Source organism: Actinoplanes xinjiangensis (assembly GCF_003148685.1).
Lineage (GTDB): Bacteria > Actinomycetota > Actinomycetes > Mycobacteriales > Micromonosporaceae > Actinoplanes > Actinoplanes xinjiangensis.
In genome coordinates, this window is record NZ_QGGR01000004.1 from 515,165 (window position 1) to 572,835 (window position 57,671).

Sequence of the window (57,671 nt, forward strand, 5' to 3'; positions counted from 1 at the left end):
GGTCCTCGTGGTCTTCTGGGCCGACCGCGAGCTGCCGGCCGGTGAGGTGAGCGGTGACGTGCTGCGGGTGGGCGTGGTGGAGGGCCAGTCGGTCAGCGGCTACCTCCGCTCCTCGCAGGACGAGCTGGCCCGCCTGACCGGTGCGCCCGGGTCGGTCACCGAGACCTGGGCGCTCGTCGCCTTCAACCGGTACGCGGCTCCGGGTGGGCTGCCCGCCATGCTGGCCGGCGCCCAGGTGGCCCAGGTCTACACGCGGGTGCCGATGGAGGACGCCCGGACGCCGGTGCTCCGGATCCCGGTGGTGGAACTGCCCGCGGACGTGACCGCGGGGATGGTCGGCGCGGCCCGGGCCCGCGATCAGGAACAGGCCGACTACCAGCGGTTGGGCCGGGCGCTGGCCGGGGACGGCCGGACCGAGGTGCGGCTGCGGGCGGCGTACGAGAGCGCGGCCCGGCTGGCCGCCCAGGAGGCCGCCGCCTACCGCACCGGCTGTGAATGCGTCTTCGCCGCGGTGGTACGGGCGACGCCCGCGGTGCTCGACGGGATCTCGGCGCGGCCGTGGGTGCGGGTGGTCGACCCGGCGCCGGAGGTGCTGCACCTGGACCGTACCGAGTTCCGCCCCCCGCTGCCCGAGGAGGTGGACGTGGTCTCCCCGGAGCCGTCCGCCGTGCCATCCCCGGTGGTGAGCGTTGCCTCACCGGCCCCCGCACCGTTACCGTCGTCGATCGAGGTGGATGTGACATCTACCTCACCCGGCAATTCAGGCGGGACGCCCTCGTCCGCCGTATTCCCTTCCGACGGGTCGGGTGCCGTACCCTCGGCAGCGGACACGAGTCCAGCTCATGAAGGTGCGGGAGTGTCACCCGAAGCGTCCAGCGGGGATTCCGGCCGTTAGGTTTTCCGTCCCCGGAACGTTCGGCCGGAGGTCGTGCACGAGCGGTGCGGCAGCATGTGATCAAGAACGACCGGGGGATGGGCGGTCGGTCAGTGGCCCGAATAGGGTCTCATCCGTAGCCTGTCAGGGGCGAGCGAGACCATCGCCGTGAAAGATGCCGGGTAGGCGCAGAAAGGACGAGCCGTGGACGGGACCGAGACCGGCTGGGGCCGGCCTGCGGAACCAGCCCCGCGCTGGCGGGCGCTGCTCGACCGTGCCCGGCACGCCAGCCGCAACGAGGAGCCGGAGGAGGCCCCCCAGCAGCCGGAGACGCCCCCGCAGCAGCAACAGCAGCAGTGGGGCCAGCAGCTGCCGACCCGTGGCTCGGCGGGGGTGGGCCGTCCGGTCAACCCGCTCGACCCGCGGCAGGCGCCACCGTCCCCGGGCGGCTTCGAGCGCCAGCAGCCGGCCGAGCCACCGCGCCCGGCCGTTCCGCAGCGGCCGATCAACCCGCTCGACCCCCGCTGGCAGGGCCGCCGCGAGCCGGAGCAGCAGCACAGTTTCTTCGAGCCGTCGCCGCGCTCACAACCGCAGCAGCCGCCACCCCCGCCCGCGCCGCCGGCGCAGCAGCCCCCGCGGGACTACGGCTCCGCCTATCCGGCCAACGGTTATGCCCCGCCGGCCCCCAACGGTTATCCACAGCCCGCGCAGGCCTACGCGCCACAGCCGGCCTACCCGGCCGCCCCGGCACCGCCGTCACCCCCTCAGCAGCCGCCGGCGCCGCCGCCCGTGCCCGGCCGGGCCTCCGCCCCGGTCTCCCCGGCCCCCGCGGCCGCCCGGATCGAGTGGCGCCAGACCCGTACCGAGGACGGCCTGGACCGCGCCGTCTCGATCATGCGGCGCAAGCTGGGAACGCCGCGGGTGCTGGCGTTCGCCAACCCCAAGGGCGGCGTCCACAAGACCACCGCGACCGTGCTGGCCGCGGCCACCATCGGCAGCGTCCGCGGGCGTGGCGTGCTCGCCTGGGACGACAACGAGCTGCGCGGCACCCTCGGTCTGCGGGCCGGCAGCGCCCGGCACGCGCGGACCATCAAGCATCTGCTGGCCGATCTGATGCGGATCGAGAGCCTGCACGGCGACGCCCTGCTCCAGGAGCTGGACGCCTACCTGCGGCACGCCTCCGACGGGTCGTACGACGTGCTCGCCGGCGAGGAGAACCCACGGTTCGCCCAGCGGCTGGACCAGGGCACCGTGCGCCGGGTGATGGACCTGCTCCGCCGGACCCACGACGTGATCTGCGTCGACACCGGCAACAACGTGGAGAGCGTCAACTGGCAGACCGTCATGCGGTCGGCCGACCAACTGGTGATCACCACGGTGCCCCGCGAGGACGCCGCGTTCACCGCCGACTGGATGCTCGACGTGCTGGAGGAGGGCGGGCAGGGCGAGATGGTCGCCAACGCCGTGACGCTGATCTCCTGCCCGTCGCCGGGCAACCTGCCGCTGCTGGAGGACTTCAAGCGGCACTTCGCGACCCGGACCAGGGCGGTCGCCGTGGTGCCCTACGACCCGGCCCTGGAGGTCGGCTCCTCCATCGAGTATGGGGATCTCCAGCAGGAGACCCGGCAGGCGTGGTTGCGCGCGGCGTCGGTGATGTTGGAACCCTTCGCGGAGTAGGTTCTGTCGTACGCCGGGGCTAGGCTTCTCTGCGCTGTCATTGGGAAGAGGGGGTTCCGGGTGTCTGACTCGTTTGTGCACCTGCACGTGCACACAGAGTATTCAATGCTCGACGGGGCGGCCCGGATCAAAGAACTTCTCGCGGAGGCGAAGCGGCTCGGCATGCCGGCCGCGGCGATCACCGACCACGGCAACATGCACGGCGCCTACGACTTCTACAACCAGGCCAAAGCCGCCGGCATCACGCCGGTCATCGGCGTCGAGGCCTATGTCGCGCCGGAGTCCCGGCTCGACAAGAAGCGCATCAAGTGGGGCCGGCCGGAGCAGAAATCGGACGACGTCTCCGGTAACGGTGCGTATACGCACATGACCATGTGGGCACGCAACGCGGTGGGCCTGAAGAACCTGTTCCGGCTCAACTCGCGCGGCTCCATGGAGGGCCAGCTCGGCAAGTACCCGCGGATGGACTTCGACATCATCGCGGAGCACGCCGAGGGCATCATGGGCACCACCGGCTGCCCGTCCGGCATCGTGCAGACCCGGTTGCGCCTGGGGCACTTCGACGAGGCGCTCAAGTCCGCCGCGATGTACCAGGAGGCGCTCGGCAAGGAGCACTACTTCCTGGAGATCATGGACCACGGCCTGTCGATCGAGCGGCGGGTCCGCGACGGCCTGCTGGAGATCGGTAAGAAGCTGGGCATCCCGCCGCTGGTCACCAACGACTCGCACTACGTGCACGAGGAGCAGTCCGCGGCGCACGACGTGCTGCTGTGCGTGCAGACCGGCAGCAACGTGGCCGACCCCAACCGGTTCCGGTTCGACGGCTCCGGCTACTTCGTGAAGTCGGCCGACCAGATGCGCGCCGTCGACTCCTCCGAGGCGTGGCAGGAGGGCTGCCGCAACACCCTGCTGGTGGCCGAGAAGGTGGACATCGACGGGATGTTCACCTTCAAGAACCTGATGCCCCGGTTCCCGATCCCGGACGGCTACACCGAGGAGGAGTACTTCCGGCACGTCGCCTTCGAGGGCCTGCGTAAGCGCTTCCCGGACGGCATTCCGGAGACGCACGTCAAGCAGGCGGAATACGAGCTGGGCGTCATCATCTCGATGGGCTTCCCGGCGTACTTCCTCGTGGTCGCCGACTTCATCCAGTGGGCGAAGGACAACGGCATCGCGGTCGGTCCCGGTCGTGGCTCGGCGGCGGGCTCGCTGATCGCGTACGCCATGGCGATCACCGACCTCGACCCGATCCAGCACGGCCTGATCTTCGAGCGGTTCCTCAACCCCGAGCGGGTCTCGATGCCCGACGTCGACATCGACTTCGACGACCGGCGGCGGGCCGAGGTGATCCGCTACGTCACCGAGAAGTGGGGCGACGACAAGGTCGCCCAGATCGCCACGTTCGGCACGATCAAGGCCAAGGCCGCGATCAAGGACTCGGCCCGGGTGCTGGGTTACCCGTTCGCGGTCGGCGACAAGATCACCAAGGCGATGCCGCCGGACGTCATGGGCAAGGGCATCACCCTCGGCGGCATCTTCAACAAAGACGACAAACGGTACAACGAGGCCGGTGAGGTCCGCGGGCTCTACGAGACCGACCCGGACGTCAAGAAGGTCATCGACACCGCCCGCGGCATCGAGGGCCTGATCCGGCAGACCGGTGTGCACGCCGCCGGCGTCATCATGTCCGCCGAGCCGATCATCGACCACATCCCGCTCATGCGCCGGGCCAGCGACGGCGTGATCATCACGCAGTTCGACTACCCGACCTGCGAGACGCTCGGCCTGCTGAAGATGGACTTCCTCGGCCTGCGCAACCTGACCATCCTCGACGACGCCAACCGCAACGTCGAGTTGAACCACGGCAGGAAACTCGATCTGCTGTCGCTGCCGCTGGACGACCCCAAGGCGTACGAGTTGCTGGCCCGCGGCGACACGCTCGGCGTGTTCCAGCTCGACGGTGGCCCGATGCGCTCGCTGCTGCGCCTGATGAAGCCCGACAACTTCGAGGACATCTCCGCCGTCCTGGCGCTCTACCGGCCCGGCCCGATGGGTGTCGACTCGCACACCAACTACGCGCTCCGCAAGAACAAGCTCCAGGAGATCACCCCGATCCACCCGGAGCTGGAGGAGCCGCTGCGCGAGATCCTCGAACCCACCTACGGGCTGATCGTCTACCAGGAGCAGGTGCAGCGCGCCGCGCAGATCCTCGCCGGTTACAGCCTCGGCCAGGCCGACCTGCTGCGCCGCGCGATGGGTAAGAAGAAGAAGGAGATCCTGGACAAGGAGTTCATCCCGTTCCGGGACGGCTGCCGCGAGCACGGGTACTCCGACGAGGCCATCCAGGCGGTGTGGGACGTGCTGGTGCCGTTCGCCGGCTACGCGTTCAACAAGGCACACTCCGCGGCGTACGGCCTCGTGTCGTTCTGGACCGCCTACCTGAAGGCGCACTACCCCGCCGAGTACATGGCCGGTCTGCTCACCAGCGTCGGCGACGACAAGGACAAGATGGCCATGTATCTGGCGGAGTGCCGCCGCATGGGCATCCAGGTGCTCCCGCCCGACGTGAACCAGTCGGCCGGGCCGTTCACCCCGGTCGGCAAGGACATCCGGTTCGGTCTCGGCGCGGTCCGCAACGTCGGCGGCAACGTGGTCGAGGCGATCGTCCGGTGCCGCAAGGAGAAATCCGAGTACAACGACTTCTACGACTTCCTGTCGAAGGTCGACGCGGTGGTCTGCAACAAGAGGACGATCGAATCGCTGATCAAGGCGGGCGCGTTCGACTCGATGGGGCACAGCCGCAAGGGCCTGCTCGCCGTGCACGCCGAGGCCATCGATGCGTACGCGGACGTCAAGCGCAACGAGGCGGCCGGGCAGTTCGACCTGTTCGGGGCGTTCGGCGACGAGGCCGGCGGGTCGGCCGCGGTCAGCATGCCGCCGATCGGTGACAGCGAGTGGGACAAGCGCGACAAGCTGGCCTTCGAGCGGGAGATGCTCGGCCTCTACGTCTCCGACCACCCGCTCGCCGGGCTGGAGATGATGCTGGCCAACGCCGCCGACACCAGCATCGCGGCGCTCAACGAGGACGGCTCGGTCCCGGACGGGCAGATCGTCACCCTGGCCGGCATCCTCACCGGTGTCCAGCGGCGGATCACCAAGCAGGGCCGGTCGTGGGCGTCGGCCACCCTGGAGGACCTGGCCGGTGGTGTCGAGGCGCTGTTCTTCCCGAACACGTACGAGCTGGTCGGGCAGTACATCGCCGAGGACGCGATCGTGGTCGTCAAGGGTCGTATCGACCGGCGCGACGACCAGGCCCGGATCATGGCGATGGACATGTCCATCCCCGACATCTCCCACAACCCGGACAACAAGCCGGTCACCCTGACCATGCCGATCACCCGGTGCACACCACCGATGGTCGACTCGCTCAAGGAGATCCTGGTGAGCCACCCGGGCGACACCGAGGTGCACGTCCATCTCCAGAACGGCAGCCGGACCACGGTCATGCGGCTCGGCGGGGTCCGGGTCGCGGCGACACCCGCGCTGCGCGCCGATCTGAAGATGATCCTCGGTCCCTCGGCCGTCGCCTGACGGCGCCGGCTGATCTGGAAGGATCGTAGGGTGGCGTACCCGAACGAGCAGCCGGCCGGCCCGTCCCAGCCCGTCCAGGAGCCGGTGACGGCAGACTGGCGGCAGTGGTTCCGTCTCCAGGGCCGTCCCCGGCCGTGGCGGCGATCGCTCACGGCCGCCGTGACTGCGGCGGTGGCCATCGTCGTCCTCGGAGTGCTGCTCGGGCTGCTCTGGGGCTGGCTCGCGCCGACCGTGCCGGTGATCAAACTCGCCGACGGTTCGGTCGTGGTCACCGACCCGTCCCCCGAGCAGTACATCGCGGCCGACGGCTGGTTCACCGTGCTCGGCCTCGGGTTCGGGTTGATCGTGACGATCGGGTCGTGGCTGGCGCTGCGCCGCGACCGGGGGCCGTTCCTGCTCCTCGGCATCGTGGGCGGTGCCTTTGTGGCCGGTCGCTGGGTGGCACCGGCGGTGGGGGAGTTCCTCGGGCGCGACGCCTACCGCGAGTGGCGGGAGGCGGCGGCCCAGGGTGCGACCTATCTCGCGCCGCCGGAGCTGCAGTCGCTCGGGCCGAAACTGGTGCCGGCGTTCATCGCGGCGATCGTGCTGACCCTGCTGGCCGGCTGGTCCAACGATCCCGACCTCGACCAGCCGGGCGCCCAGCCGGGCTACGGGCCGAACCACGCCTACCCGCCGCATGGGCCGTATGAGGGCGATCACGCGCCGTATGGGCCGGAGGAGGGCGGCCATGGGCCGCAGGCCGGCGGCTATCCGCCCTACGGCGATGTCGTGTCCTATGAGCGACCGGAAGCGGGACCGTCCCAGCCGGACGGCGACGTGGCGGCCGCCGAGCGACTGGGTGCGGCGCCGGCGCAGGCCAACGGCGGCGCCGTGACCGATGAGCGGCCGGAGACCCGGCCCTACGGCGGGACCGGGCAACCGGAGCCACGCCACCCGGCCTGACCGGCCGGGTAGCAGCGGCACGTGGCCGGGAGCAGGGTCACGCCATTCGGCCTGACCGGCCGGGTGGCAGCGGCACATGGCGGGGAGCAGGGTCATGCCATTCGGTCTGACCGGCCGGGTGGCAGCGGCGCGTGGCGGGGAGCAGGGTCACGCCATTCGGTCTGACCCGCCGTATCAGCCCGGCGGCCGCGGTGTGGTCCGGACCCCCGGGAAACGTCGCGGGGTAGCTCCGGGACGGGGTGGCCGCGGTCGGGGGGCGGCCTGGCTCGTACCGGATGAGGGGTCTAATTCGGGCTGGCCGGCCGCGCCAGATCGGAGAGCGGGACCGGCACCGCCCGGACCCGGGCCAGCAGGCCCGCCTCGCGGGTGAGGATGCGCAGCTCGGTGCGCAGCCGCCCCGCGGTGTCCGGCGTGGCCAGCAGCATCTGCCGCTCCTCGACGGTCAGCTGGGCGGTCGCCGCGATCAGGTGCGACAGGACGGTCGGGTCGTCGGGCACCTGCTCGAGGACCTCGCTGTTGGGCCGCAGCAGCTCCAGATAGGTGCGGAACGCGGCCAGCACGCGCGGGGCCAGCACCTGGGCGGTCGCGTTGGGCTCGTCGTCCTCGGGCAGCCACTGGACGTGTGCCGTCAGGTACGGCTCGGCGCCCTGCTCGACGCTGAGGACGGTGAAACGGCGGCGGCCGACGGTCATGATGTCGAAGCGGCCGTCCGGCAGCTCGGTGACGTGCCGCAACTCGGCGGTGCAGCCGACGTCGTAGAGGTCGGCGGCGACGACCGCGGGTGCGGGGGAGGTGCTGTCCTCTCCCAGGTCGGGCGCGACCTCGGTGCCATGCCTGAGAGTGACCACGCCGAACTCATGCGGTGTCCCCTCGGACTTGGCCACCAGCTCACGAACGAGGGTGCGGTAACGCTCCTCGAAGATGTGCAGGGGCAGCACCAGACCGGGAAAGAGCACCGTGCTCAGCGGGAACACCGGCAGCCGATCGCTCACGCTCTCAGCCTAGTCCGCGAGCGACCATGGTCAACCCGCTGACATCCCAACGCCTGGGCCGGGCACTCGCGGCGGAAACCCGATTGGGCGGCCGCATAGACTGGCCGGGTGCTGAATCGGATCGACCTGCGCGGCTCCCACCGTGACCCGCGCGGACTGCTGCCCCGTGCCCAGCTCGACGTCTCCACGGCCGTCGAGCGGATCCGCCCGGTCGTCGAGGCGGTCCATGAGCATGGGTTCAGTGCGATCCGGGAGGCGACCGAGCGGTTCGACGGCGTCACCCTGGAGCGCCTGCGGGTGCCGGCCGAGGCGATCGCCGCGGCTGTCGAGGCGCTCGAGGCGGATGTGCGCGCCGCCCTGCTCGAGGTGATCAGGCGGGCCCGCAAGGTGCACGCCGACCAGCGCCGCACCGACGTGACGACCCAGGTGGTCGACGGCGGCACGGTGACCGAGCGCTGGGTGCCGGTGCGCCGGGTCGGGCTCTACGTGCCGGGCGGCCTGGCCGTCTACCCGTCGACCGTGGTGATGAACGTGGTGCCCGCTCAGGAGGCCGGTGTGGAGGGCCTGGTGGTGGCGTCGCCGCCGCAGGCGTCCAACAACGGCCTGCCGGACGCACGGGTGCTGGCCGCGTGTGCGCTGCTGGGTGTGACCGAGGTCTACGCCGTCGGCGGCGCGCAGGCGATCGCGATGCTGGGCTACGGGTCCGACGGGGTGGACGAGGGCGACCGGTGCGAGCCGGTCGACGTGATCACCGGGCCGGGCAACATCTGGGTGACCGCGGCCAAGCGGCTGCTCCAGGGCCGTGTCGGGATCGACGCCGAGGCCGGCCCGACCGAGATCGCGATCCTGGCCGACGACACCGCCGACGCGCGGCACGTCGCCGCCGACCTGATCAGTCAGGCCGAGCACGACCCGCTGGCCGCGAGTGTGCTGGTCACGCCGTCGCTCGCGCTCGCCGACGCGGTCGAGGCCGAGCTGGCCGAGCAGGTCGCGGCGACCAAGCACACCGAGCGGGTGCGCACCTCGCTGACCGGGGAGCAGTCCGGCATCGTGCTGGTCGACGACCTGGAGCAGGGGCTGCGGGTGGTCGACGAGTATGCCGCGGAGCACCTGGAGATCCAGACCCGGGACGCACGGGAGTGGGCCATGCGGGTCCGCAACGCCGGTGCGATCTTCGTGGGGGCGTGGGCGCCGGTGTCGCTGGGCGACTACGCGGCCGGGTCCAACCACGTGCTGCCGACGGCCGGCTGTGCCCGGCACTCGTCCGGGTTGTCGGTGCAGTCGTTCCTGCGGGGCATCCACGTCGTGGAGTACACCGAGGAGGCGCTGCGCGACGTCGCGGGCCACGTGGTCGCCCTGGCGAACGCCGAAGACCTGCCCGCGCACGGTGACGCGGTGAAGGTCAGGTTCGCGTGACGACCATCGACGAGCTTCCCATCCGGGACGACCTGCGGGGGCAGACACCCTATGGGGCTCCGCAACTGGACGTCGCGGTCCGGCTGAACACGAACGAGCACGCCTTCGCGGTCCCGCAGCCGGTGATCGAGGAGATGCGCAAGCGGCTCGACGCCGAGCTGGCCGACCTCAACCGCTACCCCGACCGGGACGCGGTGGGGCTGCGTACCGATCTGGCCGCCTACCTGGGCCACGGCCTCGGGTTCGCGTCGGTCTGGGCGGCCAACGGGTCTAACGAGGTGCAGCAGCAGCTGCTCCAGGCGTTCGGCGGCCCGGGGCGGACGGCGCTCGGGTTCGGCCCGTCCTACTCGATGCACCCGCTGCTCGCCGCCGGCACCGGCACCCGCTGGATCGGTGCGCTGCGTGACCCCGACTTCGGGCTGCGGGCCGACGCGGCGGTCGCCGAGATCCACCGGCACGACCCCGACCTGGTCTTCCTCTGCTCGCCGAACAACCCGACCGGCACCGCGCTGGACCCGGCGGTGATCGACGCGGTCCTCGGTGCGGCGCGCGGCATGGTGCTGGTCGACGAGGCCTACTTCGAGTATGCGCGGACCGGCACCCGCAGCGCGATCGAGCTGCTGCCCGGCCACCCGCGGCTGGTGGTGACCCGGACGATGAGCAAGGCGTTCGGCTTCGCCGGCGGCCGGTTGGGCTACTTCGCCGCCGATCCGGCCGTCGTCGACGCGGTCCAGCTGGTCCGCCTGCCGTATCACCTGAGTGCGCTCACCCAGGCGGCGGCGCGGGCCGCGGTCGCGCAGAGCGCCGCGCTGCTGGCCACGGTCGAGCAGATCAAGGTGCAGCGTGACCGGATCGTCTCCGTTCTCCGTGACCGGGGGGTCGCGGTCGCGGACAGCGACGCCAATTTCGTGCTGTTCCGCACCGGTGACGATCAGAAAGCCGCCTGGCAGGCGTTCCTGGACCGGGGCGTCCTCATCCGCGATGTCGGCCTGAGCGGCTGGCTGCGGGTCACCGCCGGCACCGAAACCGAGACCACCGCCTTCCTGAACGCCGCCGAGGAGATCCTGTGAGTCGTGTAGGACGCATCGATCGCGTCACCAACGAGACCAAGGTGCTCGTCGAGATCGACCTCGACGGCACCGGCAAGGGTGACCTGCACACCGGGGTCGGGTTCTACGACCACATGCTCAACCAGCTCGCCAAGCACGGCGGGTTCGACCTGACCGTGCGCACCGAGGGCGATCTGGAGATCGACTCGCACCACACCATCGAGGACACCGCGATCGCGCTCGGCGAGGCGTTCGCCCAGGCGCTCGGCGACAAGCGGGGCATCCGGCGGTACGGTTCGGCCACCATCCCGATGGACGAGGTGCTGGTCCGGGCGGCCGTGGACCTGTCCGGCCGGGCCTACGTGGTGCACGACGAGCCGCTGCTCGTGCCGTACATCGGGCCGGTCTACGCGACCAGCATGACCCGGCACATCTTCGAGGCGTTCGGCCACGCGGCCAAGGTCACCCTGCACGTGGACGTGCTGCGGGCCAGCCGTCCGGGCGGCCACCCGGACGCGCACCACGTGGTGGAGGCCCAGTTCAAGGCGTTCTCCCGGGCGCTGCGCGAGGCTGTCGAGATCGACCCCCGTAACGCCGGCGCCCTGCCGTCGACCAAGGGGGTGCTGTGATCTCCCTGGTGCTGTTCGCGCTGGCCGGCATCCTGGTCGGCGGGGTGGTCCAGCTCGTCAGGTCGGACGCCACGAAGTTCAGTGTCGGGCTCACCGCGGTGCTGGCCCTGCTGGCGGCCGCGGGCGGGTTCGCCTGGTGGCCGGGGGAGGCCTGATGACCGCGGACGTCGTGATCCTCGACTACGGTTCGGGAAACCTGCGCTCGGCGGAACGGGCGGTGGCCCGTACCGGTGTGGACGTGACCGTGACCAGTGACCTGTCGGTGGCCGCGGCCGCGGACGGGCTGGTGGTGCCCGGTGTCGGTGCCTACGCGGCGTGCATGGCCGGGATCGAGGCGCTGGGTGCCGGCCCGGTGATCGCGGAGCGGGTGGCGGCCGGTAAGCCGGTCCTGGGCATCTGTGTCGGCATGCAGATCCTCTTCGAGTCGGGCGTGGAGCACGGGGTGGAGACCAAGGGTCTCGGCCTGCTGCCCGGCTCGGTGACGAAGCTGTCCGCCGGCCGGATTCCGCACATGGGGTGGAACACGGTCGACGTGCCGGCCGGGTCACGGCTTCTCGCCGGACTCGACGCCGAGGCCCGGTTCTACTTCGTCCACTCGTACGCCGCCCAGGATCTTGATCTTCTGAAGGGTGCCCGGGTGACCACCGCGTCGCACGACCTGCCGTTCGCGGCCGTGGTCGAGGCCGGCGCGCTGAGCGCCGCCCAGTTCCACCCGGAGAAGTCGGCGGACTCGGGCTACCGGCTGCTCAGGAACTGGGTCGCGACGCTGTGAGCAAGGAACGCGCGAAACGGCGGGCCGAGCGGCTCGCCGTTCTCGAACGGGACAAGGCCGTCCGGGCCCGCCGGACGGTCCGCCGGGAGCGCCGCCGCTCCTTCCTCCGTGGTCTGAAACCGCGTTTCGGCCGGGACGGGCGGCTCTATCACCGCAGCCGCCGGCAGCGCATCGGCATCGTGGTCGTCACCCTGCTGGCCATCGCCGCGGTGTGGACGCTCATCCCCGACCTGCCTCTTCGCATCATCCTCACCGCCATGCTCGTTCTCGCTGTGCCGGCCCTCGTCGTCGTGGTGCTCGGCCGCCGTGCCTGAAGGTCTCTTAGGGAGAAACACGTGACCCTCGAATTGCTGCCCGCCGTCGACGTCGCCGACGGCCAGGCCGTCCGCCTGGTGCAGGGCGCCGCCGGTTCGGAAACCGCCTACGGCGACCCCTTGGAGGCCGCGCTGGCCTGGCAGAACGACGGCGCCGAGTGGATCCACCTGGTCGACCTGGACGCCGCGTTCGGCAAGGGCTCCAACGCCGAACTGCTGGCCGAGGTGGTGCGCCGCCTCGACGTCAAGGTGGAGCTGTCCGGCGGCATCCGCGACGACGCGTCGCTGACCCGGGCGCTGGCCACCGGTGCCCAGCGGGTCAACATCGGCACCGCCGCCCTGGAGGACCCGGAGTGGTGCGACCGGATCTGCGGTGAGTACGGCGACCGCGTCGCGATCGGCCTCGACGTGCGCGGCCGTACCCTGTCGGCCCGCGGCTGGACCCGGGACGGCGGCGACCTGTACGAGGTGCTGGCCCGGCTCGACAAGGCGGGTGCGTCCCGTTACGTCGTCACCGACATCACCAAGGACGGCACCATGCGCGGCCCGAACCTGGACCTGCTGCGGGAGGTGTGCGCCGCCACCGACAAGCCGATCATCGCGAGCGGTGGTGTCTCCACGCTCGACGATCTGCGTGCCCTGGCGACGCTGGAGCCGGTCGGGGTGGAGGGTGTCATCGCGGGTAAGGCGCTCTATGCGGGCGCGTTCACCGTACGAGAAGCTCTTGCCGTTCTCGGTTGAGTTTCCACGCCTCACGTAGTGCCTGTTCGGCGGCCCGGATCGCGGGCCGGGCCGCCGCCGAGTCACGCCAGGCGAGAACCACCCGGCGGGTAGGTGTCGGATTTATCCGGACCGCCCGCGTGCCCGGCGGAAGCTCCGCGCGAGCCAGCCGGGGAATGAGCCCTACGCCCAGCCCGGCCGCGATCAGGGTCAGCTGGGTCTCGAACTCGCCGACCTGAAAGTCCGGGATCACGCCCGGCAGGCTGCGGATCAGATATTCGTAGCAGACGTCGCCGGCCCGGACGCCGATCCAGCGCTCGTGCCGGGCGTCCTCCAGCGTGGCCTCCCCGATCAGCCGGTGGCCGCTGGGCACGATCAGATCGGCGTGGTCCTCTCCGAGAGTGGCCTTGCTGACACCGTCCGGGTAGCGCAGCGCTACCTCCGGCCAGTCGTCGAGCACGGCCAGGTCGACGTGACCGCGGCGCAGCATCTCCACGCCCTCGTGCGGGTTGACCTCGATCACGCTGATGCTCAGGCCGGGGTGGTCGGCGGTCAGGGTGCGCAGCGCGTGCGGCAGCAGGGCCCGGCATGCGGTCGCGAAGGTGGAGACGGTGAGCCGCCCGGTGACCGTGTCGCGGTGCGCGGCGAGCGCCGCCTCGGCCTCGTCGAGGCTGGTCAGCACCCGCTCGGCATGGTCGGCGAGGAGCCGGCCGGCTTCGGTGAGCCGCAGCCGGCGGCCGTCCTTCTCCACCAGGCTGGAGCCGGTCTCGCGCTCCAGCTTGCCGATCTGCTGGGAGATGGCGGACGGTGTGCAGTGCAGCGCCTGCCCGGCGGCGAGCACCGTGCCGTAGCTGGCCACGGCGTGCAGCGCCCGCAGTCTCCCCAGGTCAATCATGTAGCGATGCTACATGCTGGGTTCAGATCATTTTGCTGGTGCTTAACTGTCGCCCCGCGCGAGGCTGGACCCCATGAGAGCTCGTGACCTGGCTCTGGCGGTCGCCGTGGCGGCCGTCTGGGGTTTCAACTTCGTCGTCATCCACGTCGGGCTGGACGCCTTCCCGCCGCTGTTGTTCTCGGCTCTCCGGTTCGCCCTGGCCGCCTTCCCGGCCCTGCTCCTCGTCGGCCGCCCCCAGGTGCCGTGGCGCTGGGTGATCGCGGTCGCGCTGGTCCTCGCCGTCACCAAGTTCAGCCTGCTCTTCATCGGGATGGAGGCGGGCATGCCGGCCGGGCTCAGCTCCCTGGTCCTCCAGAGTCAGGCGGTGTTCACCATGCTGTTCGCGGTGCTCCTGCTACGCGAGCGGCCGCGCCCGGTGCAACTGGCCGGCCTGGGCGTCGCGGCCGCCGGCGTCGCGCTCGTGGCCGCCCGCACGACCGCACCGCTGCCCGCGTTCCTGCTGGTCGTCGGCGCGGCCGCGGCCTGGGGGCTGTCCAATGTCGCCACCCGCAAGGCGTCCCCGCCGGACTCGCTGCGCTTCATGGTCTGGGTCAGCGCGGTGGCCACCGGCCCGCTCGTCGTGCTCACCCTGATCGTCGACGGCCCGGCGGCCGACCTCGCCGCGCTGCGCGCGATCAGCACCCCGGCGGTGCTGTCGCTGATCTACATCGCGCTGGTCTCCACCCTCGCCGGCTTCGCCGCCTGGGGCTTTCTCCTGAAGAGGTACGGCGCGGCGACCGTCGCCCCCTTCTCGATGCTCGTCCCCTTCTTCGGCATCGCCTCGGCGGCCCTCTTCCTCGGCGAGCCGGTGCACCCGGTCGAGGTGGCCGGCGGTGTCCTGGTGGTCGGCGGGGTGCTTCTGGGATTGGTCGGGCCCCGGCCGGTCGTCACGAAGGAACTGGCTAGGGTTGGGGCATGACGGTCGCGGTGCGTGTGATTCCCTGTCTGGACGTGGACGCCGGCCGGGTGGTGAAGGGTGTCAACTTCGTCGACCTGCGTGACGCCGGCGACCCGGTCGAGCTGGCCGCCGCCTACGACGCGGCCGGTGCCGACGAGCTGACCTTCCTCGACGTGACCGCCTCCTCCGACGACCGCGGCACCATGCTCGACGTGGTCCGCCGGACCGCCGAGACCGTGTTCATCCCGCTCACCGTCGGCGGGGGCGTCCGCTCGCCGGAGAATGTGGACGTGCTGCTGCGGGCCGGCGCCGACAAGGTGGGCGTCAACACGGCGGCCATCGCCCGTCCCGAGCTGATCCGCGAGATCGCCGAGCGGTTCGGCAACCAGGTCCTCGTGCTGTCGCTGGATGTGCGGCGCTCCGCGGAGCAGCCGAGCGGCTGGGAGGTCACCACGCACGGCGGCCGCCGCAGCGCCGGGCTAGACGCCATCGAGTGGGCGTCCCGGGTGGCGGAGCTCGGTGCGGGGGAGATCCTGCTGAATTCGATGGACGCCGACGGCACCAAGGCCGGTTTCGATCTCGATCTGATCCGGGCGGTGCGGGCGGTCGTCGACATCCCGGTGATCGCCAGTGGCGGGGCCGGGGTGGTCGGGCACTTCCCGCCGGCCGTCGAGGCGGGGGCGGACGCCGTGCTGGCGGCCAGTGTCTTCCACTTCGGTGACCTGACCATCGGCGAGGTCAAGGACAGTCTGCGCGAGGCCGGCAACCCGGTCCGTTAACGGCCGTCGGCCAGCCGCAGGCTGTATTCACGGACGGCGGAGTTGTAGGTCTGCTCGTCCAGCGACCAATCCGCGTCGCCTGGCTCGGCCATCCGATTGAGCTGGGTCTGGAGGGTCATCACCGCCGACGACAGGCCGCTGAACGGGCGGGTCCGCCAGAGCTGCTCACCCGGCGGGGCGACCTGGATCATGTCGTCGTCCACGGCGATCAGCCCGGCACCGGCCAACCGGCGCACCGACTCCTCGAGCTCGGCCCGCTCCGGCACGCTGTGGTGCAGGAAATCGGCGGCCGCCAGCAGGTCGGCCAGGGTCGCGCCGGTCACCGGCAGCGCGGCGTGCAGTGCCCGGTCGCGCTCCAGGCGCTCGGCGATGACCGCGGAGACGAAGATCCATGCGTCGTTCCAGTTCCAGCCACCGGCCCCCATGTCGCAATGATGCCGTGCGGTGGCGTCACCGGGAAGCGAATGTGTCCGGAAGATCACTGCGGACGGCCTCGCGCACCGTCAACGGCGGGAGGAACAGATGCACGAGCGGGCCGATGGCCAGCGCATAGGCGATCGTGCCGACGCCGACCGTGCCACCGAGCAGGAATCCGGCCCCCAGCACGGTCAGTTCGATGCCGGTCCGGATCACCCGCAGCGGCACCTTCGGGAACCGCCCGGCCAGCCCCGTCATCAGGCCGTCCCGCGGGCCCGGGCCCATCCGGCTGCCGATGTAGAGGCCGGTCGCGAACCCGTTCAGCAGGATCCCGCCGACCAGGAATCCGACCCGGGCCGGCATCGTCTGAGCGGTCGGCAGCACCGCGAGCGCCGCGTCCGCGGCGAAACCCACCACCAGCAGATTGGCCACCGTCCCCAGGCCCGGTCGCTGCCGCAGCGGGATCCAGAGCAGCAGCACGGGTACGCCCACCAGCAGCACGATCCAGCCGAAACTGACGCCGGTCACCTCGGAGAGTCCCTGGTGGAAGACGTCCCACGGGTTGAGGCCGAGACCCGATTCGACCATCAGAGCCATGCTGACGCCGTAGAGGACGAGCCCTGCGAAGAGTTGGGGGACGCGACGGTACAGGTTCATAACAGCCACTCTTGATGCCAATCCGCCAATGCTAAAGTGCCAATTCATCGGAGGTGGCTATGACGACATCGGTTCGTGGAGACCAATTGGCCCGTCTGCTCGGCCGGTGGCACGCCCTGCCCGGCCGTCGGCGCAGCCCCGACTACGCGGCGCTCGCCGGCGCCGTCCGCGGCCTGCTCTCCGACGGCCGGCTCGCCCTCGGTGTCCGCCTGCCCGCCGAGCGGGAGCTGGCCGAGGCGCTCGCCATCAGCCGGACCACGGTGTCCGCCGCCTACCGCGCGCTGCGGGAGACCGGCCACCTCGCCAGCCGCCGCGGCGCCGGCAGCTGGACCACCCTGCCCCATGGGCACCGCGTGGCCTCCTCCGGCCTGTGGACCCCCGAGGACGACCTCGACATGATCGACCTTGGATGCGCGGCCTCCGCCGCCCCGGTCGAGATCGTCCCGGCCGCCCGCGCCGCCGCCGACGACCTGCCCCGCTACCTCGGCAGTGCCGGCTACCACCCGACCGGCCTGCCCGAGCTGCGCGCCGCCGTCGCCGAGGGATACACCGCCCGCGGCGTGCCCACCTCACCCGAGCAGATCCTCATCACCAGCGGCACCCAGCAGGCCCTCGACCTGGTGCTGCGGCTGTCCGTCCCGGTCGGCGCGCCGGTCCTCGTGGAGACACCGACCTACCCCAACGCGCTGGCCGCGCTCGCCGCGCGGCGCGCCCGCATCAGCACCCACGGCCTCGACATCGAAGGCGGCTGGGACGGCGAGATGCTCCTCGGCGCGCTCCGGCAGATCAAACCCCGCATGACGTACGTGATCCCCGAGTTCCACAATCCCACCGGCCACCTCATGCCCACCGAGCTGCGCGAACGTCTCGTGGCCACGGCCCATGCGACAGGCGCCGACCTGATCGTCGACGAGTCCTTCGTGGACCTGCCGCTCGACGACCCGTCCATGCCGCCGCCGGTCGCCGTCTTCGACCGGCACTCCCGCGTCACGTCGATCGGCGGGATGAGCAAGGCGTACTGGGGCGGCCTCCGGATCGGCTGGGTGCGGGCCTCCGCGCCGCTCGTGCAGCGGCTCGCCGCCATCCGCGTCGGCGTCGACATGGCCAGCCCCGTTCTCGAACAGCTCGTGGCCGTCCACCTGCTCCGCATCTCGGACGAGATCGTCGCCGCCCGCCGCGCGCAGCTCCGCTTCCGCCGGGACACCCTGGTCGCGGCCTTGCGTGAGCAACTTCCCGAGTGGCGGCTCGTGGTCCCCCGCGGTGGCGTGACACTCTGGGCCGAACTCGACGGCCCCATCTCCAGCGCCCTGTCCCGGGCCGCCGAGGACGTCGGCGTACGGCTCGCCCCCGGCCCCCGGTTCGGCCTCGACGGCACACTCGAACGTTTCCTGCGCCTGCCGTTCACCCTGCCCGCCGACGACCTGACCGAAGCCGTCCGGCGCATCGCCTCCGTCCGCCACGACCTCGACCACGCGACGCGCCCCACCTGGCGTACCCCCGTGGTGATCACCTGACCCCACGGGCACCCCGGCATCCCGTCCGACCCGCGTTCCGGCTGGAACGCCCCTCACGAGGCGATCTCGCTGAGGTCGCGGGACTGCTCGCGCAACGGTGGATCTTGCCCGGCTGGCTCCCACCGCTGTCTCAGGCGCGCTGAGACAGCGGTGAGGACCAGCCGAAGGTCTCCGGCTGGCTGTCACCGTTGTCTCAGGGTCTTCGAAGCAGCGGTGGGGACCAGCCGAAGCTCTCCGGCTGGCTGTCACCGCTGTCTCACGGCCTTTGAAGCAGCGGTGGGGACCAGCCGAAGGTCTCCGGCTGGCTGTCACCGTTGTCTCACGGCCTTTGAAGCAGCGGTGGGAGCCAGCCGGGCGAGATCGGCTGCCGCGGGTACAGCGCGGTTGAGTGACGGCTCACGGGTCCGGGCGGTCGAGGACTGGACATCGCGCCCTCAGCGCGGGAGGTGCTGGACCAGCCGGACGCTGTTGCGGATCAGGGCCGGGCGGGGATCTCGTCGCGCGGCCTAGAGGGGAGGGCCCTCGAAGAGGCCGATCAGGTGGCCGTCGATGTCGCGGACCGTGGCCAGGCGGGCGCCGTCACCGATCTCGTGGGGGGAACGCTCCTCGGTGGCGCCGGCCGCGATCAGGGCGGCGAGCGTCGCGTCCAGGTCGCCGGTGTGCCAGTGGACGACCGGGCCGGCCGCCACGTCGCCGTGCGGGTCGAGGCCCACCTCGGGGCCGTTCTCCGGGCGGAATCCGGCGTAGTAGGGCTGGTCCACGTACGGCTCGACGCCGAGCAGCAGTGAATACAGGCCCTTGGCGGCCTCCAGGTCCTTGACCGGGACCGTGATCGTGCGAATGGCCATGGCAGCCTCCCCGTTCCACGGTAGGCCCGGTTCCCGTCCGGCGCGGCGGATCTGCGGGGCCCCGTCGGAAGCGGTGCGGGGCCGGCCGGTGCGGGGCCGCTACGCCCGTGAGGCGCCTTGCGGCCGGGAGGGTACGCCCGTGCCGCGCTGTGGGTGGGGAGGTGTGGTGCGGTGGGGGAGGGCCCACGGCGTACCGGCTGCGGGGTGGGAAAAGGCCGGCGGACCGTGAGAGGTCCGCCGGCCTGACGTGTCGCGGTGGGTCAGATCTGGGCGAGGCTGCCCGCGTACATCGTGTCGATCTGGTCGGAGAAGTTGGTCTCGACGCTGCGGCGCTTGATCTTCATGGACGGGGTGACCTCGCCCGCCTCGATGCTGAGGTCGCGCGGGAGGATCGCGAACTTCTTGATCGTCTCCCAGCGGTTCAGCTTGGCGTTGAGCTCCTTGATGTAGCCCTCGACCAGGGCGTACGTCTCGGGTGCGGCGACGATCTCCGCGTAGCTCTTGCCGGCCAGCGGACCGGAGGCGGCCCACATGGTGATCGCGTCCTCGTCGAGCGCGATCAGCATCGTGACGAAGTTGCGGTTCTGGCCGATGACGACCGCCTGCGAGGTGTATGGGCAGACCGCCTTGAACGCGCCCTCGATCGCCGACGGGGCGATGAACTTGCCGCCGGACGTCTTGACCAGGTCCTTCTTGCGGTCGGTGATCTTCAGATACCCGTCGGCGTCGAGTTCGCCGATGTCGCCGGTGCGCAGGAAGCCGTCCTCGGTGAACGCCTCGGCGGTCGCCTCCGGCAGGTTGTGGTAGCCGCGCATGATCGGGGCGCCACGCATCAGCACCTCGCCGTCGCTGTCGATGCGGACCTCGAGGTCGCCGAGCGGCTGGCCGACCGTGCCGATCCGGAGTTTGCCGTTGCGGTTGACGAAGTTCGCGGCGCAGGCCTCGGTCATGCCGTAGCCCTCGAGGATCGGCAGGTTCGCCGCGGCGAAGAACTCGGAGATGTCCCGGCTCAGTGCCGCCGAGCCGCTGACCAGCACCTTGATGTTGCCGCCGAGCTTGGCCTGGAGCTTGGAGAAGACCAGCTTCTCGGCGATCGAGTACTGGAACGCCAGACCTGCCGGGACCGGCTTGCCGGCCTGCTGGAACGCGACCCGCTTCTTGCCGGTCGCCACCGCCCAGGTGAAGATCTTCGGCTTCAGGCCGGTGCCGGAGAGGCCGCTGGTGACGGTCTTGTTGTAGACCTTCTCGTAGATGCGCGGCGGGGCGCACATCAGGGTCGGCCGGATCACCGCGAGCAGGTCGATCAGCTTGTCCACCCGGCCGTCGACGTAGGTCGGCACGCCCACGTGCAGGATGCCGCAGAGCAGCGTCTTGCCGAACGCGTGCGACATCGGCAGCCACAGGTAGTGCAGGTCGGTCGGCGCGAACAGGCCGAGGGACTCCTGTGCGACGCCCTCCCACGTCCAGCCCTTGTGCAGCAGCTCGACGCCCTTCGGCCGGCCGGTGGTGCCGGAGGTGTAGATCAGGGTGGCGACGTTGTCCGGGCCGAGCTGGGCCACCACGTCGTCGATCATGCCGGGCTCGCGGGCCAGCGCCGCGGCGCCGAGCTGCTCCAGCTCGGCCAGGGTGATCTGCGGCGGCGTGGCGCCGGCGTCGGCGGGGCCGTCGATGACGACCACCTTCGTCACCGCGGTCACCGCGCCGGAGATCTTCAGCGCCTGCTTCGCGTTCTCCGCGATCAGGATCTTCGACCCGGAGTCGGACACGATGAACGCCGTGTCCTCCGGCTCGGTCGTCGGGTAGACCGTCGTGGCGGCCGCGCCGGCCACGTTGATGCCCAGGTCGACCAGGATCCACTCCAGCCGGGTGTTGGACAGGATCGCGACCCGGTCCTCCAGGCCGATGCCCAGTTCACGCAGGCCGGCGCCGATCGCGCGGGTGCGGTCGCCGACCTGGCGCCAGGTCAGCCACGCCGGACCGCTGTCGTCCGCGTTGGGCCCGGACAGGGCCTTCGCGTCGGGAGTCTTGGCCACGCGCTGGAAGAGCATGTCCGGGATGGACCGGTAGGGAACCTCGAGAGCCATTCGAGCGCCGCCTTCAACCATGAACGGGGGGTGTACGTTACGTCAGTGTTACCGCAGAGTAATGCGCGGGCGGCAGCACGGCTAGAGTCGGGATCAAGCCCTATCCTAGTCAGCGTGGCACTACGTTGTCCGGCATGACTTTTCTGGTGGTCGGCGGTACCGGTGTCGACACGATCGTGCCGGTGGCGGGCCTGCCCGTGCTCGGCGCCGACTCGGCCCGCCCGCAGGGCCCGATCGAGGACCATGTCTCGCACACCGGCACCTGTGTGGCGCTGGCGTTGCATGCGCTCGGTGAGCGGGTCTCGGTGATCGACACGGTCGGTGACGACGAACTCGGCGGCCGGGTGAAGGCGGCGTTCGCCCGATGGGGGATCGGCCTGCGGGCCGCGCCCGCCCCGGCCGGCACCCGCCGTGCGGTCAACCTGATGAGCCCGGACGGCCGGCGTCTCTCCCTGTACGACGGACGCGACGTGCCCGGATACCGGCTGCCCGAGGAGTACTACCGGCCGCTGCCTCCCGGTGTCCGGCACGTCCACGTGACGATCATGGACTGGGCCCGGCACCTCATCCCCGCGCTGCGGGCGGCCGGCGTGACGATCTCCACCGACCTGCACGACTGGGACGGCGACAACCCGCACCACCTCGACTTCGCCCTCGGCGCCGACCTGGTCTTCGTCAGCGGGGTCCAGCTCGCCGACGGCACCGCTTCCCGGATTCTCGCCGACGGGGTGGCGTCCAGGGTCGTCGTCACCAACGGCGGCGAGGGCGCCGACCTGCACACCAGGGACGGCGTCACGCACCGGGACGCGGCGGATCCGGGCGCGCCGGTCGTCGACACCAACGGGGCCGGGGACGCGTTCGCGGCCGCGTTCCTCAGCGCCTGGCTGAGCGGGGCCGACGACGACGCCTGCCTCGACCGGGCCGTGATCGCCGGGGCGTTCGCGTGCACCGCGCCCGTCGGCGCCGCGGCGTTCATCGACCGGGCGACACTGGCTGCCCGGATCTGACCCGGATCCACTGGTAGACGAGCGATCCACCGGCGATCACCAGGCTGAGCAGAGCGGTGGGGCCGTTCAGCCAGAGCAGCCCCACCACCGCCGCGAAGGCGACTCCGGCGGTGAGCCGCGACCACCCCGGCGGCAGCAGGCGCAGTGCGGCCGCCGTGCCGATCACGTAGACCAGCGTGAAACAGCCGGTCACCAGCAGCGCGGCGGTGTGCAGGTCGAGCGGCATCAGCGCGGCCGCGATACCGCCGAGGAAGATGAACGTCAGCGAGCGGTGCCGGCCGCCGAACACCCGGGCCGGCAGCGCGCCCTCGTCCGCCAGCGCCACCCCGAGCCGGCTCGACCCGGCGAAGTAGGCGTTCACCGCGCCCAGCGTCAGGACCACCGCGATCACCGCGGTCAGGGTCCGCACCGGGCCGCCCAGCCCGATCGCGAGCAGATCGGCGAGCGGGGCCCGGCTGCCGGCCAGCGCCGGGCCCAGCGCGAGCACGCTCACCGTCGCCACGGCCAGGTAGAGGACACCCACGACGGCGACCGCGATCAGGGTGGCCCGGGGCACGTCGCGGCGCGGGTTGCGGTACTCCCCGGACAGCGACGACAGCGCCTCCCATCCGGCGAAACCCCAGACCAGCAGGGCGGCCGCGGCGCCGATCCCGGACCAGCCGTGCGGGGCGAACGGAGTCAGATGCTCCCGGCGCAGGTGCGGCAGGGCGGCCAGGACGGTCACCACCAGCATCGTGACCAGGGAGATCGAGAGCACCACCTGGACGCGGCCGGAGATGCGAAGACCGAACCAGTTCATGACGTACGCCGTACCGACGATCACCAGGAACGTGGCGAGCTCGGTGACCCGGCCGCCGCCGAGCACGTCGGACACGTACCCACCGGTGAACGCCACCGCGACCGGCGCGCCGAGCGGGACCGCGAAGTAGAACGTCCAGCCGACCGCCGCCGCGACCCGCGGGCCGAACGCCATACCCGCGTAGGTGGCGACCCCGCCGGCGTCCGGATAGCGGGCGCCCAGGGCGGCGAACGTCCAGGCCAGCGGGGCGGACAGGACGATCAGGGCCAGCCAGGCGACCAGTGAGGCGGGGCCGGCCGCCTCGGCGGCCAGGGCGGGCAGGGAGATCAGCCCGGTGCCCAGGACGGCGCCGACGGAGAGCGCGGCGCCCTGTGTGACGGACAGATCGGTGCGAGCGGTCATGGCGGCAACCTAGGGGCCGCCCGGCCGGCGCCTCCAGCCGATTACACGCCGAGCCGGGCCGTCCGGAGCCGTTCGGCGACCGCCGGATCGCCGTCGATCGAGGCCCGGGAGGCGCGCTGCCGGCCGAAGAAGAAGACTGCGATCTCGCCCACATCCCCGGTGATCCGCACCTGCGGCCCGCTGCCGGCCCGGATCGGCGGGAAGCGGGTGGCGGTGATCTCGGCACCGATCCCGAGGCGGCGCAGCGAGCCCCGGATGATCAGTTTCAGGTTGCGGTGGAGAGTGGTCTCCAGTCCCCGGTCCAGCGCCCGCGGTTCCCACCCGGCGGTGCCACGGCGCACGTCCTCGTGGTGGATGAACATCTCCATGGTGTTCGCCAGCGGGTCGACGAGGGGATTGCTGACCGGGCTCCACACCGGCGGCGTACGCAGCTGGCTGATCAGCTCCGCATACGGCAGGGCGGCCCGCTCCCGGCGCACCCGTTCCCCACGGCCGGCCAGCGGCTTGATCAGCAGCCCGAGCGCGGAGTCGGGCCGGCGCTCCCGGACCACGATGTGCGCCGCCAGGTCCCGCGTGGTCCACCCCTCGCAGAGCGTCGGAGCGTCCGGTCCCGTGTCGGTCAACAGGTCGGCGAGCTGCTCCCGCTCACTGCGGGCGTAGTTGGTCATGGATCGATCGTAGGCCCCGGTGTAATCGTGGCCACAATGTAAACGGGTGCGCAGTGGGCAAGGATGGACCGGTAAGGTCGGATGTGCCGACTAATGCTTACCAGTCAGGTAGGAATGTGACCAGCGGGACCGGCAATGACGTGCTGGTGCGGGGACTGCGGGTGCTCGGCCGGGCGATCCGGACGGAGCCACGGCTCTTCACGATCAGTGCGATCGGCAGTAGTTTCTTCGGTTTTCTGATCATCGCGAACTCGTACGTCGTCGGTGCCGTGATCGGCCGGGTCGTGGTGCCGGCCTTCTCCGAGCGCCGCGTCAGCTCCGGTGGCCTCGCGCTGACCTGCGCCGTCCTGCTGGGGATCAGCGGGCTGCGGGTGGCGAGCATCTGGGCGCGCCGGCTGGGCGCCGGGTTCATGCAGTTCCGGCTCCAGGCGCGGTACCGGCGCGCGGTGACCCGCCGTTACCTGGCGCTCCCACCGGAGTGGCACCAGCGGCACGCCACCGGCACCCTGCTCTCCAACGCCAGTTCGGATGTGGAGGCCGCGTTCGCTCCGATCGCGCCGCTGCCGTTCGCGGTCGGCACGATCGTGATGATCGCCGGGGCGCTGGTCGCGCTCTTCCTCACCGACTGGGTGCTCGCCCTGGTCGGGGTGGCGCTGTTCCCGGCCCTGTTCGCGCTGAACTTCTTCTACTCGCGGCGGATGGCGCCGCGGCAGATCCACGCGCAGCGGATGCGGGCCAAGGTCGCCGCGGTGGCACACGAGAGCTTCGACGGCGCGCTGGTGGTCAAGACGATGGGCCGGGAGGCCGACGAGTCCCGCCGGTTCGGGGTGTTCGTCACCGAGCTGCGTGACGCGCTGGTCGCGGTGGGCCGGCTGCGCGGCGTCTTCGACCCGCTGATGGAGAGCCTGCCCAGCGTCGGCACCCTGGCGGTGCTGCTGATCGGCACCTGGCGGCTGCAGTCCGGCGCGATCACCGTGACCGAGCTGATCAGCGTCGCGTTCCTGTTCACCGTGCTGGCGTTCCCGGTACGGGCGATCGGCTGGGTGGTCGGCGAGCTGCCCCGCAGTGTCGCCGGCTGGGAGCGGGTGCAGGCGGTGCTGGCGGCCGAGGGTGACCTCTCGTACGGTACCGGCGACCTGCCCGGCACGGGGCCCGCCGAGCTGCGGTTCGACCGGGTCGACTACCGGTACGCCGACGGCCCGCCGGTGCTCTCCGACGTGACCTTCACCGTCCCGGCCGGGACCACGGTGGCCCTGGTCGGCGCGACCGGCTCCGGCAAGTCGACGATCGCCGCGCTCGCCATGCGCCTGGTCGACCCGGAATCCGGCAGTGTGTCGCTGGACGACGTGAAACTGCCCGACCTGTCGGCGCCCGCACTGGCCGCCGCGACCGGACTGGTCCCGCAGATCCCGTTCGTCTTCGACGACACGGTCCGCGGCAACGTCGCGCTGGACCGGCCCGAGATCGACGACGACGCGGTACGCGCGGCGCTGCGCCTGGCCCAGGCCGAGGGCTTCGTCAGCGCGCTGCCGGACGGCCTGGACACCGAGGTCGGTGAGCGGGGTACGTCGCTCTCCGGCGGGCAGCGGCAGCGGCTCACCCTGGCCCGGGCGCTCGCCGGGCGCCCACGGCTGCTCGTGCTGGACGACGCCACCAGCGCGGTCGACCCCCGGGTGGAGGCGGCGATCCTCGGCGCGCTGCGTGAGTCGGGTACGTCCCTGCTGGTGGTGGCCTACCGGCGGGCCAGTATCGCGCTCGCCGACCTGGTCGTCTACCTGCACCAGGGGCGGGTGGTGGCGACCGGCACGCACACCGAGTTGATGGATTCCCAGCCGGGTTACCGGGATCTGGTCACCGCGTACGAGAAGGCTGATCAATGAGCGAGGCGGGAACCTTCGACACCGTCCGGCGCGGCCTGTCGCTGTCGCCGGAGCTGCGGTCCGGGCTGGCCGGCACGGTCGGTCTGGCGGTCCTGCAGATGTCCGGCCGGGTGGCCGTGCCGATCGCCGTGCAGCAGGGCATCGACCACGGCATCAACGGGCCGTCCGGTCCGGATCCGGCCGTCGTGGCCGTGGTGGTGGCGCTGACCCTGGCCGCCCTGGCGATCTCGACCCTCTGCGGATACCTGATGACCCGGCGGCTGTTCACGGTCAGCGAGACCGCGCTCGGCGGCCTGCGGTCGCGGACCTTCCGGCACATCCACGACCTGTCGATGCTGCACCAGCAGTCCGAACGGCGTGGGTCGATGGTGTCCCGGGTGACCGGCGACGTGGACCAGATCTCCCAGTTCCTCCAGACCGGCGGCGTGCAGTTGCTGCTCGCCGGCGGTCAGCTGATCGTCTCCACGGTGGTGATGTTCGCCTACTCGTGGCAGCTCACCGTGGTGGTGCTGCTCTCCTTCGGGCCGGCGATCGGGGTGATCCGGTTCTTCCAGAAGCGGCTGGCGGGCGCCTACCGTACGGTCCGCGAGCGCACCGGCGTGATGCTCGGCGCGGTCGCCGAGTCGGTGGTCGGCGCCACGGTGATCCGTGCGTTCGGGGTGTCCGGCCGGACCGCCCGCCGTCTGGACACGGCCGTCGACGACCTGCGCACCGCCCAGCAGCGCGCCATGCGCACGAGCGTGCTGAGTTTCTCCAGCGGTGAGATCAGTGCCGGTCTGGCGCTGTCCGGTGTGGTGGTGGCCGGTGTCCTGCTCGGTGTGGACGGCGATCTCACGGTGGGCCGGCTGACCGCGTTCCTGTTCCTGGTGACGCTCTTCATCCAGCCGGTGCAGATCGCCACCGAGCAGCTCAACGAGGCGCAGAACGCGGTCGCCGGCTGGCGGCGCATCCTGGACGTGCTGGACGTCGACCCGGATGTGGCCGACCCCGACGACGAGGGGGTGGAGCTGCCCGCCGGGCCCCTGTCGGTGCGCTTCGACGACGTGTCGTTCCGCTATCCGGGCGGGCCGATGGTGCTCTCCGACGTGGACCTGACCCTCGACGCGCGCCGGAAGTACGCGGTGGTCGGGGAGACCGGCAGCGGCAAGACCACGTTCGCGAAGCTGCTCACCCGGCTGATGGACCCGGCCGAGGGCACCGTCCTGTTGTCCGGGACGCCGCTGACCGGGGTGCGATTCTCGTCGCTGCGGTCGCGAGTGGTGATGGTGCCGCAGGACGGGTTCCTCTTCGACGCGACGGTCGCCGAGAACATCCGCTTCGCCGAGCCGTCGCTCACCGACGACCAGCTGCGGACGGCTTTCACCGAGCTGGGGCTCGGCGACTGGCTCGCCGGCCTGCCGGCCGGGCTGGAAACCGCGGTGGGCGAGCGGGGCGAGTCGCTCAGCGTGGGCGAGCGGCAGCTGGTGGCGCTGGTACGGGCGTACGTCGCCGACCCGGACCTGCTGGTGCTCGACGAGGCGACCAGCGCCGTCGACCCGGCCACCGAGGTGCGGTTGCAGTACGCGCTCGACCTGGTGACCCGGGGCCGGACCACGGTGGCCATCGCGCACCGGCTGTCCACGGCGGAGTCCGCGGACGAGGTGATCGTGGTGGATGCGGGCCGCGTCGTACAACGCGGCCCGCACGCCCGCCTCGTCGCCGAGCCGGATTCGATCTACGCCAAGCTCTACGCCAGCTGGTTGGAGCAGACACGCTGACCAGCTTCTGACCGGCCGGGGCCGGTGAGATGAGCGCGTCGCCCGCAGCGGCCGCGAGGTGCCGCGGCCGCTGCGAGGAACCCGCCATTTCAGCGATTCAAGAGCCTGTCCTGCTCGTCGGGACCGGTGCTCGGCCTTCCGGCCCGACGTTCGCCGTTATCGGGCGTAGTACTCGACGACCAGCTGCTCGTCGCAGAGCACCGGGACCTCGGAGCGCTGCGGGGCACGGATCACCGTGGTGCGCAGGTCCTCGAGGACGGTCGACAGGTACGGCGCGGTCGGGCCGTCGATGTGCGTGCCGGTCGCCGCGATCTGGAACGGCGGCTTCTGCCGGGACGTCTCCTTGACCTCGATGACCTGACCCGGCTTCAGCTTGTAGCCGGGGCGGTCCACCTTCTTGCCGTCCACCGTGAAGTGACCGTGCACGACGAGCTGGCGGGCCTGGTAGATGGTCCGGGTGAAACCGGCCCGGAACACGGTGGCGTCCAGCCGGCGCTCGAGCAGCGTGACCATCGTCTCGCCGGTCTTGCCCTCGGCCTTGTGGGCGGCGTCGTAGGCCGCCCGCATCTGGACCTCGCTGATGTTGTACTGGTGGCGCAGCCGCTGCTTCTCCAGCAGCCGGACCTGGTAGTCCGAGGCCTTGCGACGGCCGCGGCCGTGCACGCCGGGCGGGAACGGGCGCCGCTCGAAGTACTTGACGCACTTACGGGTGAGAGGGATGCCGAGGGCGCGCGACAGCTTCGCCTTGGGTCGGGAGTTGTTCAACTGCGATCTCCTGTTACGGTTAGCCTTGCCTAACTTAGGTAAGCCTAACCGGTGCCCGGAGGTGCTCGTCATGCAACCCAGTCCCGCCGAGATCGCACGCACGCTTGCCGCCGGTCACCTGCCCGCCGTCGCCCACATCGCGTGCCGTCCCGGCCCCACTCCGGTCCGGCACGTCACCGACGCGCAGGGTCGCGTGCTCCTTCTCGTGCCCAGCGAGGGTACCCTCGCCGTCGCACTGCGCCCACAGGACGGCAACGACGACACCGCGCTCGTTCTGGACATCCGCGACGTGCCGCCGATGGCGTCCTCGCCGTCGCTGGGCCGCATCTGGGTCTCCGGCTGGGCCGTGAGACTCGAGGGTGACGACGCCCGTGCCGCCGCGCTCGACTACGCCGACACCGACGCCTGCGGTGACCTGCTCGACATCGGCGAGAGCCAGGCCCTCTACCGGATGGAGGTCGCCGAGGTCCGCTGGGAGCGCAACGAGAAGCTCCTCGAGATCGACCCGGACGACTACGCCGAGGCCACTCCGGACCCGCTGCGCGCCGTCGAGTTCGACCTGATCGCCGACCTCGCCGACCACCACATGGGTGAGATGGGCGACTACGTGCGCCGGCAGCTGGGCTCCGAGGCCCGCCCGGACGACGAGCCCAAGGTGGTGCGGATGGACCGCTACGGCTTCCTGGTGCGGATGGGCAACCGCAGCGCCCGTCTCGCCTTCCCCCGCCCGGTCACCGACCGGCACGATCTGGCGCACCTGCTGCACCCGATCCTCTGCCGGCGCTGCTGCAACAGCGGCGCCGCCTAGAACGAGGCGGGATCGGCGCGGCGACCTTCTGCCGCCGTCATGCCGCGCCGATCCCGTCTTCGAGCCCTGCCACCCGGTGCCGCGGGTGGCAGGGCTCACATCTTTTCACCTCTAGAGCGAGAGGATGCGGTCCAGGAACTCCCGGTAGCCGCGCATCGCCATCCGCATGCGCTCGGTGTCCGGGGTGTCGGTGCCGCGCAGCGGGTCCAGCTCGTCCCGCTCCGCCAGCAGCACCTCGGTCAACTCGTTCACCGCGTCGGTGAGCAGGTCGTGTGCCCGGGTCAGGGCGGTGACCGGGTCGTCGACGAACTCCGCCTTCACCTCGTGCCACGCCGCCCGGAAGTGCCGGGCCGCGTCCTCGTCCCAGACGGTGCGGCCGATCAGCGGCTCCGCACCGGCCCGATCGGCGGGTGCCTCCTCGGACTGCGCCGCGCGATGGCCCACCCGGCGGACCGGCTCGGCGTCCTCCAGGCTGGCCGACCGGCGGGCCGTCGGAGCCGGCGCCTCCTCGGCGGCCTCCTCGCGGGCCCGGCGGGCGGGTGGCGCGGGCGGGAAGGTCAGGAACTCCGACGGCGGCGTGACGGTACTCGCCGACGGTGCCGCGGGAGTGACCGACGCCACACCGAAGGCCTCGGCCGGGCGGCCCAGGCTGTAACCGGTCGGGGCGAAGCCGTACCCACCCTCGGCGGCCGACGGTAGACCGCTGTCGCCGAGGTCGATGGTCAGATCCGGTGGTGTGCGCGTCGCCGGGATCTGCACCGGGGCGGACCCGGTCGCGGCGGGCGGGGTGCTCGCGGCCGGCGAGACCGGGGCGGGTACCGCCGGGTCCGCCGGCTCCGGCTCCTGACCGGGCAGACCGGAGACCGGCTGCAGGGCCCCGGCCGGGTGATCGGGGGTGAAGTCCGCGACCGTGTACGGGTTCGGCGCGTACGCCGGTGACACGGGAGCGCCGGAGACCGGGCCGCCGGAGACCGGGGTACCCGGGACCGCGGGGATCGGCTGGGTCAGGCCGGGCACCGAAGCCCAGCCGGCGGCCGCACGTGGCGGCCCGTCCGGAGCCTGTCCCGGCGACTCCCCGGCCGGACTGCCCGAGGCGTCCGGGTCGGCCTCGCCGGTTTGCGCGTAACCGGGCGCGCCTGCCCGTCCGTTCATGTCCTCACGTCCGTTCTCGTCGCTGGGTCCCGCCACCGCGGCGGCTCCCTGGCCGGTGCCCGGCGGAGTGTGGTCCGCGGACTCGTCCACCGGTCCGGCACCGGCCGGCTCCTCGTCGGCCGGCTCGTCACCGACCTGAGCCTCACCGTCACCGGACTCCGTACCGTCACCGGTCTTCGTTCCGTCTCCGGTCTCCGTACCGTCACCGGCCTCTGCACCGGAACCGGCGGCGGACTCCGGACGGTCGTCCCGGACATCCGGATCGTCGTCGTCCCGGCTGCCGAAGAGCAGCCTCCCGGCACGTCCACCGAGGCCGTAGCCACCGAAGGAGTGCCCCTCCGGCTCACCGGACTTTACGTCCTGAGCGGCTCCCACCTCGTCCTCCGGAGGTACTGAGTGATCAGGATCGCCGTGCCGTTCCGGCCCCGGTGGGCCGGGCTCCGGACGATGGCCGGCCGGCGGGCGCGGCCCGTTGCGGCCCGCCCGGTTCAGCCCGAACGGGTCGGCCGCCCCACTCGGATGGCGGGCGGCCGAGGCGATCGGTGCCAGCGGCGGGATCGACCGGCTGCGGAAGGTACCCAGCGGCGAGCCGTTCAGCAGATCGGCCGGAGTCTCCAGCGGCTCGTCGACCACCGGCTCCGGCTCCGGGCTGACCTGCCAGAAGCGGGCCAGGCCGGGCGAGGGCCGTGCGTTGTCGGGGCTGGACGTCGGCTCCATCTCGGTTCACCACTCCCGTTGCGAGTCCGCGCCCGCCGGGATGCCCGGATCCGCGGCTCTGAGCTGTGCGGCACACCGAGCGACGGGCGCCGGGCAGTCAGGCACGTACCGCGCTTCCCGGCGACGGTACCGCTCCGAATCGTCGAGCACACCCCCGGTTACCGGATCGTGGGCCCCCTGCGGGTCGTTACGGGTGTCGCAGGCGATGGGGGAGAATCGCATCCGTGCCCGTACCCGATGTAGAGACCGCCCTGGACCCGGCCATCGCCGCCCGCCTCAAGCGCACCCCCGACGGCCTCGTCGCGGCGATCGTGCAGGAGCACGGCACCGGTGACGTCCTGATGCTCGGATGGATGGACGACGAGGCCCTGCACCGCACCCTGACCACCGGCCGGGCCACCTACTGGTCCCGCAGCCGCCAGGAGTACTGGGTGAAGGGCGCGACCTCGGGTCACCACCAGCGGGTCCGGAGCGTCTCGCTCGACTGCGACGGCGACGCGCTGCTGGTCACCGTCGTGCAGACCGGCGCCGCCTGCCACAACGGCACCCACACCTGCTTCACCGACGACCTGCTTGCGGAGGGCCAGTGACCAGCGGAGCCACGTTCCCCGACGAGGCCGGGTTCGTCGCGGCCCGCAAGCGGGTCGTCCCGGTCACCCGCAAGCTGCTGGCCGACGGCGAGACCCCGATCGGCGTCTACACGAAACTGGCCGGCGGCCCGGGCACCTTCCTGCTGGAGTCGGCGGAACAGGGTCTGGCCTGGTCGCGGTATTCGTTCGTCGGGGTGCGCAGTGTCGCGACGCTCGTCGAGCGGAACGGCCAGGCCGAGTGGCTGGGCACCCCGCCGTCCGGGGTGCCGCTCAGCGGTGACCCGGTGGTGGCCCTGCGCGAGACGGTGGCCGCGCTGACCGGCGCCCTCGACGAGAGCCTGCCCCCGCTCACCGGTGGCCTCGTCGGCTATCTCGGCTACGACCTGGTCCGCCGCTTCGAGAAGCTGCCGTCCACGGCCGCCGACGACCTGCGCCTGCCCGAGCTGGGCATGCTCCTCGCCACCGACCTGGTGGTGCTCGACCACCACGAGGGCTCGGCGCTGCTGGTGGCCAACGCGGTGCTCGACGCGGACGCCGACGACGCGGCCCGCCGTGCCGCGTACCACCAGGCGATCGGCCGGCTCGACGCGATGACCACCGCGCTGTCGCGGCCCACCCCGCCGATGGTCTCCACGGTCGACCGCCGCCCGGCCGGCGAACCGGTCAGCCGCACTCTTCCGGGGGAATATCAGAAGGCCGTCGAGGAGGCCAAGGAGGCGATCCGGGCCGGCGAGTGCTTCCAGATCGTGGTGGCCCAGCGTTTCGAGCGGCCCACCGACGCCGCCGCCCTGGACGTCTACCGGGTGCTGCGGGCCACCAACCCCAGTCCGTACATGTATCTGCTCCGCTTCGACGACTTCGACATCGTCGGCTCGTCGCCGGAGGCACACCTCAAGGTGAGCGCCAACCGGACCGCGCTGCTGCACCCGATCGCCGGGACCCGCTGGCGGGGTGCCACCCCGGAGCAGGACGCCGCGCTCGCCGCCGAGCTGCTCGCCGACCCGAAGGAGCGGTCCGAGCACGTGATGCTGGTCGATCTGGGCCGCAACGACCTGGGCCGGGTCTGTGAGCCGGGCAGCGTCGAGGTGCCGGAGTTCGCCCGGATCGAGCGGTACAGCCACGTCATGCACATCGTCTCGACCGTGGTCGGCCGTCTGCGCGACGACCGGACCGCCTTCGACGCGCTGGCCGCCACGTTCCCGGCCGGTACGCTCTCCGGCGCGCCCAAGGTCCGGGCCATGGAGATCATCGAGCAGCTGGAGCCCACCCGGCGTGGCCTCTACGGCGGCACGGTCGGCTACTTCGGGTTCGCCGGCGACATGGACATGGCGATCGCGATCCGGACCGCGCTGCTCAAGGACGGTGTCGCCTACGTCGGCGCGGGCGCGGGCATCGTCGCCGACTCCGACCCGGCGGCCGAGGAGCAGGAGACCCGCAACAAGGCCGCCGCGGTGCTCGCCGCGATCGCCTCGGCGGAGACCCTGCGCGCCGCCCGATGAGGACCTATCCCGCCGCCGTCGCGTCCGGCCTGGCCGGGGCCGGTCTGGCGCTCTTCGGCGCGACCCGGGTCTGGGCGGTCGCGGTCGAGCAGAGGCCCGGATTGTCGGATCTTCGGACCGAACAGACCGGTGCGGAGGCACAGCCGTGGCTGATCGGGCTGGCGGTGGTCGCGCTCGCCGGGACGGGAGCGCTCCTCGCCACCCGCGGGGTGGTCCGGCGTCTGCTGGGCGCGGTGCTGGCCCTGGCCGGCGCCGGTATCGCGGTGGGCGCGGTCCTGGCCCGGGCCGGGGTCGACCCGGGCGCCGCCGGGCCGGCCGGAACGGCCTGGCCGGTCGCCTGCGCCGGCGGCGGCGCGGCGGTGCTGGTGGCGGGGGTGCTCGCCGCGCGTCACGGCCACCGGTGGTCGGCGATGTCCGCCCGGTACGAACGGCGCCCGGCCGCGCCGGTCCGGGTGGAGGCGGACGGCCCCACCGCCGGCCGGGACCTGTGGGACGCCCTGGACCGCGGCGAGGACCCGACCGCGCGCTGAGCGCTGGTCACCGGCCCGGCCGCGGAGGAAGAGTGCCGGCGACCTGGGCGCTGGTCACCGGCCCGGCCGCGGGGAGACACGCGGCGGGACCGGCGTGGTGGGCTGGGCGGTGGTTACCGGCGGGCGCCGGTCAGCGGCGCCGTCCGGCGGTTGCCCGCCGGGGCGCTCGCGAGCATCGCGGCGACGGCGCGGGCGGTCTCCACCCGGGCGGCGGCGCGGGCCCGGTCGGCCTGGATGGCGTCCCAGGCGTTCTCCCGGGCGGTGCGCACGTTGTCGGAGCCGACGACGGCGCGCTGGACGCCGTTGGCGACCTCGGCGGCCACCGAGACGAGGACTCGGGACATGACGGCAAAATTCATCGGCTGGGGTGACTCAGTGGCCATGGGGTCGACTCCGCATCATCGTCCGGCTGGCTGACGGCGTACTGGACGCCGGGACAAGTCTGCCCGAGTCACATGATGGTGGGGTCCTATTTCCGCTCGGTGACACCCGTGTCAACGAGCGGTGGTATCCGCCGAACGGGGGAGGGGTCCCAGCACAACGGCTGGAGAGGGGTCCGCGCGGTGTGAGCGACGAGACACTCGCGACGGGCAGCCTGGCATTATGCCGCAGTCCATTCCGTGAGGCGCGCCATACCCCCGGCACCCCGTCACCGGTCGTCACCTCCTAGCATCGGGCCGAAGACACCCGGAGAGGGGAGTCATTACGTGACATCCGATCAGGCGGAAGCGGGCGGTGGCGGTCCCGCTCGCGGAGCGGCAAAGCAGAACGTCCTCGAGGAGATCCTCGCCGGCGTCCGCGAGGACGTGGCGGCGCGGCAGGCACAGGTGCCTCTCGAGCGGGTGCGGGAGCTCGCCGCGGCGGCCCCGCCCGCGATCGACGCGTACGCGGCGTTGCGCAAGCCCGGCGTGGCGGTGATCGCCGAAGTGAAGCGGGCGTCCCCGTCGAAGGGCGCCATCGCCGACATCCCGGACCCGGCCGAGCTGGCGGGGGAGTATGCGCAGGGCGGTGCCCGGTGCATCAGCGTCCTCACGGAGGGCCGGTGGTTCGGCGGCTCGCTGGACGATCTGGCCGCGGTTCGCGCCGCCGTCAGGATCCCGGTGCTCCGCAAGGACTTCGTGGTCTCCAGCTATCAGGTGCACGAGGCGCGCGCCCACGGCGCCGACCTGGTGCTGCTGATCGTCGCGGCCCTCGAGCAGAACGTGCTGGTCGGCCTCCTGGAGCGCATCGAGTCGCTGGGCATGACGGCCCTCGTCGAGGTGCACAACGAGGAGGAGGCGGACCGGGCGCTCGAGGCGAACGCGAAGGTCATCGGGGTGAACGCCCGTGACCTGCGGACCCTTGAGGTGGACCGGTCGGTCTTCGAGCGGATCGCGCCCGGCCTCCCGCAGACGGTCGTGAAGATCGCCGAGTCCGGCGTGCGCGGCCCGCACGACCTGATCCGGTATGCGTCGGCGGGTGCCGACGCGGTGCTGGTGGGTGAGGGGCTGGTGACCCAGAAGTCGCCGCGTGACGCGGTGGCCGAGCTGGTCAACGCCGGCAACCACCCGGCCACGCCGAGGCCGGTGCGGTGAGCGCGTCCAGTTTGCCGGACCTCGCCGGACACTTCGGGAGGTACGGCGGGCGGTTCGTGCCCGAGGCGCTGATCAAGGCCCTCGACGAGCTGGACGCCGCGTACCGGTCGGCGAAGCAGGACCCGGAGTTCCAGAAGACCTTCGAGGGTCTCCTGCTGAACTACGCGGGCGTGCCGTCGCTGCTCTACCGGGCGACCCGGCTCTCCGAGGCCCTGGGTGCGGAGATCCTGCTGAAGCGGGAGGACCTCAACCACACCGGCGCCCACAAGGTGCGCAACGTGCTGGGCCAGGCGCTGCTCGCCAAGCGGATGGGCAAGCCCCGGGTGATCGCCGAGACCGGCGCCGGCCAGCACGGTGTGGCCAGCGCGACCGCGGCCGCTCTGCTCGACCTGGAGTGCGTCGTCTACATGGGCGAGACGGACACCCAGCGGCAGGCGCTCAACGTGGCGCGGATGCGGATGCTCGGCGCGACCGTGATCCCGGTGACCAACGGTTCCCGCACTCTGAAGGACGCGCTGAACGAGGCGCTGCGGGACTGGGTCTCCACCGTCGAGACCACCCACTACCTCCTGGGGACCGCGGCCGGGCCGCACCCGTTCCCGGAGCTGGTGCGTGACTTCGTCGGCGGCATCGGTGTCGAGGCCCGGGCGCAGTGCCTGGAGCAGCTCGGCCGTCTGCCGGACGCGGTGGCCGCGTGTGTGGGCGGCGGGTCGAACGCGATCGGCATCTTCCACGCGTTCGTGCCCGACGAGGCCGTCCGGCTGTACGGCTTCGAGGCCGGCGGCGACGGCGTGGAGACCGGCCGGCACGCGGCGTCGATCACCGGCGGCTCGGTCGGCGTGCTGCACGGCAACCGCACCTATCTGCTGCAGGACGACGACGGCCAGACGATCGAGTCGCACTCGATCTCGGCCGGCCTGGACTACCCGGGTGTCGGTCCGGAGCACGCCTGGCTGCACGACACCGGCCGCGCGGTCTACGAGCCGGTGACCGATGCCGAGGCGATGGCCGCGTTCCAGCTGCTGTGCCGGACCGAGGGGATCATCCCGGCGATCGAGAGCTCGCACGCCCTCGCCGGCGTCGCGAAGATCGCCCCGCGCCTGCGCGAGGAGCTGGGCCGGACGCCGACGATCGTGATCAACCTGTCCGGGCGCGGTGACAAGGACGTACACACCGCGGGCGCCTACTTCGGCATCCTCGACCAGGTCGAGACGGTCGTCCCGGGGGAGAACACGTGAGCATCGCGGAGACGTTCGCCAAGGCGAAGGCGGAGAACCGGTCGGTGCTGGTCGGCTGCATGCCGGCCGGCTTCCCGACGGTCGACCACAGCATCGAGCAGATGATCGCGATGCACGAGGCCGGCTGCGACGTGATCGAGGTCGAGCTGCCGTACTCCGATCCGGTGATGGACGGGCCGGTGATCCAGAAGGCGAGCGACATCGCGCTGGCCAACGGCGTCCGGACCCGGGACACCCTGAAGATCATCGACGCGGTGTCGTCGGCGGGTGCCACGGTCGTGCTGATGACCTACTGGAACCCGATCGAGAAGTACGGTGTCGACGCGTTCGCCCGTGACCTGGCCGCGGCCGGGGCGACCGGGCTGATCACACCGGACCTGATCCCGGACGAGGCGGCCGAGTGGATCGCCGCCGCGGACGCGCACCGCATCGACCGGACGTTCCTGGTGGCACCGAGTTCCACCGACGAGCGGCTGGCGATGACCCTGGCGCATTGCCGGGGCTTCGTCTACGCGACCGCACTGATGGGCGTCACCGGCGCCCGGACGAGTGTGTCGTCGCAGGCGCCCGAGCTGGTTCAGCGGATCCGGGCGATCGACCCGGAGATGCCGATCGGTGTGGGCCTGGGTGTCGGCAACGGCCGGCAGGCCGCCGAGGTGGCCGCGTTCGCCGACGGCGTGATCGTCGGCAGTGCACTGATCCGCTGCGTTCTGGACGCCGGTGACCGCACCACGGCGCTGACCGATCTGCGTGCTCTCAGCGCCGAACTGGCCGAAGGCGTCCGCAAGAGGTGAGAACCAGGGTGCCGGCTGAATTCGGCCGGTGCCCTGGGCATCACAGATCGACCGCGCGGCGGTAGCGTGTGCACCCGTGAACATCGCCGCCATCCCCAGCCCCACCGAGTCGGTGTGGCATGTGCTCGGGTTTCCGGTCCGCGCCTACGCCCTCTGCATCATCGCCGGCATGGTCGTCGCGACGCTTCTGATGGAGCAGCGGCTGCGTCATCGCGGGGCGGCGCCGTGGGTCTCGCTCGATGTGGTGGTCTGGGCGGTGCCGTTCGGCATCATCGGCGCCCGGATCTATCACGTGATCACCTCGCCGCAGGACTACTTCGGCGCCGGTGGTGACCCGGTCAAGGCGTTCTTCATCTGGGAGGGCGGCCTCGGCATCTGGGGTGCGGTCGCCGGTGGCGCGGTCGGTGCCTGGATCGCGGGCCGGCAGATCGGCATCCCGCTGAGCGTCCTGGCCGACGCGCTGGCCCCGGCGCTGCCGGTGGCGCAGGCGATCGGCCGGCTCGGCAACTGGTTCAACAACGAGCTGTACGGCAGTGTCACCACCCTGCCGTGGGGCCTCGAGGTGCACGAGATGGACTCGTCGAACCCCGGGCACGCCGTGATGATCGACGGTGAGCCGGTGACCCGTCCCGACCTCTACCACCCGGCCTTCCTCTACGAGCTGATCTGGAACCTGGGCGTCGCCGCGCTGGTCTGGCTGCTGGACCGGAAGTTCAAGTTCGGCCGTGGACGGGCGTTCGCGCTGTACGTGATGGCCTACACGGTCGGCCGTTTCTGGATCGAGATGCTCCGCGAGGACACCGCGACCCTCTTCTTCGGGGTCCGGCTCAACGTCTACACCTCGGTCATCGTCTTCCTGGGTGCGGCCATCTACTTCGTCGTGGTGAGGGGCCCGCGTGGCTACGTCATCCCGATCGACGCGCCGGACACCGTGACGGAGGCGGACAGCGACGTCTCGCAGGTGGACGTGACCGCCGCCACCAAGGGCGCCGACCGCAAGGTTCCAGTCGCCTACCGCCTGGTCGACGAGGAACAGTTCCTGGAGTACCAGAGGACGGGCGTCCTGCCCGACGAGCGGCCCGAGGAGAAGGCGGAGGATCCCGAGGCCGTCCCCGCCACCGTCGGGGAGTCCGGCAAGCCGGCCGACAAACCGGCCGACAAACCCTCCGACGAGAACTGACCTCGTGCGTACGGCCGTGGTGGTGGGCGGCGGGATGGCCGGCCTGGCCACCGCGGGCGCGCTGTCCCGTTCCGGCTGGCGGGTGACCGTCCTGGAGCGGGCCGAGCGGGTCGCCGCACCGCCGACCGCGGTGGTGCTCTGGCCCACCGGCCTCCGCGCGCTGCAATCCCTCGACCCGGACGGCGGCTGGACGGCGATCGCGTCGCCGCTGCCGGACGGCGGGGTCCGCCGCCCGGACGGTCAGTGGCTGGTCGCGCCGCGCGCCCGCTCCGGTGCCGGCCCGTCGCCGGCGGCCGCCCATCTGGAGGACGTCTACGACGCGCTGGTCGCGGGTCTCGGTGACGTGGAGATCCGCACCGGGTTCGAGGCGACGACGATCCGGACCGGTCTGCGGACCCGGCCGACGGTCAGCGACGGGCGTACCACGATCGAGGCGGACCTGCTGGTCGGCGCGGACGGCATCGACAGCCGGGTCCGCGCCGCGGTGGCCCCCGAGGCGGTGGCGGTCGGTTCCGGCTTCGCCGCCTGGCAGGCGGTCATCCCCGGTTTCCGGGTGCCGCGGCTGGACGGCGGCCGCTGTGTCGGCGGCGAGACGCTCGGTGCCGGCTACCGGTTCGTGGCGATCCCGCTCGGTGACCACGCGGCCGGGCGGGGCGGCGTCTACTGGGTGGCCACGGCGGCCGGGGCGGCCCGTCCCGAGGCGCCCGCGACCCAGCTGGCGCTGCTGCGCAGGTGGTTCGCCGGCTGGCACGAGCCGGTCGGTGCGCTCCTCGACGCCACCCGCCCCGAGGACCTGGTCCCGCAGGGTGTCCGCGAGTTGCGCCCGCTGCCGCGGGCCTACGGTTTTCCGGCCGGTCCGGGCGGTGTCGTCCTGGTCGGCGACGCCGCGCACGCCATGCCGCACCATCTCGGCCAGGGCGCCTGCCTGGCCTTCGAGGATGTGGCGACGCTGCGTTCGCTGGTCGCCGACGTCGAGCCCGGTCCGGCGCTGACCGCGGCGGTCGAGTCCTACAGCCGCCTGCGCCGCCCGCGCACCACCACCGTGGTCCGGCAGAACCGGCGGATGTCCGCGGTGGTCCAGGCCCGCGGGCGGCTCGCGCTCCGCGCGCGGGATGCCGCGCTCAACCACATGCGCCCGCGCATGCTGGCCCGCTCACTGGATCCCCCCGCCGACTGGACCGCACCCGAATAATCGTTCGGCGAATGGCGTCCACGCCCGAAATCCTCCAGGCGATCCGTTCACTTCCGGCAATGCGTCAATTCAGCGCTGCATTTCTTCTTGTACGCACGAAACCGCACACAACCGCACCATTCCCGTTCCACCCGCCCCGCCCGCGACGCGCCCCCGGGCGTATCCCACGACCCGCGGCTGGCCCCCACCGCTGTCTCAGCCGCCCCGAGACAGCGGTGACGTCCAGCCGGTCGGGTGCGGCTGGCCCCCACCGCTGTCTCAGGCGCGCTGAGGCAGCGGTGACGCCCAGCCGGTCCGGTGCGGCTGGTTCCCACCGCTGTCTCAGGCGCGCTGAGACAGCGGTGAGAGCCAGCCGCGGGGGTGTGTGTTCAGAGTGCGGGACCTGGGGATGGAAGATCTCACACCGCAGTTCACCCGTACGAAAAGATCATCTGGCGTGGGTGTGGCCGTGCTCCGGGACCTGGAGGCGTTGAGGCGGTAAGTGTCCATCGGCGATATGGTGCTTACGGCGTACCATCATGTGGGAAGTGTGAGGAATCGCTGACGCCGCTACATCGGCGCCGAGGCGGGTTCGGCGATGCAGGCCGTGCCCACCCGCCGGAAGCCGACGCGGGTGTAGAGCCGGGCCACGTCGTCGTCGCCGGCCGAGAGGAACACCAGGCCGACCCCCTCGTTGAGCAGGCGCCCGGCGATCGTGGCGGTGAGCTGGGAGGCGTATCCGCGGCGGCGGGCCGACGGCAGTGTGGCCACCCCGACGACCTCGGCGACGTCCCCGCAGCGCTGGCTGGTCGCGGTGGCCAGGATGCCTTCGACGGCTGACTCGGCGACCGCGGTGAGGTAGTCGCCACCGGCGAACATCTTCCGCGCCTGCTGGAGGGCCTCGGCGGTGAGGGCGCCGCCCGCGTCCCGCTCGGCCGGCCCGGCGTTGTCGATGACCAGGGTCTTCTCGGCCACTTCGAACGGCGGCTGGTAGGCGGGTGCGGCGAACCCGAGCCGGGCCACGGTGCGGGAGTGGCGCAGGTCGTCGGCGAACGTGTCGGCGGCCGGGTCCAGGTAGCGGATGGCCGCGTCGCGCAGCGGCAGGTCCGGGACGAGGGCCGCCGGATCGAGCACCAGCAGCGGGGCGAGCAGCACGTCGAGACCCGCCGACCGGGCCACGGCCAACAGGTCGGGGGTGGTCTCGTGCACCCACTCGAAGGTCTCCGGCAGCCCGAGTTCGCGCTGGCGGGCCCGGGTGTCGAGGATGTCGGCGGCGGAGGGGGTGTGCGAACCCGGTCTCGGGCGGGCATAGTAGGGCCAGCCCTCTCCCTCGCGGATGAAGAGAACGAGAGACCCGATCTCTTCGGATCGCGTCCAGGGTCGGGGCAAAGCGTCGTAGAACCGCTCGAGCCGGTCGAAGAGGTCGGAATCCGCTGGCGCCATCGCGCGAGACTACCGGTCCGCGCCCCGGCTGTGCTATTCAGTTCGTCCGCAGTTCGATGCGTGATCGCACCAGGTGTGATCAATCCGCATCTGGCGGAGATCAGTGGCTCTTAACGTAGACTCAAGAGACTTTGCAGGGCCGACGTCGTCCCGACCTCAGAATGAAACACCAGTGACGACAGGAGGCCCGGTGGCATATCCGCACCCCCAGGGGCTTTATGACCCTCAGACGGAGCGAGACGCCTGCGGTGTGGCATTCATTGCCGACATTCACGGTCGTCGTTCCCATGATGTGGTGGCCAAGGGTCTGACAGCGCTGATCCGGCTGGATCACCGGGGCGCACGCGGCGCCGAGCAGAACACCGGTGACGGCGCCGGCATCATGATCCAGATCCCGGACGAGTACTACCGTGCCGTGGCCGGCTTCGAGCTGCCGCCCGCCGGTCAGTATGCGACCGGCCTCGTGTTCCTGCCCACGGACCTCGACGATGCGGCCCGTGCGATCAAGGTGTTCGAGAAGTACGTGCTCGTCGAGGGCGGCGAGGTGCTCGGCTGGCGCGACGTCCCGGTCGACCCGTCCGACCTGGGCGCGACCGCGGAGGACGCCCGTCCCGCGATCCGCCAGGTGTTCCTCTCCGCCCACCGGCTCGTCGACTCGCCCACCGGTAAAGCCGGTGCGGCTCTGAGCGGCCTCGAGCTGGACCGGGTGGCGTTCTGCATCCGCAAGCAGGCCGAGCGGGAGACCTCGCAGCGCGGCGTCGCGGCCTACTTCCCGTCGCTGTCCTCGCGGACCGTCACCTACAAGGGCATGCTCACCCCCGAGCAGCTGCCGGCGTTCTTCCCGGAGCTGTCCGACGAGCGGGTCGCCAGCGCGATCGCCCTGGTGCACTCCCGGTTCTCGACCAACACGTTCCCGTCGTGGCCGCTGGCGCACCCGTACCGGCTGATCGCCCACAACGGCGAGATCAACACGATCCGCGGCAACAAGAACTGGATGGCCGCCCGCGAGGCGCTGCTGTCCACCCCGAACCTGCCGGGCAGCATCAAGCGCCTGTTCCCGATCAACTCGCCGGAGGCGTCCGACTCGGCCAGCTTCGACGAGGTTCTCGAGCTGCTGCACCTGGCCGGCCGCAGCCTGCCGCACGCGGTGCTGATGATGATCCCCGAGGCGTGGGAGAACGACCCGGAGATGGAGGCCTCGCGCCGCGCCTTCTACCGGTTCCACGCGAGCCTCATGGAGCCGTGGGACGGCCCGGCCGCCGTGGCGTTCACCGACGGCACGATCATCGGCGCCGTGCTGGACCGCAACGGTCTGCGCCCGGGTCGCTGGTGGCACACGCGGGACGGTCTGGTCGCGCTCGGTTCCGAGGCGGGCATCATCGATGTCGACCCGGCCGACGTGGTGGCCAAGGGTCGTCTCCAGCCGGGCAAGATGTTCCTGGTCGACACCGCGGCCGGCCGCATCGTCCACGACGGCGAGATCAAGGCCGAGCTGGCCGCCGCCGAGCCGTACGCGGACTGGCTGCACGCCGGGCTGATCGAGCTCAACGACCTGCCGGCCCGCGAGCACGTGATCTACACCCACGACTCGGTGCTGCGCCGTCAACAGGTCTTCGGCTACTCCGAGGAGGAGCTGAAGATTCTGGTCGCGCCGATGGCGCGCAGTGGCGCGGAGCCGCTCGGCTCGATGGGCACGGACACCCCGATCTCGCCGCTGTCGACGCGGCCGCGGCTGATGTTCGACTACTTCCACCAGCTGTTCGCGCAGGTCACCAACCCGCCGCTGGACGCCATCCGGGAGGAGCTGGTCACCAGCCTCTCGATGACGATCGGGCCGGAGGGCAACCTGCTCAAGCCGGGACCGGCCAGCTGCCGGCAGATCGTCCTGCCGTACCCGATCATCGACAACGACGAGCTCGCCAAGATCCTGTCGATCGACGAGGACGGCGACCTGCCCGGTTTCAAGGCGGTCCGGGTCTCCGGGCTCTACCCGCTGCGGGACGGCGCGGCCGGCATCAAGGCCCGGCTCACCCAGATCTGCCGGCACGTGTCCGAGGCCATCGAGGACGGGGTGCGCATCCTCGTGCTCTCCGACCGCGACTCCAACGCCGACCTGGCACCGATCCCGTCGCTGCTGCTCACCGCCGCCGTGCACCAGCACCTGGTGCGTGAGCAGACCCGTACCCAGGTGGCGCTGGTCGTCGAGTCCGGTGACTGCCGCGAGGTGCACCACGCGGCGACCCTGATCGGCTTCGGCGCGGCGGCGGTCAACCCGTACCTCGCGTTCGAGAGCGCCGAGGACCTGATCGCCACCGGTGCCCTGGCCGGTGTGGACCCGCGCAAGGCGGTCCGCAACTACATCAAGGCGCTCAGCAAGGGCGTCCTGAAGATCATGTCCAAGATGGGCATCTCGACCGTGTCGTCGTACTGCGGCGCACAGGTCTTCGAGGCCGTCGGCCTGGACAACAAGCTGCTCCAGCGCTACTTCGCGGGCACCTCCGGCCGGATCGGCGGCGTCGGTCTCGCCGGGATCCACGCCGAGATCAAGGCGCGGCACGCGAAGGCGTACCCGGCGAACAAGGCCGAGCGGGCGCACCGCCGGCTCGAGGTCGGCGGCGAGTACCAGTGGCGCCGCGAGGGTGAGCTGCACCTGTTCAACCCGGAGACGGTCTTCCTGCTCCAGCACGCGACCCGCAGCAAGCAGTACGACGTGTTCCGCCGCTACACCGAGAAGGTCAACGCGCTGTCGGCCGAGGCCGGTCACCTGCGTGGCCTGTTCCAGTTCGCCTCCGACCGCGAGGCCATCTCGATCGACGAGGTCGAGCCCGTCAGCGCGATCGTCAAGCGGTTCTCCACCGGCGCGATGAGCTACGGCTCGATCTCCGCCGAGTCGCACGAGACCCTCGCCATCGCCATGAACCGGCTCGGCGCCAAGTCGAACACCGGCGAGGGCGGCGAGGACGTCGAGCGGCTGTACGACCCGGAGCGCCGTTCCGCGATCAAGCAGATCGCCTCCGGCCGTTTCGGGGTGACGAGCGAGTACCTGGTCAACGCGGACGACCTGCAGATCAAGATGGCGCAGGGCGCTAAGCCCGGCGAGGGCGGCCAGCTGCCCGGCAACAAGGTGTGGCCGTGGATCGCGAAGACCCGGCACGCCACCCCGGGTGTCGGCCTGATCTCGCCGCCGCCGCACCACGACATCTACTCCATCGAGGACCTGGCCCAGCTGGTCCACGACCTCAAGATGGTCAACCCGCAGTCGCGGGTGCACGTCAAGCTGGTCAGCGAGATCGGCGTGGGCACGGTCGCGGCGGGTGTCGCCAAGCTCAAGGCCGACGTCATCCTGATCTCCGGCCACGACGGCGGCACCGGCGCGTCCCCGCTGAACTCGCTCAAGCACGCCGGCACCCCGTGGGAGCTGGGCCTGGCCGAGGCGCAGCAGACGCTGCTGCTCAACAAGCTGCGCGACCGGGTCACCGTGCAGGTGGACGGCCAGCTCAAGACCGGCCGGGACGTGGTCGTCGCGGCTCTGCTGGGTGCCGAGGAGTTCGGTTTCGCCACCGCGCCGCTGATCGTCTCCGGCTGCATCATGATGCGGGTCTGCCACCTGGACACCTGTCCGGTCGGCATCGCCACGCAGAACCCGGTGCTGCGTGAGCGCTTCACCGGCAAGCCGGAGTTCGTCGAGAACTTCTTCCTCTTCCTCGCCGAGGAGGTCCGCGAGATCCTCGCCGAGCTGGGCTTCCGCAGCATCGACGAGGCGATCGGGCATGCCGAGATCCTCAACGTGACCGAGGCCGTCGACCACTGGAAGGCCAAGGGTCTCGACCTGTCGCCGGTCCTCTACGTGCCGGAGCTGCCGGAGGGCGCTGCCCGCCGGGGCGTCGTCGCCCAGGACCACGGCCTCGAACTCGCCCTGGACAACCAGCTGATCGAGCTGGCCCAGCCGGCGCTGACCGACGGCCTGCCGGTGCACGCCGAGCTGGCCGCCCGCAACGACCAGCGCAGTGTCGGCGCGATGCTCGGCGGTGAGGTGAGCCGGCGGTACGGCGGCAACGGTCTGCCCGACGACACCATCTCGTTCACCCTGCGCGGCACCGGGGGCAACTCGTTCGGCGCCTTCCTGCCGCGCGGTGTCACCCTGCGGCTGATCGGCGACTCCAACGACTACGTCGGCAAGGGCCTCTCCGGCGGCCGGCTGATCGTGCGCCCCACCGAGGACGCCCCGTTCACGGCGGAGGAGAACACCATCGCCGGCAACACCATCCTGTACGGCGCGACCGCCGGCGAGATCTTCCTGCGCGGCCGGGTCGGCGAGCGGTTCGCGGTCCGCAACTCCGGCGGCATCGCGGTCGTCGAGGGTGTGGGCGACCACGGCTGTGAGTACATGACCGGTGGTGTCGTGGTGGTGCTCGGCCCGACCGGCCGTAACTTCGCGGCCGGTATGAGCGGCGGCAAGGCGTTCCTGCTGGACCTGGACCAGTCGCTGGTCAACCCGGAGCTGGTCGACCTGGGCCCGCTCACCGACGACGAGCGCGACCAACTGCGCTCGCTCGTCGAGAAGCATCACGCGGAGACCGACTCGGCCGTGGCCGGCCGCCTGCTCAAGGACTGGAGCGCGGCGGTGGAGCGGTTCACCGCCGTGGTGCCGCGCGACTACAAGCGCGTCATGGAACTGATCAGGACCGCCGAGGCTGCCGGTCGCAACGTGGACGAGGCGGTCATGGGAGTCACCAGTGCCTGACCCTAACGGTTTCCTCCGGTACGAGCGGCAGCTCCCGAAGCGCCGGCCGGTGCCGGTCCGGATCCTGGACTGGAAAGAGGTCTACCCGCCCGCGGGCGAGGAGCTGATCCGTGACCAGGCGACGCGCTGCATGGACTGCGGCATCCCGTTCTGTCACGACGGCTGCCCGCTGGGCAACCGCATCCCGGACTGGAACGACCTGGTCCGGACCGGTGGCTGGGCGGCCGCCTCGGACTCGCTGCACGCCACCAACAACTTCCCCGAGTTCACCGGCCGGCTCTGCCCGGCACCGTGCGAGGCGGCGTGTGTGCTCGGCATCGCCGACGACCCGGTGACGATCAAGCAGGTCGAGGTGGAGATCGCCAACTACGCGTTCGGAGCCGGTCTCACGCCGCAGCCGGCGCCGGCGTCCTCCGGCCGGTCGGTCGCGATCGTCGGCTCCGGCCCGGCCGGTCTGGCCGCGGCCCAGCAGCTCGCGCGGGCCGGGCACGCCGTCACCGTCTACGAGCGCGACGACCGGATCGGTGGCCTGCTGCGCTACGGCATCCCCGACTTCAAGATCGAGAAGCACGTCATCGACGCGCGGCTCGCGCAGATGTCGGCCGAGGGTGTCGAGTTCCAGACCGGCGTCGACGTCGGTACCGACATCACCGCCGACGACCTGCGTGACCGCTACGACGCGGTGCTGCTCGCTGCGGGCGCGCTCGCCGGCCGGGACACCACGGACACCCCGGGCCGCCACCTCAAGGGTGTGCACCTGGCCATGGAGCACCTGGTCCCGGCCAACCGGATCGTCGCGGGCCTCGCCGACACGACGCCGATCGACGCCAAGGGCAAGCACGTCATCATCATCGGCGGCGGGGACACCGGTGCCGACTGTCTGGGCGTCGCCCACCGCCAGGGCGCGGCGTCGATCACCCAGCTCGACCAGTACCCTCTGCCGCCCGAGGTGCGCGGTGGCGTCAAGGACCCGTGGCCGACGTGGCCGCTGATCCTGCGCAACTACGCCGCGCACGAGGAGGGCGGCGACCGGGTCTTCGGCGTGGCCGTGCAGGAGTTCGTCGGCGACGCCGACGGCAATCTGGTCGCGATCCGCATCGCCGAGGTGTCGGTGCAGCGCGTCGACGGGGTGCGCCGGGTGCTCGTCACTCCCGGCACCGAGCGCGAGTTGCCCGCCGATCTGGTCCTTCTCGCGATCGGATTCGAGGGTACGGAGGACCAGCCCCTGCTCCGGCAGTTCGGCCTGACCCGGAACCGGCGCAATGTGCTGGACGCCGACCTGGGCTGGCAGACCGCCGCCGAGGGGGTCTTCGTCGCGGGTGACATGCACAAGGGCGCGTCCCTGATCGTCTGGGCGATCGCCGAGGGGCGGGCCGCCGCGGCCGCCATCCACCAGTACCTCGGAGCGGCCGGCGAACTGCCGGCCCCGGTCCGTTCGGACTCGCAGCCGCTGTCCGTCTGATCCCTTTCGCAGTCCGGGCCCGTCACCTTTTGGGTGGCGGGCCCGGCGCCTTTCCGGGGGCTGTCACCAAAACGGGCGTTAATGGGCGGGCGGATCGCCGACGCAATGGCGTCTGTCGATCGATGGTGGCGCCCGGAGGTGCCGAACTGGGCCTCGCACGGCGGCCGGGGTGCCCGACAGCGGTCCGTAGGTCCTGGACTCATCGCTGTACATCGATCCTGACGATGCCTTTTGCGCTGGCAGGGGTAGGTGTGGCTCGTGCCGGATGATGGGGTTGGGGCATGTGCCGTCGGACGCCGTGAGCGGACCGCTAGGCTGAACCGGCGGTCGCTGAAGCCCGCGGACGACGCAGCGCACCCCGCCTAACCGCGCGGGTTGACCTCGCCGTCGACACCCGCAGTTCATGCCGATGACCGGGGTCGGCCGCCGCGCCGCCCCAGGAGAAGGACTAGCCTGATGGCCGTGACACGCCGCGTAAAAATCGTCTGCACGATGGGCCCCGCCACCAAGTCACCCGAGCGCATGCTCGGGCTGGTGGAAGCGGGCATGAACGTGGCCCGGATGAACTTCAGCCACGACACCCGGGAGAACCACCGGGAGATGTACGAGCTGGTCCGCGCGGCCGCCGAGCAGGCCGACCGCCCGGTCGCCATCCTGGCCGACCTCCAGGGTCCGAAGATCCGCCTCGGCAAATTCGCCGACGGCCCGCACCGCTGGGAGACCGGCGACCGCGTCGTCATCACCAGCGACGAGATCCTCGGCACCAAGGAGCGCGTCTCCTGCACGTACAAGAAACTTCCGCACGAGGTCAAGGTCGGTGACCGCCTCCTGATCGACGACGGCAAGGTCGCGATCGAGGTGACCGAGGTCGACGGCGAGGACATCCACTGCCTGGTCACCGAGGGTGGCCCGGTCAGCAACAACAAGGGCGTCTCGCTGCCCAACGTCGCGGTCAGCGTCCCGGCGCTCAGTGACAAGGACGAGGAGGACCTGCGGTTCGCGCTGAAGCTCGGCGTCGACCTGGTCGCGCTCTCGTTCGTCCGCGCCCCCGAGGACATCAACCTCGTCCACAAGATCATGGACGAGGAGGGCCGCCGGGTCCCGGTCATCGCCAAGGTGGAGAAGCCGGAGGCGGTCGAGCACCTCGAGGCGATCGTGCTGGCCTTCGACGGCGTCATGGTCGCCCGCGGTGACCTCGGTGTCGAGCTGCCGCTCGACCAGGTCCCGCTGGTGCAGAAGCGTGCCGTGCAGCTGTGCCGGGAGAATGCGAAGCCGGTCATCGTCGCGACCCAGATGCTCGACTCGATGATCGAGAACTCGCGGCCGACCCGTGCCGAGGCCTCCGACGTGGCCAACGCGGTGCTCGACGGCACCGACGCGGTGATGCTCTCCGGCGAGACCTCGGTCGGTAAGTACCCGGTCCTCACCGTCAGCACGATGGCCAAGATCGTCACGACCACCGAGTCCGGCGGCATGGGCGTTCCGCGCCTGCAGCACGACCCGCGCACCCACGGTGGCGCGCTGACCGTCGCCGCCTCGCAGATCGCCCGCAACATCGGCGCCAAGGCGCTGGTGGCGTTCTCGCAGACCGGTGACACCGTCAAGCGTCTCGCCCGGCTGCACTGCGACCTGCCGCTCTACGCGTTCACCCCGGTCTCCGAGGTTCGCAACACCCTCGCCCTGAGCTGGGGTGTGGAGACCTTCCTGACCGACTTCGTCGAGCACACCGACGACATGTTCCGGCAGGTCGACGCGAAGATGCTGGGTCTCGGCCTGGCCAAGCCCGGCGACTACGTGGTCGTCGTGGCCGGCTCCCCGCCGAACGCGCCCGGCTCCACCAACACCCTCCGCGTGCACCAGCTGGGTTCGCTCGTCGACCCGGCGACGGTGTGACGTCCTGCACGCGACCGGCAACCCGCCCCGCCACCGGCCGTAAGGTGGCGGGGTGACCTTGCTGCAGGGACAGGCCGCCGTCGACCAGCTGCTCGAGCTTCTCGATCTCAAGCAGGTCGACGCGGCCACCTTCGAGGGCGAGAGCCCGCAGACCGGTGCCCAGCGGGTGTTCGGCGGCCAGGTCGCCGGGCAGGCGCTGGTCGCCGCCGGCCGCACGGTCGATCCGTCCCGGCACGTGCACTCGCTGCACGGGTATTTCGTGCGCCCGGGCGACCCGACCGTGCCGATCACGTTCCACGTCGAGCTGATCCGGGACGGGCGGTCGTTCTCGGTCCGCCGGTCGACGGCCAGGCAGCACGGCAAGACGATCTTCTTCATGTCGGCGTCGTTCCAGGTCCCCGAGGAGGGGCTGGACCATCACACCCCCGCGCCGACCGACGTCCCCGGGCCGGAGGACGTGCCGACGATCATGCACTGGGCGGAGAAGTATCCGGACCGGATGGCCATGTTCAAGGCCTCGCCCCGCTCGGTCGACGTCCGCTACGTGGGCGTGCCCGGCTGGGTGCCGCCCGGCGACCGTGACGCTGAGCCGCTGCAACGGGTGTGGATGCGGCTGGACGGGCGGCTGCCCGACAATCCGCTGATCCACGCCTGCGCGCTGACGTATGCGTCCGACATGTCGCTGCTCGACGCGGTGCTCTCCACCCACGGTGAGGTCTGGGGGCCGGGCGGCGTCATCGGCGCCAGCCTCGACCACGCTCTCTGGTTCCACCGGCCGTTCCGTGCCGACGAGTGGTTCCTCTACGACAGCGCCAGCCCCTCCGCGAGCGGGTCCCGCGGTCTGGCCAGCGGCCGCATGTTCACCAGAAACGGCCGGCACATCGCGAGCGCCGTCCAGGAGGGTCTGCTCCGCCGCATCGGCGGCTGAGGCGTTCCGGCCGGTCGGTGACCCCGCCGGTGGGGACCTCGGCCTGGCGACGGGCCGACATCAGATCCACCACCGGCGGGACCGGGGAACAGGCTTTCTCCGGGCCGTCCGCATCTCCGCGTGCTCGGGCCGGCCCGGCGCCCGAGTCACCTCTCCGCCGTCCGGCCGCCGCCACCGGCCGAACCTGCCTGCTCGTCTCTCTTGAATCCGGCCTGCCTGGCCGTCTCTCTCGTGAGTCCGGCCTGCCTGGTCGTCCTTCTCCTGAGCCCGGCCCGCCAGGCCGTCTCTATCCGCCGGGACGGGCGGGCCCGGCCTTACCGGCCGGCCGCTCGGCCCCGCTCTCCACGCCCTCCGGAGTGTCCGGGACCGCGGGCATGTCCGTGGGCGACTCGACCATCGCGCCGGCCCGCGGCCCGGTGATCCCGGCCTGGGCGAGCATCGCGTCGAGGTCGGCGGTGGTTCGAACCACCTGGTCGTGAAAGCTCTCGGAGCCGGTCGCCGTCGCGGTGGCCGCCGTCGCGGACGGGCGGGCCCGGTGCCGCGCCCGGGAGCGGGACGGCGCCCCCTCGAAGTCGGTGAGCCCGGCGGTGTACCCGCTCACCCCGGCGGCCCGTTCCGGCGGGAGCTCCAGCACGTCCTTACGCGGCCCGGCGACCTCCCGCAGTCGCAGCGCGGTCACCAGGTCGGCGACCGCACGCAGCGTGCCCAGCGCGCCGAGGACCACGATCACCATCGGCCCGGTCCGTGCGAACGAACTCGACGAGTAGAACCCGAGCCCGGTCTGGAGCACCCCGACCGTGACGAGCAGGCTCCAGGTGCGGTCGGCGCCCCGGGTCATGATCCCCACCGCGACGTCGACGGCCCCGCGGACCATCAGGTACCACCCGATCAGCGCCGCCGGCGTGGTGTAGGTGGAGTCCTGGTTGTCCCAGATCAGCAGGCCGGCGGTGACCGCGAAGAGCACGGTGAGGCAGGCGTTCAGCCACCACGTCCGGGTTCCGGCGATCGCCCGCAGCATCTCGCCGACCGCACCGAACAGCACGATCGGCCCGGCCACCGCGGCGATGTCCAGGGGTTCCAGGCGCAGCACCGACCAGGAGATCGCCAGCCAGGCCGCCCCGGTGAACATCAGGAGGCCCCACATGTTGCCGCGCTTGACGGTCGAGGGCGAAGAACCGGACCACAACATGAGGCCTCCAGATGATGCTGTCCCTGCCATGACAGCATCCGGGACAGCCCTGGGCCCGGGGTTCGCGCAGATTGCCTGCTTTACCGTCGCCTTTTCGGCCCGTAACGCAACGGTCATCGGTGTGTGATTGATTGTCCGGTAATTGCAGTGACCGGACCCCGGGGAAATGATTTTCCAGACCGGAGGATCAATAGCGCCCGGGACGTCACCGTGCTATGTAGGCGAACGTCAGAGGGGGTGAACGTGGTCCACGACCACCTGGTGAAATGTGTGCCCCCGGTGGGATTCGAACCCACACTGTATGGTGTTTGAGACCATCTTCTCTGCCGGTTGGAATACAGGGGCGGCGCCGCACGAAGGGCTGTCTGCCTCAAGGCTGAAAGCTCTCTGCCTCAAGCCTGTCTGCCTCGGCAAAGATTGTATGCCTCGACACGGCGTGCGTATGCCTCAGCCCGGCGTGAGTTGGTCACGCCAGGATGAGACTCCGACAGCCTACCTACTAGGCTTAGGGCGGCGACACCCACATACCGGGGTGTCGCGACATCGACGTTCTGGGGGTAGGGGTTTCCGTGGCCGACACGCAGGGTGGTGCGGAGCGCAAGCGGGTGCTCATCGCCGAGGACGAGGCCCTGATCCGGCTGGACCTGGCCGAGATGCTCGTGGAGGAAGGCTATGACGTCGTCGGTGAGGCCGGTGACGGCGAGACCGCCGTCCGGCTGGCCGAGGACCTCAAGCCCGACCTGGTGATCCTGGACATCAAGATGCCGATCATGGATGGGCTGGCGGCGGCGGAGCGGATCGCCGGCGGCCGGATCGCGCCGGTCGTCATCCTCACCGCGTTCAGCCAGCGTGACCTGGTCGAGCGTGCCCGTGCGGCGGGTGCGATGGCCTATCTGGTGAAGCCCTTCCAGAAGTCCGACCTGGTGCCGGCGATCGAGATCGCCCTCTCCCGCTACTCGGAGATCTCCGTGCTGGAGTCCGAGGTCGCGGGCCTCACCGAGCGTCTCGAGACGCGCAAGTCGGTGGAGCGCGCCAAGGGCGAGCTGATGACGAAGTACTCGATGACCGAGCCGCAGGCCTTCAAGTGGATCCAGCGTGCCGCCATGGACAACCGGATGACCATGCGTGAGGTCGCGGACCGCATCATCCTGGAGTCCGCGGGCGGTGCGGCGGCCGGTTAGACCGGTTGGTATGCCTCATAGGAGCCGGTGGTGCGGATCACGTGCCACCGGTTTTCTATTGGCTCTTGACGAAAGGTTGAGGCTCCGTAACGGCTTTGTTACGACCGGCTGCTCAGCTGCTTGGCAGGCTATGATCCGCCAGTCCTTCCGCGATACATCTGGCGGGGATTTCTGCTGCTAAACACAAGGAGCATCGTTGCGTAGAGCCGTGATCATCTTCACGGCCGTTCTCGGTTTCCTGTTCACTTCCCTGGGTTTGGGCGCCACGAGCGCCTTAGCCGAGGGTGAGGCGTTGCAGGGCACGTTGATCAATGCGGGCCAGCCAGTGGCGAACGTGGTGATCAAGGTGTCGGACGAGGGCGGCACATCGGCCGGTGAGGCGAAGTCCGGTCCGGACGGCAAGTGGGTGGTTCCGCTGAAGGCCGCGGGCACCTACAAGGTCGATCTGGACACCGCGACGCTGCCGCAGGGCGTGGTAGTCACCACGGGTCGATCGAGTCTGACGTTGACGGTGTTCGAGGGCGCGGCACGGGCCGTGCTGTTCCCGCTCGGCGCGGACGCGGCCGGCGGATCGGGCGCACCGGCACCGGAGGACGACGGGAACTCTCAGCTCGCCCGGGTGCTGGATCTCATCTACACCGGCATCCATTTCGGTCTGATCATCGCGCTGGCGGCCCTGGGCCTCTCGCTGATCTTCGGCACCATGGGCCTGACGAACTTCGCGCACGGCGAGCTCATCACCTTCGGGGCGGTGGGCTGTTTCCTGCTCAACGTCACCGCTGAGCTGCCGCTGGAGATCGCGGCGGTCGCCGCCGTGGTACTCGGTGGCGCCTTCGGCTACTTCCAGGACCGCCTGTTCTGGGGCTGGCTGCGCAACCGCCGGACCGGCCTGATCGGCATGATGATCATCTCGATCGGTGTGGCCCTGATCCTGCGGTACGTCTACCTCTACTTCTTCGGTGGCGACACCAGGCAGTACGCCCAGTATGTGGCCCAGCCCGGCATGGACCTGGGACTGCTCTCGATCGCCCCGAAGAACCTGATCATGGACGGCATCGCGATCGTCGTCCTGATCGCCGTCTCGCTCGCGCTGGTGATGACCCGGCTCGGCAAGGCGACCCGGGCGGTGTCGACCAACCCCGCCCTGGCCGCGGCCTCCGGCATCAGCGTCGACTCGATCATCCGCCTGGTCTGGACCATCGGTGGTGCTCTCGCCGCGCTCAGCGGCGTGATGCTCGGCCTCTTCCAGGGCGTCAACTACCAGATGGGCTTCCAGATCCTGCTGCTGGTGTTCGCCGCCGTCACCCTCGGTGGCCTCGGCACCGCGTTCGGAGCCCTGCTGGGCAGCCTCGTGGTCGGTCTGGCCACCCAGCTGTCGACGCTGTGGATCCCGACCGAGCTCAAGAACGTCGGCGCCCTCGCGGTGCTGATCGTGATCATCCTGGTCCGGCCCCAGGGCATCCTGGGCCGCCGCGAGCGGATCGGCTGAGGGGGATCAAATGGGCTGGGACATCATCATCGGCGTCTCTCTGGAGTCGCTGATCAACGCCACGATGATCGCCTACGCATTGGCGGCCATCGGTCTCAACGTGCACTTCGGTTACACAGGTCTGCTGAACTTCGGTCAGTCGGCCTTCCTCGGCGTCGCCGCCTACGGCCTGGCGATGACCGTCGCCACGTTCGGCCTGCCCTTCTGGGTGGGTATCGGCGTCGGCCTGCTCGGCGCGGTCATCCTGGCGCTGCTGCTCGGTATCCCGACACTGCGTCTGCGCGCCGACTACCTCGCGATCGTGACGATCGCGGCGGCCGAGATCGTGCGACTGTTCTTCCGGTCGGTCTCGCTCAGCGAGTGGACCGGCGGCTCCGACGGCCTCCAGGCCTTCTCGGACGACTTCTACGCGATGAACCCGTACGGCTCGGCGCTCGAGATCGGCACGGTGATCAGTTTCGACGCCCGCGAGCTGTGGGTGATGACGGTCGGCTGGGTGCTCGTCGCGATCTCGGTGCTCATCGTGTTCCTGGCGATGCGCAGCCCCTGGGGCCGGGTCATCAAGGCCATCCGTGAGGACGAGGACGCCGTCCGCAGCCTCGGCAAGAACGTCGTCTCCTACAAGATGCAGTCGCTCATCCTCGGCGGTGTCCTCGGCTCGCTCGGCGGTTACATCATCGCGCTGAGCAAGGCCGCGGTGCAGCCGGACACGTTCGGCACCGAGTTCACGTTCTACATGTACACGATCGTGATCCTCGGCGGTGCGGCCCGCGTCTTCGGCCCGGTCGTCGGGTCGATGATCTTCTGGTTCCTGCTGGCGTTCATCAACGCCGTCCTGCCGGCCGCCATCACCGCGGGTTACATCCCGACCTGGCTGATGACCACCACGCAGGCCGGTGCCGTCGGCTACATCTTCGTGGGCCTCGGACTGGTCCTCTTGCTGATCTTCCGCCCGCAGGGCATCTTCGGCGACAAGAAGGAGGTCATGCTCGATGGCCGCTGACGCCAACGTCCCGCCCGGTGTGGCGCGGGCGCGTGCCGCGCTCAAGGACGTCCCGCACCAGCCCGGCGCCAAGAAGCCCGACGCGATCCTGGTCGCCGACAAGGTGGTGCGGCGCTTCGGCGGCCTCACCGCGGTGAACGTCGGCCACATCGAGATCCAGCGTGGCGCGATCACCGCCCTGATCGGCCCGAACGGGGCCGGCAAGACGACGTTCTTCAACCTGCTGACCGGTTTCGACAAGCCGAACGAGGGCGACTGGACCTTCAACGGCAGTCCGCTCGGTGGCGTCGCCCCCCACAAGGTGGCCCGCAAAGGCATGGTCCGTACCTTCCAGCTCACCAAGGCGCTGTCCCGCCTGTCGGTCATCGACAACATGCGGCTCGGTGCCACCGGTCAGAAGGGCGAGTCCTTCTGGCAGGGGCTCGTCCCGGCGCTGTGGAAGGCCCAGGAGCAGGAGATCACGGCACGGGCCGACGAGTTGCTCGCCCGGTTCAAGCTCGACGCCAAGCGCGAGGACTTCGCCGGCAGCCTCTCCGGCGGTCAGCGCAAGCTCCTCGAGATGGCGCGGGCCCTGATGGTCCAGCCCGACATGGTGATGCTCGACGAGCCGATGGCCGGCGTGAACCCGGCGCTGACGCAGTCGCTGCTCGGCCACGTGAAGAGCCTGCGGGAGGACGGCATGACCGTTCTCTTCGTCGAGCACGACATGGACATGGTCCGTGACATCAGCGACTGGGTGATCGTGATGGGCCAGGGCGAGGTGATCGCCGAGGGCACCCCCGACACGGTGATGGCCGACCCGCGGGTCATCGACGCCTACCTGGGCGCCCACCACGACGGCACCGCGCACGACCCGGACGAGGTTGCCGCCGAGGTCGAGGGAGGTAAGTCTCATGAGTAGCAGCTCCAGCAACGAGATCCAGGACCGTTCCGCCCACGTGGCCGGAGCCGAGGGTGCACTGGTCCGCGCCGACGATCTGATCGCCGGTTACCTTCCGGGCGTCAACATCCTCAACAACTGCGATCTGTACGCCAAGGAAGGCGAGCTGGTCGGCATCATCGGCCCCAACGGCGCCGGTAAGTCGACCCTGCTCAAGTCCCTCTTCGGTCTGGTGACGATCCGGTCCGGCGCGGTCACGCTCCGGGGCGAGAACATCACCAACCTCAAGGCCAACAAGCTCGTGGCCAAGGGGATCGGGTTCGTCCCGCAGACCAACAACGTGTTCGGCACCCTCACCATCGAGGAAAACCTCGAGATGGGTACGTTCCTGCGGCCGAAGCGCTTCAAGGAGCGCTTCGACTTCGTGGTCGACCTGTTCCCCACCCTCGGCACCCGGCGCAAGCAGCGGGCCGGGGCGCTGTCCGGCGGTGAGCGCCAGATGGTCGCGATGGGGCGGGCCCTGATGATGGAGCCCAGTGTCCTCCTCCTCGACGAGCCGTCGGCGGGTCTCTCGCCGGCCATGCAGGACGAGGTGTTCTTCCGGACCAAGCAGATCAACGACACCGGCGTCACCGTGATCATGGTGGAGCAGAACGCGCGTCGGTGCCTGCAGATCTGTGACCGGGGCTACGTGCTGGACCAGGGGCGTAACGCGTACACCGCGTCCGGCCGGGACCTGATGCACGACCCGAAGGTGATCGAGCTCTACCTCGGGACGCTGGCCAAGGCCTGATCTCCCGTACCGATGTGAAAGGCCCCGGCGGTCGCCTGTCTTCCAGGATGACGGCCGGGGCCTTGGCATAGCGCTCGGCTGGGGCATCCCGGCCGAGCGTTCTTGCGTCCACGCCCGTCGCCGTCCGGGGATCGTGCGGCTGACCCGCACCAGCCGGCACGCCTCACTCGTACCCACACCGCATGTCTCCCCGGCCCTCAGGCGGCCTTTCCGTCGGGCCGGGCGATGCCGCCGAGGCAGGGCGCAAAAGGGCGAGGGCCCGGCCAGATGGCCGGGCCCTCGCTGTCACCAGTGGCTGAGATCAGATCTTGCCGGTCTGGTACGAGACGTTCTTGTAGGTGTTGTCGGCGCCGTACTGGTAGATGCCGATGGTGGCCTCGGCCGGGTCACCGGCGTCGTTCCACTCGACCGGACCGCTCACGCCGTCGTAGTCGATGTCCTTGCCGGCAGCGATGGCGTCCTTGCAGGCCTGGAAGCTGGTGCACTTCTCGCCGCCCTTGCTCACCGCGGAGAGCTGCTTGGAGTAGTCGCCCGGAGCGTCGCTCTTGGCGGCCTCAGCGGCCAGCGCGGCCAGCATGGTGGCGTCGTACGACTCGGCCGAGTAGGAGTAGTCCTTCAGGGCCGGGTCGACCTCGAGCAGCTTCTTCTGGAAGTCCTCGGAGGTCTTGGCGCCCGGCAGGGTGCCCTTGGCGCCCTCGAAGGTCCCGTTCGGGAACTCCTTGCCGTAGTTCGACAGGTTGCCGTCGACGAAGTACCACTTCTTGGTCTTCGCGGTCAGGCCGACCTCGACCAGCTTGGGAACGATCTTCTTGGTCTCGTCGAAGCCGATCAGGACGATCGCCTGCGGGTTGGCCTGCTTGATCTTGCCGATCTCAGCCGAGAAGTCGGCCGCCTTCGGGTCGTAGATCTCCTCGGCGACGATCTGGCCGCCGCCGCTCTCGACCGCGCTGCGGACGCTCTTGGCCAGACCCGTGCCGTACGCGTCCTGGAGGACCAGGAGGCCCACGGTCGCGTTGCCGTCGGCGACC

General features: G+C 71.0%; 49 protein-coding genes and 1 tRNA gene (2 of these 50 running past the window's edge). 35 read left to right on the forward strand and 15 right to left on the reverse strand.

Features of this window, described 5'->3' with window-relative positions:
• From BC793_RS12075 to BC793_RS50530, 4 genes are all read left to right on the forward strand, one after another.
• Positions 1 to 895: the 3' portion of a hypothetical protein gene (locus tag BC793_RS12075; RefSeq protein ID WP_109592483.1), read on the forward strand. Its footprint begins 104 nt before the window's first position; only the last 895 of its 999 coding nucleotides appear in the window; its start codon lies beyond the left edge, outside the window; its stop codon occupies positions 893 to 895.
• A 183-nt stretch (positions 896 to 1,078) separates the two neighbouring features.
• On the forward strand, positions 1,079 to 2,551 hold the full coding sequence (locus tag BC793_RS12080) for a MinD/ParA family ATP-binding protein (protein WP_109592279.1): 1,473 nt from the start codon (positions 1,079 to 1,081) through the stop codon (positions 2,549 to 2,551).
• A gap of 60 nt (positions 2,552 to 2,611) precedes the next feature.
• On the forward strand, positions 2,612 to 6,142 hold the full coding sequence (gene dnaE, locus BC793_RS12085) for a DNA polymerase III subunit alpha (RefSeq protein ID WP_109592281.1): 3,531 nt from the start codon (positions 2,612 to 2,614) through the stop codon (positions 6,140 to 6,142).
• A 30-nt stretch (positions 6,143 to 6,172) separates the two neighbouring features.
• Positions 6,173 to 7,084 carry a chromosomal replication initiator protein DnaA gene (locus tag BC793_RS50530; protein WP_203896118.1) on the forward strand — a complete coding sequence of 304 codons (912 nt, stop codon included), beginning with the start codon at positions 6,173 to 6,175 and terminating at the stop codon, positions 7,082 to 7,084.
• Between the two features lie 284 nt (positions 7,085 to 7,368).
• On the opposite strand, the gene BC793_RS12095 is transcribed toward BC793_RS50530, so the two are convergent.
• Positions 7,369 to 8,076: an LON peptidase substrate-binding domain-containing protein gene (locus BC793_RS12095; protein WP_109592283.1), complete on the reverse strand. Its 708-nt coding sequence runs from the start codon at positions 8,074 to 8,076 to the stop codon at positions 7,369 to 7,371.
• A gap of 108 nt (positions 8,077 to 8,184) precedes the next feature.
• Between BC793_RS12095 and hisD the strand changes: the two genes are divergently transcribed.
• The 7 genes from hisD to priA are packed head-to-tail and all read left to right on the forward strand — an operon-like array spanning position 8,185 to position 12,997.
• On the forward strand, positions 8,185 to 9,492 hold the full coding sequence (hisD, locus tag BC793_RS12100; RefSeq protein ID WP_109592285.1) for a histidinol dehydrogenase: 1,308 nt from the start codon (positions 8,185 to 8,187) through the stop codon (positions 9,490 to 9,492).
• Positions 9,489 to 10,562, forward strand: coding sequence for a histidinol-phosphate transaminase (locus BC793_RS12105; protein ID WP_109592287.1), 1,074 nt, complete (start codon positions 9,489 to 9,491; stop codon positions 10,560 to 10,562). The genes hisD and BC793_RS12105 overlap by 4 nt, the downstream gene beginning before the upstream one ends.
• Positions 10,559 to 11,170, forward strand: a complete 612-nt coding sequence (hisB, locus tag BC793_RS12110) for an imidazoleglycerol-phosphate dehydratase HisB (protein ID WP_106316996.1) — start codon at positions 10,559 to 10,561, stop codon at positions 11,168 to 11,170. Before BC793_RS12105 ends, hisB begins: the two co-directional genes overlap by 4 nt.
• The gene (locus BC793_RS50220; protein WP_170167230.1) at positions 11,167 to 11,325 is read left to right on the forward strand and encodes a hypothetical protein; all 159 of its coding nucleotides are present in this window, start codon (positions 11,167 to 11,169) and stop codon (positions 11,323 to 11,325) included. The genes hisB and BC793_RS50220 overlap by 4 nt, the downstream gene beginning before the upstream one ends.
• A complete protein-coding gene (gene hisH, locus BC793_RS12115; RefSeq protein ID WP_109592289.1) occupies positions 11,325 to 11,942 on the forward strand; it encodes an imidazole glycerol phosphate synthase subunit HisH in 618 nt (205 codons plus the stop codon). Before BC793_RS50220 ends, hisH begins: the two co-directional genes overlap by 1 nt.
• Positions 11,939 to 12,256, forward strand: a complete 318-nt coding sequence (locus BC793_RS12120; protein WP_109592291.1) for a hypothetical protein — start codon at positions 11,939 to 11,941, stop codon at positions 12,254 to 12,256. Before hisH ends, BC793_RS12120 begins: the two co-directional genes overlap by 4 nt.
• Before the next feature lie 21 nt (positions 12,257 to 12,277).
• Positions 12,278 to 12,997: a bifunctional 1-(5-phosphoribosyl)-5-((5-phosphoribosylamino)methylideneamino)imidazole-4-carboxamide isomerase/phosphoribosylanthranilate isomerase PriA gene (gene priA / locus BC793_RS12125; protein ID WP_109592293.1), complete on the forward strand. Its 720-nt coding sequence runs from the start codon at positions 12,278 to 12,280 to the stop codon at positions 12,995 to 12,997.
• Here the strand turns inward: priA and BC793_RS12130 are convergent.
• Positions 12,963 to 13,871, reverse strand: a complete 909-nt coding sequence (locus BC793_RS12130) for a LysR family transcriptional regulator (protein ID WP_109592295.1) — start codon at positions 13,869 to 13,871, stop codon at positions 12,963 to 12,965. The genes priA and BC793_RS12130 overlap by 35 nt on opposite strands.
• Before the next feature lie 73 nt (positions 13,872 to 13,944).
• Between BC793_RS12130 and BC793_RS12135 the strand changes: the two genes are divergently transcribed.
• Together BC793_RS12135 and hisF are read left to right on the forward strand one after the other, a co-directional pair.
• Positions 13,945 to 14,829, forward strand: a complete 885-nt coding sequence (locus BC793_RS12135; protein ID WP_109592297.1) for an EamA family transporter — start codon at positions 13,945 to 13,947, stop codon at positions 14,827 to 14,829.
• A complete protein-coding gene (hisF, locus tag BC793_RS12140) occupies positions 14,826 to 15,587 on the forward strand; it encodes an imidazole glycerol phosphate synthase subunit HisF (RefSeq protein WP_109592299.1) in 762 nt (253 codons plus the stop codon). The genes BC793_RS12135 and hisF overlap by 4 nt, the downstream gene beginning before the upstream one ends.
• Here hisF and BC793_RS12145 read toward each other — a convergent pair.
• Complete coding sequence (locus BC793_RS12145) at positions 15,584 to 16,012, reverse strand: hypothetical protein (protein WP_109592301.1); 429 nt, start codon at positions 16,010 to 16,012, stop codon at positions 15,584 to 15,586. The two genes, hisF and BC793_RS12145, sit on opposite strands and share 4 nt — an antisense overlap.
• A gap of 25 nt (positions 16,013 to 16,037) precedes the next feature.
• Positions 16,038 to 16,661, reverse strand: a complete 624-nt coding sequence (yczE, locus tag BC793_RS12150) for a membrane protein YczE (protein WP_109592303.1) — start codon at positions 16,659 to 16,661, stop codon at positions 16,038 to 16,040.
• Between the two features lie 59 nt (positions 16,662 to 16,720).
• On the opposite strand from yczE, the gene yczR reads away from it, so the two are divergent.
• Positions 16,721 to 18,175, forward strand: a complete 1,455-nt coding sequence (gene yczR / locus BC793_RS12155; RefSeq protein WP_109592305.1) for a MocR-like transcription factor YczR — start codon at positions 16,721 to 16,723, stop codon at positions 18,173 to 18,175.
• A gap of 506 nt (positions 18,176 to 18,681) precedes the next feature.
• Here yczR and BC793_RS12160 read toward each other — a convergent pair.
• Complete coding sequence (locus tag BC793_RS12160) at positions 18,682 to 19,023, reverse strand: VOC family protein (protein ID WP_109592307.1); 342 nt, start codon at positions 19,021 to 19,023, stop codon at positions 18,682 to 18,684.
• Positions 19,024 to 19,283: 260 nt separating this feature from the next.
• Positions 19,284 to 21,107 carry an AMP-dependent synthetase/ligase gene (locus BC793_RS12165; protein WP_109592308.1) on the reverse strand — a complete coding sequence of 608 codons (1,824 nt, stop codon included), beginning with the start codon at positions 21,105 to 21,107 and terminating at the stop codon, positions 19,284 to 19,286.
• Between the two features lie 134 nt (positions 21,108 to 21,241).
• On the opposite strand from BC793_RS12165, the gene BC793_RS12170 reads away from it, so the two are divergent.
• Positions 21,242 to 22,114, forward strand: coding sequence for a carbohydrate kinase family protein (locus BC793_RS12170; RefSeq protein ID WP_109592310.1), 873 nt, complete (start codon positions 21,242 to 21,244; stop codon positions 22,112 to 22,114).
• Here the strand turns inward: BC793_RS12170 and BC793_RS12175 are convergent.
• Both BC793_RS12175 and BC793_RS12180 read right to left on the reverse strand, forming a co-directional pair.
• Entirely contained in the window at positions 22,080 to 23,315 is a 1,236-nt protein-coding gene (locus BC793_RS12175; RefSeq protein ID WP_109592312.1) for an APC family permease, read from the reverse strand. The two genes, BC793_RS12170 and BC793_RS12175, sit on opposite strands and share 35 nt — an antisense overlap.
• 41 nt (positions 23,316 to 23,356) lie before the next feature.
• On the reverse strand, positions 23,357 to 23,983 hold the full coding sequence (locus BC793_RS12180; protein WP_109592314.1) for a TIGR03085 family metal-binding protein: 627 nt from the start codon (positions 23,981 to 23,983) through the stop codon (positions 23,357 to 23,359).
• A 116-nt stretch (positions 23,984 to 24,099) separates the two neighbouring features.
• Between BC793_RS12180 and BC793_RS12185 the strand changes: the two genes are divergently transcribed.
• Entirely contained in the window at positions 24,100 to 25,863 is a 1,764-nt protein-coding gene (locus tag BC793_RS12185) for an ABC transporter ATP-binding protein (protein ID WP_203896119.1), read from the forward strand.
• Positions 25,860 to 27,620: an ABC transporter ATP-binding protein gene (locus BC793_RS12190; RefSeq protein ID WP_109592316.1), complete on the forward strand. Its 1,761-nt coding sequence runs from the start codon at positions 25,860 to 25,862 to the stop codon at positions 27,618 to 27,620. The genes BC793_RS12185 and BC793_RS12190 overlap by 4 nt, the downstream gene beginning before the upstream one ends.
• A gap of 156 nt (positions 27,621 to 27,776) precedes the next feature.
• On the opposite strand, the gene rpsD is transcribed toward BC793_RS12190, so the two are convergent.
• Positions 27,777 to 28,385, reverse strand: a complete 609-nt coding sequence (gene rpsD / locus BC793_RS12195; protein ID WP_109592318.1) for a 30S ribosomal protein S4 — start codon at positions 28,383 to 28,385, stop codon at positions 27,777 to 27,779.
• Between the two features lie 70 nt (positions 28,386 to 28,455).
• Here rpsD and BC793_RS12200 point away from each other — a divergent pair, with 70 nt between their 5' ends.
• Entirely contained in the window at positions 28,456 to 29,193 is a 738-nt protein-coding gene (locus tag BC793_RS12200; protein WP_109592487.1) for a DUF2470 domain-containing protein, read from the forward strand.
• A gap of 111 nt (positions 29,194 to 29,304) precedes the next feature.
• On the opposite strand, the gene BC793_RS12205 is transcribed toward BC793_RS12200, so the two are convergent.
• Entirely contained in the window at positions 29,305 to 31,062 is a 1,758-nt protein-coding gene (locus tag BC793_RS12205) for a hypothetical protein (RefSeq protein WP_109592320.1), read from the reverse strand.
• 224 nt (positions 31,063 to 31,286) lie between these two features.
• Here BC793_RS12205 and hisI point away from each other — a divergent pair, with 224 nt between their 5' ends.
• From hisI to BC793_RS12220, 3 genes are read left to right on the forward strand one after another with little or no spacing between them, the layout of a single operon-like run.
• Positions 31,287 to 31,652: a phosphoribosyl-AMP cyclohydrolase gene (hisI, locus tag BC793_RS12210; protein ID WP_109592322.1), complete on the forward strand. Its 366-nt coding sequence runs from the start codon at positions 31,287 to 31,289 to the stop codon at positions 31,650 to 31,652.
• Positions 31,649 to 33,151 carry an anthranilate synthase component I gene (locus tag BC793_RS12215; RefSeq protein WP_109592324.1) on the forward strand — a complete coding sequence of 501 codons (1,503 nt, stop codon included), beginning with the start codon at positions 31,649 to 31,651 and terminating at the stop codon, positions 33,149 to 33,151. Before hisI ends, BC793_RS12215 begins: the two co-directional genes overlap by 4 nt.
• Positions 33,148 to 33,681 carry a Trp biosynthesis-associated membrane protein gene (locus BC793_RS12220; RefSeq protein WP_109592326.1) on the forward strand — a complete coding sequence of 178 codons (534 nt, stop codon included), beginning with the start codon at positions 33,148 to 33,150 and terminating at the stop codon, positions 33,679 to 33,681. Before BC793_RS12215 ends, BC793_RS12220 begins: the two co-directional genes overlap by 4 nt.
• A gap of 113 nt (positions 33,682 to 33,794) precedes the next feature.
• Here the strand turns inward: BC793_RS12220 and BC793_RS12225 are convergent, their stop codons facing one another.
• A complete protein-coding gene (locus BC793_RS12225; RefSeq protein ID WP_239169883.1) occupies positions 33,795 to 34,025 on the reverse strand; it encodes a hypothetical protein in 231 nt (76 codons plus the stop codon).
• Between the two features lie 438 nt (positions 34,026 to 34,463).
• Between BC793_RS12225 and trpC the strand changes: the two genes are divergently transcribed.
• The 5 genes from trpC (at position 34,464) to BC793_RS12250 (ending at position 39,659) form a co-directional block, all read left to right on the forward strand.
• On the forward strand, positions 34,464 to 35,255 hold the full coding sequence (gene trpC, locus BC793_RS12230; RefSeq protein WP_239169889.1) for an indole-3-glycerol phosphate synthase TrpC: 792 nt from the start codon (positions 34,464 to 34,466) through the stop codon (positions 35,253 to 35,255).
• Complete coding sequence (trpB, locus tag BC793_RS12235; protein ID WP_109592333.1) at positions 35,252 to 36,493, forward strand: tryptophan synthase subunit beta; 1,242 nt, start codon at positions 35,252 to 35,254, stop codon at positions 36,491 to 36,493. The genes trpC and trpB overlap by 4 nt, the downstream gene beginning before the upstream one ends.
• Positions 36,490 to 37,287, forward strand: coding sequence for a tryptophan synthase subunit alpha (gene trpA / locus BC793_RS12240; RefSeq protein ID WP_109592335.1), 798 nt, complete (start codon positions 36,490 to 36,492; stop codon positions 37,285 to 37,287). Before trpB ends, trpA begins: the two co-directional genes overlap by 4 nt.
• Before the next feature lie 76 nt (positions 37,288 to 37,363).
• The gene (gene lgt, locus BC793_RS12245; protein WP_109592337.1) at positions 37,364 to 38,467 is read left to right on the forward strand and encodes a prolipoprotein diacylglyceryl transferase; all 1,104 of its coding nucleotides are present in this window, start codon (positions 37,364 to 37,366) and stop codon (positions 38,465 to 38,467) included.
• Between the two features lie 4 nt (positions 38,468 to 38,471).
• Positions 38,472 to 39,659 carry an FAD-dependent oxidoreductase gene (locus BC793_RS12250; protein WP_109592339.1) on the forward strand — a complete coding sequence of 396 codons (1,188 nt, stop codon included), beginning with the start codon at positions 38,472 to 38,474 and terminating at the stop codon, positions 39,657 to 39,659.
• A gap of 549 nt (positions 39,660 to 40,208) precedes the next feature.
• Here the strand turns inward: BC793_RS12250 and BC793_RS12255 are convergent.
• Positions 40,209 to 41,081 carry a GNAT family N-acetyltransferase gene (locus tag BC793_RS12255; protein ID WP_109592341.1) on the reverse strand — a complete coding sequence of 291 codons (873 nt, stop codon included), beginning with the start codon at positions 41,079 to 41,081 and terminating at the stop codon, positions 40,209 to 40,211.
• A 172-nt stretch (positions 41,082 to 41,253) separates the two neighbouring features.
• Here BC793_RS12255 and gltB point away from each other — a divergent pair, with 172 nt between their 5' ends.
• From gltB to BC793_RS12275, 4 genes are all read left to right on the forward strand, one after another.
• Positions 41,254 to 45,825 carry a glutamate synthase large subunit gene (gene gltB / locus BC793_RS12260; protein WP_109592343.1) on the forward strand — a complete coding sequence of 1,524 codons (4,572 nt, stop codon included), beginning with the start codon at positions 41,254 to 41,256 and terminating at the stop codon, positions 45,823 to 45,825.
• A complete protein-coding gene (locus BC793_RS12265) occupies positions 45,818 to 47,287 on the forward strand; it encodes a glutamate synthase subunit beta (RefSeq protein WP_109592345.1) in 1,470 nt (489 codons plus the stop codon). The genes gltB and BC793_RS12265 overlap by 8 nt, the downstream gene beginning before the upstream one ends.
• Before the next feature lie 456 nt (positions 47,288 to 47,743).
• A complete protein-coding gene (gene pyk / locus BC793_RS12270) occupies positions 47,744 to 49,180 on the forward strand; it encodes a pyruvate kinase (RefSeq protein ID WP_109592347.1) in 1,437 nt (478 codons plus the stop codon).
• Between the two features lie 58 nt (positions 49,181 to 49,238).
• Positions 49,239 to 50,108 (forward strand): acyl-CoA thioesterase, encoded by an 870-nt coding sequence (locus BC793_RS12275; protein ID WP_203896121.1) that lies wholly within the window; start codon positions 49,239 to 49,241, stop codon positions 50,106 to 50,108.
• A 286-nt stretch (positions 50,109 to 50,394) separates the two neighbouring features.
• Here BC793_RS12275 and BC793_RS12280 read toward each other — a convergent pair whose 3' ends face one another.
• Positions 50,395 to 51,297 (reverse strand): hypothetical protein, encoded by a 903-nt coding sequence (locus BC793_RS12280; RefSeq protein WP_239169884.1) that lies wholly within the window; start codon positions 51,295 to 51,297, stop codon positions 50,395 to 50,397.
• 271 nt (positions 51,298 to 51,568) lie between these two features.
• Positions 51,569 to 51,642 (reverse strand) — tRNA-Leu (locus BC793_RS12285).
• 224 nt (positions 51,643 to 51,866) lie between these two features.
• On the opposite strand from BC793_RS12285, the gene BC793_RS12290 reads away from it, so the two are divergent.
• The 5 genes from BC793_RS12290 (at position 51,867) to BC793_RS12310 (ending at position 56,643) form a co-directional block, all read left to right on the forward strand.
• Positions 51,867 to 52,478 carry an ANTAR domain-containing response regulator gene (locus BC793_RS12290; protein WP_109592353.1) on the forward strand — a complete coding sequence of 204 codons (612 nt, stop codon included), beginning with the start codon at positions 51,867 to 51,869 and terminating at the stop codon, positions 52,476 to 52,478.
• A gap of 196 nt (positions 52,479 to 52,674) precedes the next feature.
• A complete protein-coding gene (locus BC793_RS12295; protein WP_239169885.1) occupies positions 52,675 to 53,967 on the forward strand; it encodes a branched-chain amino acid ABC transporter permease in 1,293 nt (430 codons plus the stop codon).
• 10 nt (positions 53,968 to 53,977) lie between these two features.
• Complete coding sequence (locus BC793_RS12300) at positions 53,978 to 54,970, forward strand: branched-chain amino acid ABC transporter permease (protein ID WP_109592357.1); 993 nt, start codon at positions 53,978 to 53,980, stop codon at positions 54,968 to 54,970.
• Positions 54,960 to 55,871: an ABC transporter ATP-binding protein gene (locus tag BC793_RS12305; protein WP_109592359.1), complete on the forward strand. Its 912-nt coding sequence runs from the start codon at positions 54,960 to 54,962 to the stop codon at positions 55,869 to 55,871. Before BC793_RS12300 ends, BC793_RS12305 begins: the two co-directional genes overlap by 11 nt.
• Entirely contained in the window at positions 55,864 to 56,643 is a 780-nt protein-coding gene (locus tag BC793_RS12310) for an ABC transporter ATP-binding protein (RefSeq protein ID WP_109592361.1), read from the forward strand. Before BC793_RS12305 ends, BC793_RS12310 begins: the two co-directional genes overlap by 8 nt.
• Positions 56,644 to 56,944: 301 nt before the next feature.
• Here the strand turns inward: BC793_RS12310 and BC793_RS12315 are convergent, their stop codons facing one another.
• Positions 56,945 to 57,671: the 3' portion of an ABC transporter substrate-binding protein gene (locus BC793_RS12315; RefSeq protein WP_109592363.1), read on the reverse strand. The gene runs 536 nt beyond the window's last position; only the last 727 of its 1,263 coding nucleotides appear in the window; its start codon lies beyond the right edge, outside the window — the gene reads right to left on this strand; the stop codon is at positions 56,945 to 56,947.

Coding starts and splice junctions, on each gene's coding strand:
- hisH (WP_109592289.1), top strand. CDS start 11,325: ATGACCGCGGACGTCGTGATCCTCGACTACGGTTCGGGAAACCTGCGC.
- BC793_RS12130 (WP_109592295.1), bottom strand. CDS start 13,871: ATGATTGACCTGGGGAGACTGCGGGCGCTGCACGCCGTGGCCAGCTAC.
- BC793_RS12135 (WP_109592297.1), top strand. CDS start 13,945: ATGAGAGCTCGTGACCTGGCTCTGGCGGTCGCCGTGGCGGCCGTCTGG.
- hisF (WP_109592299.1), top strand. CDS start 14,826: ATGACGGTCGCGGTGCGTGTGATTCCCTGTCTGGACGTGGACGCCGGC.
- BC793_RS12145 (WP_109592301.1), bottom strand. CDS start 16,012: ATGGGGGCCGGTGGCTGGAACTGGAACGACGCATGGATCTTCGTCTCC.
- yczE (WP_109592303.1), bottom strand. CDS start 16,661: ATGAACCTGTACCGTCGCGTCCCCCAACTCTTCGCAGGGCTCGTCCTC.
- yczR (WP_109592305.1), top strand. CDS start 16,721: ATGACGACATCGGTTCGTGGAGACCAATTGGCCCGTCTGCTCGGCCGG.
- BC793_RS12160 (WP_109592307.1), bottom strand. CDS start 19,023: ATGGCCATTCGCACGATCACGGTCCCGGTCAAGGACCTGGAGGCCGCC.
- BC793_RS12165 (WP_109592308.1), bottom strand. CDS start 21,107: ATGGCTCTCGAGGTTCCCTACCGGTCCATCCCGGACATGCTCTTCCAG.
- BC793_RS12170 (WP_109592310.1), top strand. CDS start 21,242: ATGACTTTTCTGGTGGTCGGCGGTACCGGTGTCGACACGATCGTGCCG.
- BC793_RS12175 (WP_109592312.1), bottom strand. CDS start 23,315: ATGACCGCTCGCACCGATCTGTCCGTCACACAGGGCGCCGCGCTCTCC.
- BC793_RS12180 (WP_109592314.1), bottom strand. CDS start 23,983: ATGACCAACTACGCCCGCAGTGAGCGGGAGCAGCTCGCCGACCTGTTG.
- BC793_RS12190 (WP_109592316.1), top strand. CDS start 25,860: ATGAGCGAGGCGGGAACCTTCGACACCGTCCGGCGCGGCCTGTCGCTG.
- BC793_RS12200 (WP_109592487.1), top strand. CDS start 28,456: ATGCAACCCAGTCCCGCCGAGATCGCACGCACGCTTGCCGCCGGTCAC.
- BC793_RS12205 (WP_109592320.1), bottom strand. CDS start 31,062: ATGGAGCCGACGTCCAGCCCCGACAACGCACGGCCCTCGCCCGGCCTG.
- BC793_RS12220 (WP_109592326.1), top strand. CDS start 33,148: ATGAGGACCTATCCCGCCGCCGTCGCGTCCGGCCTGGCCGGGGCCGGT.
- BC793_RS12225 (WP_239169883.1), bottom strand. CDS start 34,025: ATGTCCCGAGTCCTCGTCTCGGTGGCCGCCGAGGTCGCCAACGGCGTC.
- BC793_RS12255 (WP_109592341.1), bottom strand. CDS start 41,081: ATGGCGCCAGCGGATTCCGACCTCTTCGACCGGCTCGAGCGGTTCTAC.
- pyk (WP_109592347.1), top strand. CDS start 47,744: ATGGCCGTGACACGCCGCGTAAAAATCGTCTGCACGATGGGCCCCGCC.
- BC793_RS12280 (WP_239169884.1), bottom strand. CDS start 51,297: ATGTTGTGGTCCGGTTCTTCGCCCTCGACCGTCAAGCGCGGCAACATG.
- BC793_RS12300 (WP_109592357.1), top strand. CDS start 53,978: ATGGGCTGGGACATCATCATCGGCGTCTCTCTGGAGTCGCTGATCAAC.
- BC793_RS12305 (WP_109592359.1), top strand. CDS start 54,960: ATGGCCGCTGACGCCAACGTCCCGCCCGGTGTGGCGCGGGCGCGTGCC.
- BC793_RS12310 (WP_109592361.1), top strand. CDS start 55,864: ATGAGTAGCAGCTCCAGCAACGAGATCCAGGACCGTTCCGCCCACGTG.